General features: G+C 46.8%; 51 protein-coding genes and 1 pseudogene. 38 read left to right on the top strand and 14 right to left on the bottom strand.

Going from position 1 to position 55,032, the window contains the following annotated elements:
* Positions 1-141 precede the first annotated feature (141 nt).
* From DN062_RS16960 to DN062_RS16940, 5 genes and pseudogenes are all read left to right on the top strand, one after another.
* A complete protein-coding gene (locus tag DN062_RS16960; RefSeq protein ID WP_112160484.1) occupies positions 142-705 on the top strand; it encodes a flavodoxin family protein in 564 nt (187 codons plus the stop codon).
* 146 nt (positions 706-851) lie between these two features.
* Positions 852-1,124 (top strand): CopG family ribbon-helix-helix protein, encoded by a 273-nt coding sequence (locus DN062_RS16955; protein WP_054640921.1) that lies wholly within the window; start codon positions 852-854, stop codon positions 1,122-1,124.
* The gene (locus DN062_RS16950; protein ID WP_112160483.1) at positions 1,121-1,402 is read left to right on the top strand and encodes a type II toxin-antitoxin system RelE/ParE family toxin; all 282 of its coding nucleotides are present in this window, start codon (positions 1,121-1,123) and stop codon (positions 1,400-1,402) included. Before DN062_RS16955 ends, DN062_RS16950 begins: the two co-directional genes overlap by 4 nt.
* A gap of 140 nt (positions 1,403-1,542) precedes the next feature.
* Positions 1,543-2,628, top strand: a pseudogene (locus DN062_RS19245) (transposase).
* Positions 2,629-2,860: 232 nt separating this feature from the next.
* The gene (locus DN062_RS16940; RefSeq protein WP_205126766.1) at positions 2,861-3,538 is read left to right on the top strand and encodes a hypothetical protein; all 678 of its coding nucleotides are present in this window, start codon (positions 2,861-2,863) and stop codon (positions 3,536-3,538) included.
* Between the two features lie 208 nt (positions 3,539-3,746).
* Here DN062_RS16940 and DN062_RS16935 read toward each other — a convergent pair whose 3' ends face one another.
* Positions 3,747-4,046 carry a type II toxin-antitoxin system RelE/ParE family toxin gene (locus DN062_RS16935; protein WP_112160482.1) on the bottom strand — a complete coding sequence of 100 codons (300 nt, stop codon included), beginning with the start codon at positions 4,044-4,046 and terminating at the stop codon, positions 3,747-3,749.
* Positions 4,043-4,285 carry a type II toxin-antitoxin system ParD family antitoxin gene (locus DN062_RS16930; protein ID WP_001107720.1) on the bottom strand — a complete coding sequence of 81 codons (243 nt, stop codon included), beginning with the start codon at positions 4,283-4,285 and terminating at the stop codon, positions 4,043-4,045. The genes DN062_RS16935 and DN062_RS16930 overlap by 4 nt, the downstream gene beginning before the upstream one ends.
* A 799-nt stretch (positions 4,286-5,084) precedes the next feature.
* Between DN062_RS16930 and trmJ the strand changes: the two genes are divergently transcribed.
* From trmJ to DN062_RS16870, 11 genes are all read left to right on the top strand, one after another.
* A complete protein-coding gene (gene trmJ, locus DN062_RS16920) occupies positions 5,085-5,837 on the top strand; it encodes a tRNA (cytosine(32)/uridine(32)-2'-O)-methyltransferase TrmJ (protein ID WP_112160481.1) in 753 nt (250 codons plus the stop codon).
* Positions 5,838-5,855: 18 nt separating this feature from the next.
* Positions 5,856-6,653 carry a serine O-acetyltransferase gene (cysE, locus tag DN062_RS16915; RefSeq protein ID WP_112160480.1) on the top strand — a complete coding sequence of 266 codons (798 nt, stop codon included), beginning with the start codon at positions 5,856-5,858 and terminating at the stop codon, positions 6,651-6,653.
* Between the two features lie 85 nt (positions 6,654-6,738).
* Positions 6,739-7,239: a Fe-S cluster assembly transcriptional regulator IscR gene (gene iscR, locus DN062_RS16910; RefSeq protein ID WP_112160487.1), complete on the top strand. Its 501-nt coding sequence runs from the start codon at positions 6,739-6,741 to the stop codon at positions 7,237-7,239.
* Between the two features lie 42 nt (positions 7,240-7,281).
* Positions 7,282-8,439, top strand: coding sequence for an IscS subfamily cysteine desulfurase (locus tag DN062_RS16905; protein ID WP_112160479.1), 1,158 nt, complete (start codon positions 7,282-7,284; stop codon positions 8,437-8,439).
* Between the two features lie 35 nt (positions 8,440-8,474).
* Positions 8,475-9,911 (top strand): Fe-S cluster assembly protein SufB, encoded by a 1,437-nt coding sequence (gene sufB, locus DN062_RS16900; protein ID WP_112160478.1) that lies wholly within the window; start codon positions 8,475-8,477, stop codon positions 9,909-9,911.
* Between the two features lie 41 nt (positions 9,912-9,952).
* Complete coding sequence (sufC, locus tag DN062_RS16895; RefSeq protein ID WP_193483906.1) at positions 9,953-10,702, top strand: Fe-S cluster assembly ATPase SufC; 750 nt, start codon at positions 9,953-9,955, stop codon at positions 10,700-10,702.
* A 2-nt stretch (positions 10,703-10,704) separates the two neighbouring features.
* Positions 10,705-12,003 carry a Fe-S cluster assembly protein SufD gene (gene sufD, locus DN062_RS16890; RefSeq protein WP_112160477.1) on the top strand — a complete coding sequence of 433 codons (1,299 nt, stop codon included), beginning with the start codon at positions 10,705-10,707 and terminating at the stop codon, positions 12,001-12,003.
* Positions 12,004-12,032: 29 nt separating this feature from the next.
* Complete coding sequence (locus DN062_RS16885) at positions 12,033-13,253, top strand: aminotransferase class V-fold PLP-dependent enzyme (protein WP_112160476.1); 1,221 nt, start codon at positions 12,033-12,035, stop codon at positions 13,251-13,253.
* A gap of 19 nt (positions 13,254-13,272) precedes the next feature.
* Positions 13,273-13,635, top strand: coding sequence for a HesB/IscA family protein (locus DN062_RS16880; protein WP_112160475.1), 363 nt, complete (start codon positions 13,273-13,275; stop codon positions 13,633-13,635).
* 14 nt (positions 13,636-13,649) lie between these two features.
* Positions 13,650-14,171 carry a putative Fe-S cluster assembly protein SufT gene (gene sufT / locus DN062_RS16875; RefSeq protein WP_112160474.1) on the top strand — a complete coding sequence of 174 codons (522 nt, stop codon included), beginning with the start codon at positions 13,650-13,652 and terminating at the stop codon, positions 14,169-14,171.
* A 23-nt stretch (positions 14,172-14,194) separates the two neighbouring features.
* Positions 14,195-14,620, top strand: a complete 426-nt coding sequence (locus DN062_RS16870) for a SufE family protein (protein ID WP_112160473.1) — start codon at positions 14,195-14,197, stop codon at positions 14,618-14,620.
* On the opposite strand, the gene DN062_RS16865 is transcribed toward DN062_RS16870, so the two are convergent.
* Positions 14,617-14,886, bottom strand: a complete 270-nt coding sequence (locus DN062_RS16865) for an EscU/YscU/HrcU family type III secretion system export apparatus switch protein (protein WP_112160472.1) — start codon at positions 14,884-14,886, stop codon at positions 14,617-14,619. The genes DN062_RS16870 and DN062_RS16865 overlap by 4 nt on opposite strands.
* Positions 14,883-16,445 carry a flagellar hook-length control protein FliK gene (gene fliK, locus DN062_RS16860; protein ID WP_162301322.1) on the bottom strand — a complete coding sequence of 521 codons (1,563 nt, stop codon included), beginning with the start codon at positions 16,443-16,445 and terminating at the stop codon, positions 14,883-14,885. The genes DN062_RS16865 and fliK overlap by 4 nt, the downstream gene beginning before the upstream one ends.
* Before the next feature lie 241 nt (positions 16,446-16,686).
* On the opposite strand from fliK, the gene ccmA reads away from it, so the two are divergent.
* Genes ccmA through ligA form a run of 11 tightly spaced genes read left to right on the top strand, consistent with a single transcriptional unit; the run spans position 16,687 to position 27,514 of the window.
* Complete coding sequence (ccmA, locus tag DN062_RS16855) at positions 16,687-17,325, top strand: cytochrome c biogenesis heme-transporting ATPase CcmA (RefSeq protein ID WP_112160470.1); 639 nt, start codon at positions 16,687-16,689, stop codon at positions 17,323-17,325.
* On the top strand, positions 17,322-18,059 hold the full coding sequence (gene ccmB, locus DN062_RS16850; protein WP_112160469.1) for a heme exporter protein CcmB: 738 nt from the start codon (positions 17,322-17,324) through the stop codon (positions 18,057-18,059). The genes ccmA and ccmB overlap by 4 nt, the downstream gene beginning before the upstream one ends.
* Before the next feature lie 8 nt (positions 18,060-18,067).
* A complete protein-coding gene (locus tag DN062_RS16845) occupies positions 18,068-18,829 on the top strand; it encodes a heme ABC transporter permease (RefSeq protein ID WP_112160468.1) in 762 nt (253 codons plus the stop codon).
* Between the two features lies 1 nt (position 18,830).
* On the top strand, positions 18,831-19,013 hold the full coding sequence (gene ccmD / locus DN062_RS16840; RefSeq protein WP_081763734.1) for a heme exporter protein CcmD: 183 nt from the start codon (positions 18,831-18,833) through the stop codon (positions 19,011-19,013).
* Positions 19,010-19,471, top strand: a complete 462-nt coding sequence (ccmE, locus tag DN062_RS16835; RefSeq protein WP_112160467.1) for a cytochrome c maturation protein CcmE — start codon at positions 19,010-19,012, stop codon at positions 19,469-19,471. Before ccmD ends, ccmE begins: the two co-directional genes overlap by 4 nt.
* Before the next feature lie 3 nt (positions 19,472-19,474).
* On the top strand, positions 19,475-21,430 hold the full coding sequence (locus tag DN062_RS16830) for a heme lyase CcmF/NrfE family subunit (protein WP_112160466.1): 1,956 nt from the start codon (positions 19,475-19,477) through the stop codon (positions 21,428-21,430).
* A 9-nt stretch (positions 21,431-21,439) separates the two neighbouring features.
* Positions 21,440-21,976, top strand: a complete 537-nt coding sequence (locus DN062_RS16825; RefSeq protein WP_112160465.1) for a DsbE family thiol:disulfide interchange protein — start codon at positions 21,440-21,442, stop codon at positions 21,974-21,976.
* The gene (locus DN062_RS16820; RefSeq protein WP_112160464.1) at positions 21,973-22,482 is read left to right on the top strand and encodes a cytochrome c-type biogenesis protein; all 510 of its coding nucleotides are present in this window, start codon (positions 21,973-21,975) and stop codon (positions 22,480-22,482) included. Before DN062_RS16825 ends, DN062_RS16820 begins: the two co-directional genes overlap by 4 nt.
* Positions 22,479-23,729, top strand: a complete 1,251-nt coding sequence (gene ccmI, locus DN062_RS16815) for a c-type cytochrome biogenesis protein CcmI (RefSeq protein WP_112160463.1) — start codon at positions 22,479-22,481, stop codon at positions 23,727-23,729. Before DN062_RS16820 ends, ccmI begins: the two co-directional genes overlap by 4 nt.
* Before the next feature lie 42 nt (positions 23,730-23,771).
* Positions 23,772-25,112: a cell division protein ZipA gene (gene zipA, locus DN062_RS16810; protein WP_112160462.1), complete on the top strand. Its 1,341-nt coding sequence runs from the start codon at positions 23,772-23,774 to the stop codon at positions 25,110-25,112.
* Between the two features lie 32 nt (positions 25,113-25,144).
* Complete coding sequence (gene ligA, locus DN062_RS16805; RefSeq protein WP_112160461.1) at positions 25,145-27,514, top strand: NAD-dependent DNA ligase LigA; 2,370 nt, start codon at positions 25,145-25,147, stop codon at positions 27,512-27,514.
* 3 nt (positions 27,515-27,517) lie between these two features.
* On the opposite strand, the gene DN062_RS16800 is transcribed toward ligA, so the two are convergent.
* Genes DN062_RS16800 through ampD form a run of 3 tightly spaced genes read right to left on the bottom strand, consistent with a single transcriptional unit; the run spans position 27,518 to position 30,716 of the window.
* Complete coding sequence (locus tag DN062_RS16800) at positions 27,518-28,171, bottom strand: CBS domain-containing protein (RefSeq protein ID WP_112160460.1); 654 nt, start codon at positions 28,169-28,171, stop codon at positions 27,518-27,520.
* 50 nt (positions 28,172-28,221) lie between these two features.
* On the bottom strand, positions 28,222-30,147 hold the full coding sequence (mnmC, locus tag DN062_RS16795) for a bifunctional tRNA (5-methylaminomethyl-2-thiouridine)(34)-methyltransferase MnmC2/FAD-dependent 5-carboxymethylaminomethyl-2-thiouridine(34) oxidoreductase MnmC1 (protein WP_112160459.1): 1,926 nt from the start codon (positions 30,145-30,147) through the stop codon (positions 28,222-28,224).
* Between the two features lie 8 nt (positions 30,148-30,155).
* The gene (ampD, locus tag DN062_RS16790) at positions 30,156-30,716 is read right to left on the bottom strand and encodes a 1,6-anhydro-N-acetylmuramyl-L-alanine amidase AmpD (RefSeq protein ID WP_112160458.1); all 561 of its coding nucleotides are present in this window, start codon (positions 30,714-30,716) and stop codon (positions 30,156-30,158) included.
* Between the two features lie 61 nt (positions 30,717-30,777).
* Between ampD and nadC the strand changes: the two genes are divergently transcribed.
* The 3 genes from nadC to DN062_RS16775 all read left to right on the top strand — a co-directional run bounded on the left by nadC (position 30,778) and on the right by DN062_RS16775 (position 35,793).
* A complete protein-coding gene (nadC, locus tag DN062_RS16785) occupies positions 30,778-31,620 on the top strand; it encodes a carboxylating nicotinate-nucleotide diphosphorylase (RefSeq protein ID WP_112160457.1) in 843 nt (280 codons plus the stop codon).
* Positions 31,621-31,738: 118 nt separating this feature from the next.
* The gene (locus DN062_RS16780; RefSeq protein ID WP_162301321.1) at positions 31,739-32,734 is read left to right on the top strand and encodes an efflux RND transporter periplasmic adaptor subunit; all 996 of its coding nucleotides are present in this window, start codon (positions 31,739-31,741) and stop codon (positions 32,732-32,734) included.
* Complete coding sequence (locus tag DN062_RS16775; protein WP_112160455.1) at positions 32,731-35,793, top strand: efflux RND transporter permease subunit; 3,063 nt, start codon at positions 32,731-32,733, stop codon at positions 35,791-35,793. Before DN062_RS16780 ends, DN062_RS16775 begins: the two co-directional genes overlap by 4 nt.
* A gap of 31 nt (positions 35,794-35,824) precedes the next feature.
* Here the strand turns inward: DN062_RS16775 and DN062_RS16770 are convergent, their stop codons facing one another.
* Genes DN062_RS16770 through DN062_RS16760 form a run of 3 tightly spaced genes read right to left on the bottom strand, consistent with a single transcriptional unit; the run spans position 35,825 to position 37,733 of the window.
* Positions 35,825-36,373: a biotin transporter BioY gene (locus tag DN062_RS16770; protein ID WP_112160454.1), complete on the bottom strand. Its 549-nt coding sequence runs from the start codon at positions 36,371-36,373 to the stop codon at positions 35,825-35,827.
* A gap of 35 nt (positions 36,374-36,408) precedes the next feature.
* Complete coding sequence (locus DN062_RS16765) at positions 36,409-37,020, bottom strand: energy-coupling factor transporter transmembrane component T family protein (RefSeq protein WP_112160453.1); 612 nt, start codon at positions 37,018-37,020, stop codon at positions 36,409-36,411.
* Complete coding sequence (locus DN062_RS16760) at positions 37,017-37,733, bottom strand: energy-coupling factor ABC transporter ATP-binding protein (protein WP_239995826.1); 717 nt, start codon at positions 37,731-37,733, stop codon at positions 37,017-37,019. The genes DN062_RS16765 and DN062_RS16760 overlap by 4 nt, the downstream gene beginning before the upstream one ends.
* Before the next feature lie 250 nt (positions 37,734-37,983).
* Here DN062_RS16760 and DN062_RS19115 point away from each other — a divergent pair, with 250 nt between their 5' ends.
* The 3 genes from DN062_RS19115 (at position 37,984) to DN062_RS16745 (ending at position 42,577) form a co-directional block, all read left to right on the top strand.
* Positions 37,984-40,236 (top strand): methyl-accepting chemotaxis protein, encoded by a 2,253-nt coding sequence (locus DN062_RS19115; protein WP_112160452.1) that lies wholly within the window; start codon positions 37,984-37,986, stop codon positions 40,234-40,236.
* Positions 40,237-40,258: 22 nt separating this feature from the next.
* Entirely contained in the window at positions 40,259-41,185 is a 927-nt protein-coding gene (gene epsC, locus DN062_RS16750; protein WP_112160451.1) for a serine O-acetyltransferase EpsC, read from the top strand.
* 120 nt (positions 41,186-41,305) lie between these two features.
* A complete protein-coding gene (locus tag DN062_RS16745; RefSeq protein WP_112160450.1) occupies positions 41,306-42,577 on the top strand; it encodes an O-acetylhomoserine aminocarboxypropyltransferase/cysteine synthase family protein in 1,272 nt (423 codons plus the stop codon).
* A 109-nt stretch (positions 42,578-42,686) separates the two neighbouring features.
* Here the strand turns inward: DN062_RS16745 and DN062_RS16740 are convergent, their stop codons facing one another.
* From DN062_RS16740 to DN062_RS16730, 3 genes are all read right to left on the bottom strand, one after another.
* The gene (locus DN062_RS16740) at positions 42,687-43,739 is read right to left on the bottom strand and encodes a linear amide C-N hydrolase (RefSeq protein ID WP_112160449.1); all 1,053 of its coding nucleotides are present in this window, start codon (positions 43,737-43,739) and stop codon (positions 42,687-42,689) included.
* Positions 43,740-43,758: 19 nt separating this feature from the next.
* Positions 43,759-44,490: a porin family protein gene (locus DN062_RS16735; protein WP_112160448.1), complete on the bottom strand. Its 732-nt coding sequence runs from the start codon at positions 44,488-44,490 to the stop codon at positions 43,759-43,761.
* 236 nt (positions 44,491-44,726) lie between these two features.
* Positions 44,727-45,797, bottom strand: a complete 1,071-nt coding sequence (locus tag DN062_RS16730; protein WP_133256778.1) for a phytanoyl-CoA dioxygenase family protein — start codon at positions 45,795-45,797, stop codon at positions 44,727-44,729.
* Between the two features lie 337 nt (positions 45,798-46,134).
* Here DN062_RS16730 and fdxA point away from each other — a divergent pair, with 337 nt between their 5' ends.
* A complete protein-coding gene (fdxA, locus tag DN062_RS16725; RefSeq protein ID WP_112160446.1) occupies positions 46,135-46,458 on the top strand; it encodes a ferredoxin FdxA in 324 nt (107 codons plus the stop codon).
* Positions 46,459-46,484: 26 nt separating this feature from the next.
* On the opposite strand, the gene DN062_RS16720 is transcribed toward fdxA, so the two are convergent.
* The gene (locus DN062_RS16720) at positions 46,485-47,390 is read right to left on the bottom strand and encodes a LysR family transcriptional regulator (RefSeq protein WP_112160445.1); all 906 of its coding nucleotides are present in this window, start codon (positions 47,388-47,390) and stop codon (positions 46,485-46,487) included.
* Positions 47,391-47,524: 134 nt separating this feature from the next.
* On the opposite strand from DN062_RS16720, the gene DN062_RS16715 reads away from it, so the two are divergent.
* The 4 genes from DN062_RS16715 to DN062_RS16700 form a co-directional block, all read left to right on the top strand.
* Positions 47,525-49,702 (top strand): malate synthase G, encoded by a 2,178-nt coding sequence (locus DN062_RS16715; protein ID WP_112160444.1) that lies wholly within the window; start codon positions 47,525-47,527, stop codon positions 49,700-49,702.
* A gap of 117 nt (positions 49,703-49,819) precedes the next feature.
* Entirely contained in the window at positions 49,820-51,463 is a 1,644-nt protein-coding gene (locus tag DN062_RS16710; RefSeq protein ID WP_162301320.1) for an ATP-binding protein, read from the top strand.
* A gap of 21 nt (positions 51,464-51,484) precedes the next feature.
* Positions 51,485-52,216 carry a response regulator transcription factor gene (locus tag DN062_RS16705; protein ID WP_112160442.1) on the top strand — a complete coding sequence of 244 codons (732 nt, stop codon included), beginning with the start codon at positions 51,485-51,487 and terminating at the stop codon, positions 52,214-52,216.
* A 335-nt stretch (positions 52,217-52,551) separates the two neighbouring features.
* Positions 52,552-55,032 (top strand): coiled-coil domain-containing protein (locus tag DN062_RS16700; RefSeq protein WP_133256777.1); only part of this gene is annotated, 2,481 nt, incomplete at its 3' end.

Genomic DNA, 55,032 nt, shown 5'->3' with positions numbered 1-55,032 from the left:
TGATTGGTATTAAGTGCGTGATTTACACGCGTGAATATATAACTGAAGAGCCGGATGCGGTAGTTCCGCACGTCCGGATCTGTGTGGGGGCGGCTCAGTAATGGGTCGTTCTACCATGATTATTTTTTTAAGGATAGTTAAGTGGTAAAGGTCGCCATTATTTTTCACTCAGCATCAGGCACAACAAAAAAGCTTGCTGAAGCAGTAGCTTCGGGCATTTGTTCTGTCTCTGAGGTTGATGTTGTTTTTGCTGAAATTGTGGGTACGGATATTGTTGATGGCCGTTTTAAAAACTTAGCCCTGATAGAGCAACTTAAAAATGTCGATGCAATGGTTTTCGGTTCACCTACATTTATGGGTTGTGTATCGGCACAATTCAAAGCTTTTGCTGATGCAACGGGTGATCTTTGGGCTGAAAAAGCTTGGTCTAATAAAATTGCTAGTGGTTTTACCATTGGCTCAAATCTGAGTGGTGATCAGTTAAACACCATTCAATACATGCAAATTTTCGCAAACCAACATGGCATGTTATGGGCAAGTTTAGATATACCAGGTAACTGTGATGCTGAAGGGCGTAACAGGCTTGGTGCTCAATCTGGCTTAATTGCACACTCCACAGATGGCGAACTAAATGCAATCGATTTAGTAACAGCAAAGTATCTAGGGCAGCGTGTTGCTAACGTAGCCAAGAGATTTGCAGCATAAAAAATATAACAATCCGCGTCATTCAGTGCCTGAGGCCCTTGCGACGCTCACAAGTTCGCGCGCATGCGCGGGGCGTTAAATTTTTTGCCTACCCTTGTAGACTATGCTGTAATACATTGTAGTCAGCAAATTCGAGGGTCATAGTCATGAGCGTCACCACAGTTCGCCTTCAAGCAGAAGTTGAACAGCATCTGGAAGCAATCGCCAGCAGGCTGCACCGTAGCAAAGGCTGGGTAATCAACCAGGCATTGTCGGAATACATAGAAAAGCAGCAGCTTGAGCAAGAGCGGTGGAAACAAACGTTAGAGGCAATGGAGTCTGCTGCCCAAGGCAAGGTTGTTGATGCCAGCGAGGTCCACAGTTGGCTTAATAGCTGGGGAACCGAAAACGAGCAAGATGCGCCGAGGTCAGGTAAGTGAAGCTGGTTTACACGGACGAAGCCATTGATGATTTGAAACGCCTCAGGGAGTTCATTGCGGTGCACAGCCCGTCGGCGGCAGCCAGGATTGCCACCGAACTGGTTGGCAAAATCGAATTACTTCCAGAGTTCTCCAAAATGGGCACACCAGTTGAAATGGCACCGGTGCCTGACTCTGTTCGAGATATGGTTTTCGGAAAATACGTCGTTCGATATTCAGTTCATGCCAGTGCCATCATTATTCTCCGAGTGTGGCATGGCCTTGAGGGTGAACGATAGCAATTTAGCCAAACGCGGCACTCGGACGCCCTTGTCTCCGCTTCGCTGCATCAAGGTTGCCGGTGCGCTCTGCGTTCAGGCTGTAGAAAAACCTCCTTATCTATGCTTTGATAAGACTTTCAGGAAACGGAGGCTCTGGGATGGCAAAGTTCAAACATTATGATTACAACCAGATGTCTATGGTGGTGATTAACTACCTAGAACAGATCCAACCTGGCACGTTTGAATTCGCACTGCATTACCTGATCTCTGAAAAACTCGACTTATCGGCTATTCACAAGCCCTATAAAAATGATACCGAAGGTCGCCCAGCATACGACCCTGCGATACTACTCAAAATTATATTATTTGCTTATTCCAAGGGCATTACCTCCAGCCGTGAGATCCAGTGGTGCTGTGAAACCAATATCATTTTCAAAGCATTATCTTGCGACACCGTGCCGCACTTCACTACGATTGCTCACTTTATCAGTAGCCGAGCTCAGGCAATACCATTCAAACACTGGATGCGGCTGCCAATAAGATCGATGCTTTTTTAAAGCAGAACCAGCCGAGGATGGGTAAAGGCAAGCGCAGTAATGAAGTGAAGAGCAATATCACTGATCCAGACACAGCCAAGATGACGACCAGTAAAGGAACCATTCAAGGCTACAACGGTGTTGCAGCCGTCGACAAAAAGCATCAAGTTATCATTGATGCACAAGTCTTCGGTGAAGGGCAGGAACATCGTACACTCTAAAGCGAAACCTCTGATTCCCGCTAGCGAGTTCCAGTTTGATCCAGTTAGGATGATATGTATTTGTCCGGCGGGTGAGCAGATTAGTCATCGGGGAGTTAAAGAGAATGAACGTGGTCAACGCACAGCCTATTTTGAAGGTCGATTACTGCAATGTCGTCATTGCGCTATAAAAGATAAGTGCATGAAGAATCCAGCGTCAGCGAATCATCGCAAAGGTGCCGGAAGACAAGTCAGTTTTGCACTTAATGACCAGCGTGCGCCGACCTATACTGACTGGATGAAGCACCGAGTGGATAGTCCTAAAGGGAAGCAGATTTATAGCCATCGAATGTCTGTTGTGGAGCCTGTGTTCGGCAATATTGGCACCAACAAAGGACTCAGTCGTTTTAGCCTGCGAGGTAAAAACAAGGTTCAGGGTCAGTGGCAATTGTACTGCTTGGTGCATAATGTAGAGAAGTTAGCGAAATACGGTGGATTGAGCGGATGAGGCGGAAATCAGGATGAGATGGCTTCTGAATGAGGCTTTGAAGGGGCAATTGCTTAAGGCCTATAAAAGTAAAAGCTAAAAGACAGATTAAATACGTGATTGCTGACTGAAGTCAGCAATTGAAAATGAAAAATATATACTGGGCTCTGGCGGAAAAACTTGTCGAGATTAGGTTTTTCTACAGGCTCGTTAGCGCTCATACCAACAGACATCGATACGAGAGGAAGACGGAATGGGGTTAGACGACATAGCTGCAATGGGGCTGGACGGCATAGCTACTATTCTCAGCGGTTTCTCTACGGTTGCAATAGCTATTCTTACTGTATTTTTGTGGCGTGAGAATCGGTTGCTTCGGAAGGCAGGCTCGGAGCCTAGTTTAGTTGCTTACTTTGAGCCGCATCCAGATGGAACAGGTGGCTTAAACATTTCAATCGCCAATATAGGTACAGGCCCCGCAAGAAATGTCTACTTTCAATTTCTTGGAGAGTCAGAGCATTTCGCCCGCTATGACCTAATCCTAGATTGCACCACAAAAAGAGGCCCTATAACCCTAATTCCGCAAGGAGAGAAAATTTCGATATTGTTTGCTATCGGTTTTCAACTCTTCAAGCCTAAAGATACGGATTCCAAAGAGCCCATGCCCCCTTTTAATGTTCGCCTGAAGTGGACTAGCTTGAACGGAGCGAATGCAAAATCTGAAGACTTTCTATTGGATGTTAAGCCGTACGCTGATCTGCCGGGGCTTATTAACAAGCCTTATTTGCTCAAGATCGTAGACTCCATAAACGGTGTAGGAAAAAACGTAGGTAAACTCAATAATGATGTAAAGCATTTATCAAACCTGATAGAGGCTAATTCCTTAGAAAATCCAGTAGTAAAGAAAGTTAAGGGAAACAATGAGCCTATCTAAAACAGCTGGGTGCGTCGCTCTTAGTTTCGCAATCAATTTTCTAGCGATACGTCTGCCAAGAATGAACTGCGCTAACACCTATGAGCCTTCTCTCTGTCAATAAATTACATTGCGCCGCTGGAGCAAATTATGTTGCATATCAAATCTGAAAAATACGTGGCTGATTAAACAATTTGGGTAGCGTTTGATGATGGTACTTCTTTGAGCGTTATGCGCCGAATATTGCGTTCACATCTATGCTCTTATGAAGAATTCGGATTACCCTGATTTGTTGGCTGCCTGTTTGCTGATAAAAGATGACGTGACTAGCTTGGGGGAATTTTTTGTATCCCTCTCGGATTTCATCGCATGATTTACCGATGTCGGGATTTTCCGCTAAAAGCCAAAATGAGTCATCGAATTGCTTTAAATAAAGATTTCGCTGCTCTTTTCCCCAACGGCGTTGAGTGAATAAAGCAATATCTCGTAAATCGGCTTTAGCGGTGACAGTTAGATTAAATGGTTTCATCGAATGTTTTCACTATCGAGTTCATTGATGAAGCTATCAAGGTCATAATCAGCGTCACCACTTTGCTCTCCTTCAACAAGTAATTGACGGAGTGACTGTAGTTTGGTTTCTTGGTTTTCGAGTAGACGTAGCGCAGAGCGAATGACTTCACTTGCTGAGCCGTAACGTCCACTTTGTATTTGGCTTGTAATAAAGCCATCGAAGTGTTCACCAAGAGTGATACTTGTGTTTTTCGCCATGTGTCCTTCTCCATGAATACCAAAAAGTACCTAATTATGGTATTAAATGGCGTTTGGGGCAAGGCGCGCATAACAAACGACTCAAGAGGGATTGTCAACGCGTGGCGTTTCCAGTCCCATTGAGCCGCAGTGGTAGCAGTTGTTGTGTTTGAGTTTAGTGTAATGCGTTGCCAGCCCCTTAGGCGGACGTTCAGTCTGTAGAAAAACCTCTCCATCTATGCTTTGATAAGACTTTCAGGAAACTGTGACCAACAAGGACTGTTGTGGAACGAATACAGCAAGATTCGGGTCGACAGTCGTTGTCCGGCCTCCTAATATAGCATCTGTTCGGGCATATGCCCTTTTATAGTAAGCAGATCCACTGGTGCCTATGTTTGTTGCGGTAACCCGGCGTGGTGTTTGCAGGGCATAGTTTATGGACTTCAACAGCATGTAAGAGTTGCTATATAGCTTGCATAACGCTTGGCCGCTCAGTTCGATCAGGGAGAACCTCCATTCTACGCGTCATGTGATTGATGCATTTTTTAGCAGTGATACGGCTTTCAAGCATGGTCCGCTATCGCTCCATGTGGCAGGAACCAATCGGGTTATACCGCCGAGCGGCGCACTGAGGGGTACCGCTGGGGACCAACCAAGATGCTTATGGTGCAAACCTGGGGAAAAATGCGTGATGATAGGGTTGGGCTATCACACCATTACAGTGACTGTACTTAGCGGCATCTATTTATCCAGCACCTCTGCACTTCCCTAAGGGTTATCTGTTACCATATTGGCCTCATTTTTTTATGAAATTGCACAGATGCTTGATCAAATACGTATAATTCTCGTCAATACGACGCATCCCGGTAATATCGGGGCGGTAGCTAGAGCCATGAAGAATATGGGGCTTGCAGATCTTTGTCTCGTCGCACCTAAGCGCTTCCCAGATCCTGAGGCCGATGCCCGTGCGTCTGGGGCGACCGATATTCTAGCCTCAGCGACGCTTGTGGACTCCTTAGAGGACGCGATTGCCGACTGTCACCTTGTTGTGGGCACCAGCGCACGGGGGCGTCATATCCCTTGGCCGATCATGAACCCAAGAGAGCTTGCTGGCGTTGTCGGAAAGGTTGCCAGCGAAACACGTGTAGCCATTGTCTTTGGTCGAGAAGATCGTGGCCTGACAAATGAAGAATTGCATCGTTGCCATCATCATGTCCAAATTCCTACGAACCCCGACTTTAGTTCTTTGAATGTAGCTGCCGCTGTGCAAGTGATCGCATATGAGCTGCGCATGTTGCATGAATCATTGGATGAGCCGTCTGCTCCAAAGTGGGGGACTCAGTGGGACATCGAACTTGCCCAAGCGAAAGAGTTAGAGCTTTTATTTGAGCATCTAGAGAAAACCTTGGTTGATATAGAGTTCCTCGACCCAGGTAATCCGCGTCAATTAATGACACGCTTGCGTCGACTTTTCCTGAGGGCCGTACCCGATAAAGTCGAGGTAAATGTCTTGCGTGGCATTTTGAGCAGTGTTGATGTGGTTGTAGGTAAGGATCATCCGAAAAAGGGTTAACCTTTAAAGGCTATTTGAGTGTTTAAATCTATAAAAGAAGACATCGCGTCTGTATTTCACCGAGATCCCGCCGCGCGCAATACGTTTGAGGTTGTGACCACCTATCCAGGTTTGCATGCGATTTGGTGGCACCGTTTGGCACATGCGCTTTGGTGCCGAGGCTTCAAGTGGTTGGCCAGGATGGTTTCAAACTTCGCCCGTTGGACAACCGGAATAGAAATTCATCCGGGTGCTCAGATTGGCCGCCGTTTCTTTATTGACCACGGGATGGGTGTCGTGATCGGTGAGACCGCAATCGTTGGTGATGATGTCACGCTGTACCATGGCGTTACCCTTGGTGGAACGACTTGGAATAAGGGGCAGCGTCATCCTACGTTAGAGAATGGCGTGGTCTGTGGAGCGGGGGCGAAGATTTTAGGCCCTATCACAATAGCTCAAGGGTCACGTGTAGGATCAAATGCGGTTGTGACTAAAAATGTGCCAGCAGGCGCTACAGTGGTGGGTATACCGGCGCGCATTGTTAAGCGTGACCAAGGCGTTTCTAAGTGTGAAGAAGCACGTACAAAGATCGCCAATAAAATGGGCTTTGATGCCTACGCAGTCACCGAAGAAGTGTCAGATCCTGTTGCTCACGCAATACAGTGTCTTTTAGACCATATGCAAGCGATGGATAAGAAAGTTGAATCCATGGGGCAAGTGTTGTGTGAGCTGCGTCCGGAGTATTGCAATGAAGAGTTACCTGAGCTGAAAGACGAGGATTTTGAGGGTGCTGTTGAAGACGATGCAGCGCTATCGGCCCGAGAAATTAATTCTTGATCAAATTAGTAGGTTAAATAGTTGACTGCTTTTGTAGGTTTTAGCATAATCCTTCTTACTTAATAGGGTGAATGTGAGGTGAATGATGCGACTTACAACGAAAGGCCGGTATGCGGTGACTGCCATGTTAGACTTGGCACTGCACGAAGGAAAAGGACCGATTAGTCTTGCCGATATTTCCGAGCGTCAGGGAATTTCACTGTCTTATCTTGAGCAACTCTTCGCGCGTTTGCGTCGAAATGAGTTGGTTTCAAGCGTCAGAGGGCCAGGTGGTGGTTACCAACTCAAACGCCCACAAAATAAAATTAATGTTGCCGAGGTTGTAGATGCTGTCAACGAAACAGTGGATGCAACAGGCTGTCGGAATAAAGGCGATTGTCAGGCGGGTGAAGTCTGTTTGACCCATCACCTATGGTGTGATTTGAGTGATCAGATACACAACTTCTTGGCAGGTATTACCTTGGCCGATCTGGTTCAGCGTCAAGACGTTCAGCAAGTCGCTACGCGTCAAGATTTGCGTAAATTAGATCAAGTGATTGTGAGTTCGCGAGAGAGTGAGTTTGAAAGGGTGGCAAGCAGGCACTAACGCCTGTGTCGTCAGTTGTATTTTTTAACAAGTGTGAAAAGAATGATGCGTCCTGTTTATCTCGATTATGCAGCCTCAACCCCGGTAGATCCAAGGGTTGCCGAAAAAATGATTGCGTGCCTGACCATGGATGGGAATTTTGCCAATCCAGCGTCACGTTCTCATATTTACGGCTGGAGAGCGGAGGAAGCGGTTGAGCATGCGCGTCAACAGGTTGCCGAATTATTGAACACGGATCCGCGTTCAATTGTTTGGACATCAGGTGCAACGGAGTCGAATAACCTTGCCATTAAAGGTGCTGCTCATCAGTGGGCACGTAAAGGCAAGCACTTGATTACGTCGCGTATTGAGCATAAGGCAGTTGTCGACACCTTTCGCCATCTTGAGCATGAAGGATATGAGATTACTTGGTTACAGCCCGATGCGGATGGCCTAATCCATGTCCAGCAAGTAAGCAATGCGTTGCGAGACGACACCATTTTAGTGTCATTGATGCATGTGAATAACGAGATAGGCACCTTAACCGATATTGCGGCAATAGGTGATCTATGCCGAGAGCATCACGTGTTGTTTCATGTGGATGCTGCGCAAAGTATCGGTAAGCTGCCCATTGATTTGAGCGCATTGAATGTTGATTTAATGTCGATATCGGCTCACAAAATTTATGGACCGAAAGGAATTGGGGCTCTTTACGTTCGGCAGCAGCCAAAAGTCCGTATAGAAGCCCAAATGCACGGTGGCGGGCATGAACGAGGGATGCGTTCAGGAACCTTGCCAACTCACCAAATAGTGGGAATGGGTGAGGCATTAAGGCTCGCGCAGGAACTGATGCTTGATGAGTCGCCTAGAATAGCAGGCTATCGTCAAACCTTTTGGGAAGGGATTAAAGATTTACCTAGTGTACAATTGAACGGATCATCTACGCAGCGGATTTCAGGAAATTTAAATCTCGCCGTTGCTGGGGTTGAGGGAGAGTTGTTGTTGATGGCCTTAAAAGATCTCGCCATTTCAACAGGGTCTGCTTGTACCTCAGCCAGCGTTGAACCCAGTTATGTTTTAAAAGCCATCGGCGTCCCTGATGCACTGGCGCATTCGTCTGTGCGTATCAGTTTTGGGCGCTTCACCACAGAAGATGAAGTCGAGTTTGCCATTAAGCATTTCCGTCAGGTTGTCACTCGATTGACAAGCACTGACGCCTAACCCGGCGCGGATGTGCAAGCAGAGGTAGTAGAGTTATGTCTGAACAAGTCGAAAGTTTAATTAGGAAAGAGTACTCAGCGGGTTTTCATACCAATATTGAGTCTGAGACTTTACCTCCAGGGTTGAATGAGGACGTAATTCGTTTCATTTCAGCTAAAAAGAATGAGCCTCAGTGGATGCTCGACTGGCGTCTTAAAGCGTTCAAAATTTGGCAGGGAATGGAAGAACCTCAATGGGCGCATGTGAAATATCCGAAAATTGATTTTCAGTCAATTTCGTACTTTTCAGCCCCTAAGAGCCTTGCAGATCGCCCAAAAAGCCTTGATGAAGTCGATCCAGATCTTATTGAAACCTACAATAAGCTTGGCATTCCTTTGCATGAGCAAGAAATGCTGGCGGGTGTGGCGGTAGACGCTGTTTTTGACTCAGTCTCTGTGGTGACAACCTTTAGAGGCAAGCTGGAAGAGGCTGGCGTTATCTTTTGCCCGATCAGCGAAGCCGTTCACAAATACCCAGAGTTGATTAAAAAATACATGGGTTCGGTCGTTCCTCAGCGTGATAATTACTATGCCGCGCTGAATTCAGCCGTGTTTTCTGATGGCTCTTTTGTGTACATCCCTAAAGGCGTGCGCTGCCCTATGGAGCTTTCAACCTATTTCAGAATTAATGAAATGAACACTGGGCAGTTCGAGCGTACATTGATTATTGCCGAAGAAGGCTCTCACGTCAGTTATCTAGAGGGCTGTACCGCACCTCAGCGAGACGAGAATCAGCTACATGCAGCGGTTGTTGAATTGGTTGCAATGGACAATGCCGAAATTAAGTACTCTACGGTGCAGAACTGGTATCCCGGTGATGAACAAGGCAAGGGCGGTATTTATAACTTTGTAACCAAGCGTGGAATTTGCCATACCCGCGCCAAGATTTCATGGACTCAGGTTGAAACAGGTTCGGCTGTGACGTGGAAATACCCTAGCTGCATCCTAAAGGGTGATTACAGTATTGGGGAGTTTTACTCAGTTGCGCTGACGAATAATTACCAGCAGGCCGATACTGGAACCAAGATGATTCACTTGGGTAAGCACACCAAGTCGACCATTATTTCGAAGGGGATCTCGGCAGGTAAAAGTCAAAATGCCTATCGTGGTTTAGTGCGCATGGGGCCAACAGCTGAAGGTGCACGTAACTACACGCAATGTGACTCTTTGCTGATTGGTGATCGTTGTGGTGCGCATACGTTTCCCTATATTGAAAGTGCACACCCCTCTGCCGTTGTTGAACATGAAGCAACCACATCTAAAGTCAGCGATGACCAGTTGTTTTTATGTCAACAGCGCGGTTTAGATGCAGAAAAAGCTGTTTCGATGATCGTTAATGGCTTTTGCCGAGAAGTGTTTAAACAGTTGCCAATGGAATTCGCTGTAGAAGCGGGCAAGCTGTTAGAAGTCAGTCTCGAAGGGTCAGTAGGTTAAGCCTTACTGAGCAACCGGTTTAAATGTTTGTGAGTGATACGATGTTAAAAATTAATGACTTGTGTGCAAAAGTAGAAGACAAAGAAATTCTTCGCCAGCTAAATCTTGAAGTAAAGCCAGGTGAAATTCATGCCATCATGGGGCCAAATGGTGCGGGTAAAAGCACCTTAGGCAATGTATTGTCCGGTCGCCCAGGATATGAAGCCACTGCAGGTCATATTGAATTTAAAGGCCAAAATCTTTTAGAGATGGATCCTGAAATTAGAGCCAGAGAAGGGTTGTTTCTTGCCTTTCAGTATCCTGTCGAGATACCCGGCGTGAGTAATATGGAGCTGTTGAAAGCCTCTGTGGATGCTCGCCGTGCGCATGCCGGTCTTGAAGAGTACTCTGCAATTGATTTCATGAAAATGGCACGTGAAGCCTGTAAGGCTGTTAATCTAGATCAAAGCTTTTTAAAGCGTGGCGTGAATGAAGGTTTCTCCGGTGGAGAGAAAAAGCGCAATGAGATTATGCAGATGATGCTGCTTGAGCCTTCGCTTTGCATCTTGGATGAAACCGATTCCGGCTTAGATATCGATGCCTTGCAAGTTGTTGCAAACGGTGTAAACGCCATGCGCTCAGCTGATCGTAGCTTTATTGTTGTCACTCATTATCAGCGTTTGCTGGATTACATCGTACCCGATTATGTTCACGTACTGGCGAATGGTCGTATCGTGAAGTCCGGTGATAAGTCATTGGCGCTTGAGCTTGAAGCGAAAGGATATAGCTGGTTAGAAAATGAGGCTGTTTGACGATGAGTGAATTTCAATCACATGCGCTGATGTTAGCGCAACAGTCTAAAGGTCTTGCCTGGTTAAACGACGCAAAACAAGCCTGCGCTAATCTGTGGCAAGCTGAAAAATGGCCAACGCGCAAAACCGAAGCTTGGCGTTACACTTCATTACAGTCGCTAGAGTCGACACTTTGGTCTGTGCCATCTGAGGCTCAATTGGATGGTTTGCCAGATGAGCTAATGGCCCTTGATGCGACGCGTTTGGTGTTTGTGAATGGAAATTTTTCCAGCCAGTTTTCATCAGAATTGCCTGAGAGTTTAACCTTGTTTAGTCAGGCGTCACCTGCTGAACAGCAAGCGATTTTAACGAAGTTTAATCAAGTCGCTAAGGTCGAAAAACACCTGTTTTCTCAACTAAACACGGCGGCGTTGGGTGAGGGTGTCTTTTTAAACCTCAGCGCGAATCAGCGCTTAGAAAAGCCTGTTTATGTGGTTTATATTCATACCGATACTGGTGCGTCTGACTATGTGGGTTCACGTCTGTTGGTCTCGCTTGAAACCAGTGCTGAAGCCGTTGTTATCGAGCATTTTATTACGCTGAGCGATGCCAGCCCCATGTTTAATGCAGTAACTGAATTAGACATAGGTGAAAATGCGAAGCTTAAACACTATCGAATCAGCATGGAGAGTGAGCAATCACTGCATCTGGGCAGTGTTCATGCAGCATTGCATGCTAACTCCCAGTTAACCGGTTTCACTTTGGCAACTGGCAGTCGTTTGAAGCGCATCGATTATCATGTTCGACATGTCGGGTCGGGAGCAGATCTTGATTTGCAGGGTATTTATTTACCTAAGCACAATCAAAGAGTTGATTACCATACCAATGTTGAGCACTGCGTCCCTCATTGCACGACCAATGAAGTCTTTAGAGGGGTCATTTCGGATACGGCGAAAGCTGTCTTTAACGGGCGCATTCATATCCATCAGGATGCACAGAAAACCCTCGCAGAGATGAGCAATCGTAACCTTCTGACATCAAATCGGGCGGAAATAAACACCAAGCCCGAGTTGGAAATTTATGCAGACGACGTGAAATGTGCGCACGGCGCGACCATCAGTCAATTGAATGATGAGTCTTTATTTTATTTGGTAAGTCGTGGGATTTCGGAAGCAGAAGCGAGAGTCATGCTCAGTTTTGGCTTTGTTAACGAACTGGTTGAGAATATTGCCGTAGAAGATATCAAAGTGTGGTTACGCCCACGTATGGCGAAAGCGTTTGGCCAGAATGATGACGTAGTTCGTCATTTGATCCACGATTAATCGATCGATTAGCGAAAGGTGGTGATTGAGTGAGTTTGGATATCGATAAAGTAAGGTCAGATTTTCCAGCATTGCATCAGACGGTTAATGGACGCCCCCTTGTCTACTTAGACAATGGTGCGACAACGCATAAACCACAGGCCATGATTGATGCATTGGTGAATTTTTATTCCTTGGATAACAGTAATGTTCACCGAGGTGCGCACACTTTGAGTGATCGGGCGACCGAGAAGTTTGAAGCCGCGCGTCAAACTGTTGCTGAGTTCATTAATGCGCCTGAAAGTCGATCTGTTATTTGGACTCGCGGAAGCACTGAAAGTATTAACCTCGTTGCCTATAGTTGGGGGCGTCAGAACTTATCCAAAGGCGATAAGGTGCTGGTCTCTATGCTTGAGCATCACTCCAATATTGTGCCGTGGCAATTGGTTGCACAAGAGGTTGGAGCCGAGGTGGTGCCTATTCCTATTACGGACGAAGGCATTATTGATTTGCAAGCCTATGAAACCTTGCTGGATGAGCAAGTTAAAATGGTTGCATTCGCGCATGTTTCGAACGCTCTAGGTGTCATCCATCCGGTTAAAAAAATGGTGGATATGGCGCATAGAGCTGGAGCAAAGGTGTTAGTTGACGGTGCTCAGGGTGCCGGGCACTTTCTAGCCGATGTGCAGCTGCTTGATTGCGATTTCTATACTTTTTCAGGCCATAAGCTTTTCGGTCCAACGGGCATTGGTGCTTTGTATGGTAAAGCTGAACTGTTAGAGGCGATGCCACCTTGGTTGGGCGGTGGGGAAATGATTGAAAGTGTCAGCTTTGCGGGCACAACCTTTAACAAGCTGCCGTTTAAGTTCGAAGCCGGTACCCCTAACATCGCGGATGCGATTGCGTTGGCGGCCTCAATCAAGTACCTCAATGGCTTAGACAAGCAAGCGCTGATTGACCACGAAGCACAACTGTTACAATACGCGGAAGAAAAAGCGAAGGGCTTTGAGGGGATGCGTGTTTTGGGCGTTTCTCAAGAAAAGGTCTGCGTGCTGAGTTTTGTATTAGAGGGCGTCCATTCGGCGGATCTGGGGATGTTGCTGGACCAGCAAGGCATTGCGGTTAGAACGGGTAACCATTGTGCTCAGCCTGCGATGGAGGCCTTAGGGCTGGATGGTAGCGTTAGAGCCAGTTTTAGCTTTTACAATACGCTGTCTGAAGTCGATCGTTTATTTGAAGCCTTAGAAAAAGCACGTGAATTTTTGATTTAAACAGCAAAGGAGACGTTTCATGTCCGTGGAATCATTTGATCCGCAAACTCAGACGGTAACGGTTTTACCTGCTGCTTTGAGTCATTTTCGTAAGCAGCTTGCGAGTAAACCTGAGGCACAAGCCGTTCGTCTCAGTGTAAAGCCAAGCGGGTGTTCGGGTTATATGTATGTTTTAGATTTTGTGGCGGAATCCCTTGCGGATGATGTTGACCTGATGGTGGCCGATGACATTCGCTTATTGGTTGATAAAGCCAGTTTGCCGATTGTAGCGGGGACTCAAATTGACTTTGTTCGAGAGGGGATTAACCGTCAAATTAAGTTTATTAATCCAAATGCCACCAGTGAGTGTGGCTGTGGCGAAAGCTTTACAGTGAGTGACTGAATATGGAAAGACGCATGGTTGTCACGGTGGCAGATTGCCCCGCCCGAATCGTTCCTGCAGGGACTCCTGTGGTTATTCCGAAGGATACGTTTGTTACCATTACTCAATCCTTAGGGGGTAACTATACCCTTACTTGGAGTGGTCAAATGGTTCGGGTGGATGGTACGGATGCTCAGATGCTTGGCTTAAAGCCAGAAAAGCTTGAATTTCCTGCTCCCGAGAATGATCAAATTCAAGAAGAGCAGGTTTGGGACGCATTAAAAACCATTTATGACCCAGAGATTCCCGTTGATTTGGTTAATCTTGGCTTAATTTACAGTGTAGCACTTGATCAAAGCAGTAAACGAGTGGACATTCAAATGACACTCACTGCGCCGGGTTGTGGTATGGGACCTGTTTTAGTCGGCGATGTTGAGTATCGTGTGGCAAAGGTTCCGAACGTGGAGTCGGTTAAAGTGGAGCTGGTCTTTGATCCACCTTGGCAACGCGATATGATGAGTGAAGAAGCGCAGCTTGCGACGGGCATGTTCTACTAAGCATTTCATTGAAGGAAAAATGTATGAAGCAATTCGGCATCGATATTAGCGCCGATGAGGTGATAGATACTCTCTCGTTTTTTGACAGTTGGGAGGATCGATACCGCTATATTATTGATTTAGGCAAAGAGCTTCCTTCTATGCCAGAATCGCTTCAAACCGAAGCCAATCAGGTGAAAGGGTGTCAGAGTTTAGTTTGGCTGGCCGAGCATAAAGAACAAGGCAAGCTGATGTTTGAAGCGGATAGTAACTCGCATATTGTGCGTGGTTTATTGGCCGTGGTGTTAGCGGCCTATAATGGTAAAGCGCCAAATGAAATCTTAGCATTTGATATAGATGCGTATTTTGATGCCTTGAATTTGATCCGGCACTTGAGCCCGAGCCGTGGTAATGGGTTACGTTCAATGGTAAAGCGCATTCAAGATACAGCGGCTGCTCAAGCGGCTTAAGGCTTTTGTTTTAAATTGTACGCAAAGGCAATTACTTCGGCGATTGCCTTGTACAAGGCTTCCGGTATTTCTTCACCCAGCTCTAAACGTATGAGTACCTCGATTAACTCGGGGCTCTCGTGGATATGGATATTATTCTCTTTTGCCAACGCAAGTATTTGTTCGGCAATCAGACCTTTTCCTTTAGCAACGACCGTTGGTGCCGCTCCTTTTTCCTGATCATACTTCAGTGCAATGGCTTTTTTATTGAGGTCTATTTCCTTCATGTATGCAAGTCCACCAATCGCTTTTGTAAAAGAGGTGCAACCGGATTGTGTGCTTTTCCTAAGCGAACATGAATGGGTTCTACGTTAAATCCTTGGCTTCTTAAGTCTGCTTCAAAGCCAATTAAACGATTTTGAATCAGTTGCAACGTGTCCTTTTGCTCTGCCCAAAAGCGAGCACTTAAGGATAAATCCTCTCGCAGCATTAAATCAGCGTCAACAGCGCCCGCTTCCTCTAGATTAAAATGCAAATGAACACTCCATAGGGTGACAAATTCCCCTTGTTCATCTCGGCGGCGATGTTCAGTGATTCGTAGCTCTGCATTGTCCAGTTTGTCTTGTTGTTGAATGGGTAAGTCCAAGCGGTAATGGCGCTCTTGCCCTCCATCCGGTAACTCTCTCCATTGTTGTAAGCTGCTAATTTGTTGAGACGTGGAGCGTGCCAGTAAAGCGTTTACGAGTTGGCTCAGTTGCTCTCGAACCTGTGTTGGCAGTTGCTCGGATAATTTTAGCAGTTGCCCAAGTTGTTGCTTCAAATCGACAGGCTGATTTTGGCCTGATGTCTGGTTAAGTCGACCTTCTGTCAGTAAACCACCTTGTTGCAGATTTCGAGCGATGGTTTCGCCTGCTTCAGGGCTGCCAGGTTTAACACTGAATAAATTCAGCATGGATTGAATGAGCTGATTTAATGCTGAATTTTGTTTAACAGAGGTGCGATCAGTCAGTTGCATGAGTTGGTTTAAACCATCGGCCAACGGAAGTTGTGTAGGTAAAACCTCACGTAAGGCTTGATTCATGATGGCTTGAGTTTGTGCTTGCTGGGCAATAGGCAGTGCCGGCTGTGGTAGTTGAATCATAATACGGCCATTTTCCGTGACCGATGCCGTGATTTGTTGGCCCGATTGCAAGGGGCGTGGTGCGATCAGATCGAGCGCAATTCCGGCAATAGCAACACGAACGGCAAAGCCTTGCGGACGAGGCAGAGAGGTAGATGGTTGTAACGCGGCAGGCAAGGGGCGGTTATTTGTAGCCTCCGTAGTGCTTGAGGCTGACGGCGCGGTCGTTGTAGGGGGGAGCGGTGCAGTGTTCGTAGGCGTAGTGTTTGCTGGGGCCGTATTCGTTGTATTTGCCGACACCGGAAGCTGAGGTGCATTGGGGCGAATCGCTGTGTCTTGTGGCGACGACAAAATCACACCCGGTAGTGGTGTGTTTAAGGGTAGCGTCGCAACTTTAGGTAATGAACTTGTGCTGATGTTTAGAATAAACGTGGGTAAGTTTGTTTTTGCCTGAGCTGCAGCCTCGCGCCCACTGGCTTGGGCGGCGGCTTCGGGGGTTGGACGTGCCGTCGCACTGCTATTGGCAAGTTGTAATTGCAAATTCCCCTGAGCGTCTCGGCTCAGCGTGACTTGACTACCTTGTGGCAAGGGTCTTGATGTAATCAGTTCGATTAGACGTCCAGCAAGTTCGGCCTGAATTCGATAGCTTGAAATCTGGGTTGGATGCTGAGTCACACTCGTGACTGTGGCAGGTAAGCTTTTACCTGCTGGGAGCAATTGATTCAAGTCTCTTTCGCGAGGGGTTGAACCCTCAGTCAGGAGTCGCATTGACTGTATGTTTAGGTTTGCTAACACTTAAAACCTCGTAATGCAACGTAGGAAGGGTATTTTAAAGCCCTAAGTAGCGCTGACTCTTGAACGCCTAAAGTTTATAATATGCTGATATAGCTATGTCGGCCAAGATTGTAATTTATTAAGTATGTTGATCATCCATCCTGTTTGATCTGTTCAGTGTAAGGGTCAGTGAGTGTCTGAGCCACTATTGATTGTCAAAAAGTTATTTTGTGAGCGCGATGATCGCGTTTTATTTGATCAACTCTCTTTCGATGTCTCTGCGGGTGATGTCGTTCAAATAGAAGGCCAAAACGGCAGTGGTAAAACTACGTTGCTCAGAATACTGGGTGCATTAAGCCGGCACTACGAAGGTGAAATTTATTGGAAAGGCGAATCCATTCATGATGATTCGCTCGCGTATCGCAACGATTTATTGTATTTAGGGCACCAGCCAGGTGTTAAAGCCGTCTTGACCCCTGAAGAGAATCTTCGTTGGTTTATGGCTTTACACCCAAGTCTTGACGTTGGACAAATATGCCACGCCTTATCCGAGGTAGGATTGCGAGGGTTTGAAGACGTTCCTTGCCATATGTTGTCGGCTGGACAAAATCGTCGCGTAGGATTAGCACGTTTGTATTTGAGTCAAGCGTTGTTGTGGATCTTGGATGAGCCCTTTACGGCCATTGATAAGCAGGGAGTGGCCGCACAAGAGGCGCTGCTACTTGCACATGCTGAGCGGGGTGGGGCTGTTATTTTGACGACACATCATGAACTTAATTTGGGGCAGTTCGTGCGCAGAGTCAATTTAGATAAGCAAGTGGGAACTAAATGAGTGCTTTCCAGACTAAAAAGCTGCCTGAATTTAAGCCGGATTTAGAAAGTGAATCATTTAGCCCCGGTAAAATTTTGCTGGCGACCTTAAAACGCGATGTTAAGTTGGCTTTTAGGCGGCAAAGTGACTGGGTGAATCCACTGATCTTTTTTTTGATGGTGGCTTCGTTATTTCCACTAGGGGTGAGCCCTGAGCCTAAATTGCTATCTACAATAGCGCCCGGTGTGGTCTGGGTTGCTGCGTTGTTATCGACCTTATTGTCAATGGACAGTTTATTTCGGTCTGATTTTGAAGACGGATCGCTAGAGCAAATTTTGGTCAGTCCGCAACCTTTGTATTTTGTGGTATTAGGCAAGGTTATTTCGCATTGGATGATGACAGGCTTACCGCTAACCCTGATGGCGCCTTTGTTAGGCGTTATGTTGTTCTTACCTTTTGAGGGGATGGGCGGGTTAGTTTTGAGCCTTTTGATAGGGACACCGACGTTAAGTTTGGTCGGTGGTATAGGTGCAGCATTAACCGTTGGGTTGCGTAAAGGTGGGGTCTTGGTTTCATTACTGGTGATTCCTTTATACATACCTGTGTTAATTTTTGGCACTGCCGCAATTGAGGCTTCACTGACAGGTTTGCCTGTTGCAGGGCATTTGGCTTTGTTGGGCGCGATGCTGGTGATGGGCTTGACTTTAGCCCCCTTAGCGATCGCGGCGGCATTAAGAATTTCAGTAAGTGGGTAGATAGCGATATGGCAGGAAAAAACTGGATGCCGCGTTGGTTTTACCAACTGGCCTCACCGCGTTGGTGTTATCAAATTACGGGTCGTTTGTTGCCCGGGTTTGCAATTGCTGCATTGCTCTTGTTGATGATCGGAACGGTATGGGGCTTGGCATTCGCCCCACCTGACTATCAGCAAGGCAATAGCTTTCGCATTATTTATCTTCATGTACCAACCGCCTACATGGCTCAGTCCATTTACCTGACGATGGCGATTGCCGGAGCAATTGGTCTGATTTGGAAGATGAAGGTGGCCGACATGGTCGCGAAGTCCTGTGCGCCCATAGGGGCTGCACTAGCGGTCTTGGCCTTAGCGACCGGCGCGATATGGGGGAAACCTACTTGGGGCTCTTGGTGGGTTTGGGATGCACGTCTTACCTCTATGTTAATCCTGCTTTTTTTGTATTTAGGCGTGATTGCACTGAACTCTGCGATTGAAAGTGAGTCTACTGCAGCACAATCAACGGCGGTGTTAGCCTTAGTGGGCTTGGTCAATATTCCAATCATTAAGTATTCCGTTGATTGGTGGAATACTCTGCATCAACCTGCCACCTTTAAGGTGACGGAAAAACCAGCAATGCCACCAGAAATGTGGATTCCATTGTTAATCATGGTGATAGGGTTCTACTGCTTTTTTGCCGTTGTACTGATGTTGCGCTTACGCAATGAAATATTGCATCGTGAACGGCGGACAAGCTGGGTTCGAGAATTATTGCTGCAAATGCGAGGTTAAGGTGAGTTTCGACAGCTTTTCAGAGTTTTTAGCCATGGGTGGTCATGGTCTTTATGTGTGGAGCAGTTATGCGTTAGGTCTTGCAGTGATGCTTGGCTGCGTACTGAGTCCTATATTGACACGGAAGCGTCTGATCACCGAGCAACAGCGTCGTCTACGCAGAGAGGAGGAAACTTCATCATGAATGCACAACGCAAACAGCGATTGACACTCGTACTAGTGATTGTTCTTGGGGCCAGTGTTGCCGTGGGTTTGACTGCTTATGCGCTGAGTCAGAACATCAACCTGTTTTATTCACCCAGTGAAATTTACATGGGTGAAGCACCTAAAGACACACGGATTCGAGCGGGAGGTATGGTGGTAGAGGGCAGTATTCGCCGAGACCCAACAAGCCTGCGTGTTGAATTCGACATCACGGATTATGCTCATGCAACAACCGTTGAATACACCGGAATTTTGCCTGATTTATTCCGCGAGGGGCAAGGAATTGTTGCCCAGGGTATGCTGGCGGCCGATGGTCGTTTAATTGCCTCGGAAGTGCTTGCCAAGCATGATGAAAACTACATGCCTCCAGAAGTTGCTGAAGCCTTAGCCAAGGCCGGTAAAATGCCCCCAATGCCTGAAGCCGCAAAAGGTTATTAAAACATGATTCCAGAGTTAGGTACGTTTTCAACGATCCTTGCCTTGTGCTTGGCCTTGATTTTATCCGTGGTGCCGATGGTGGGCGCTTATACCGGTAATAAGCTGTGGGTTGATTATGCGCGCCCCTTGAGTAAGGGTGTGTTCTTTTTCCTAAGCATTGCGATGGTATGCTTAGGTTATGCCTTTTTAACCAATGACTTCTCCGTGGTGTATGTGGCCAATGGCTCCAATACCGCTTTACCTTGGTTTTTTAAAATCAGTGCTATTTGGGGCGGGCATGAAGGCTCTCTCTTGCTCTGGGTCTGGATTCAAGCGGTTTGGACGCTGGCCGTTGCAGTAAAAAGCCGTAATTTGCCATTGGATATTATCGGCCGAGTCTTATCCGTAATGGGGATGATCACCGCTGCATTTCTGTTGTTTATCTTATTTACGTCCAGTCCTTTTGATCGCTTCTTACCGGGCTACCCAATGGAAGGAGCCGACCTTAATCCACTGTTGCAGGATTTCGGTCTAATTGTGCATCCACCCACACTCTACATGGGGTATGTCGGTCTTTCTGTTGCCTTTTCATTTGCCATCGCCGCTCTCTTAAGTGGCCGTTTAGATGCGGCTTGGGCGCGCTGGTCACGTCCTTGGACAAACGTTGCATGGGCTTTTCTGACCTTGGGGATTGGCCTGGGAAGTTGGTGGGCTTATTACGAATTAGGCTGGGGCGGCTGGTGGTTCTGGGACCCTGTTGAAAATGCTTCACTAATGCCTTGGCTAGTGGCCACTGCTCTGATTCACAGCTTGGCTGTTACAGAAAAGCGTGGTGTGTTTAAAAGCTGGACAGTGCTCTTGGCAATATCCGCCTTCTGCTTGAGTCTGTTGGGAACCTTCTTGGTCAGATCGGGCGTATTGACTTCTGTTCATGCCTTTGCAACCGATCCCGAGCGGGGCTTGTTTATACTGGGCATGCTGATTTTTGTGATAGGTGGGTCGCTACTGCTGTATGCCATTCGTGCAGGCTCGGTAAAAAGTGAATCCACGTTCTCGCTGTCTTCCAGAGAGTCATTGCTGTTGGTTAATAACATATTGCTGACAGTGTCGTGCGCAATGGTGTTGATCGGCACCTTGTATCCGCTGGTGATGGACGCCTTGAATCTAGGTAAGATCTCGGTAGGTCCTCCGTACTTCAATGCCTTGTTTGTGCCGATTATGTCCTTAATGATTGTCTTTATGGGCATCGCGGCGGTTAGTCGTTGGAAGCACACAGAGCCAAGCTATTTGGTTAAGCAGCTTTGGTTGCCAGCCGTGATTGCAATTCTAGCAGGTGTCATCACCAGTTATGCTTATAGTGGTGTCCTAGAGTTTTGGGTAACCCTAGGCTTAACCTTAGCCTATTGGATTGTCTTTAGTTGGATTCGCGATTACTTCAATCGGGCACGTAACCGTGACAGTTTGTGGGGAGCGGTGACAAAGCAATCTCGCAGTTATTACGGTATGTTGCTTGCTCATCTTGGCGTGGCCGTTCTGGTCGTCGGGGTTGCGATGGTGTCTATCTTCGTTGAACATCGTGATGCTCGCATGCAGGCGGGTGATCAACTTGAATTTAGGGACTATACCTTTATTTTCGATGGTGTGCGTAAAGTTCAAGGGCCTAACTACACCTCAGATATGGGGCGTATTCGCGTCTTATACAAGGGTGAACCCTACCGTATTATGTATCCCGAAAAACGCATGTACACTGCACGCGGAATGTCGATGACGGAAGTGGCCTTGGATCCAGGTTTGTTTAGAGACTTATACATTGCCATGGGCGAAGAGCTAGACGGTGGTGCTTGGGCGATTCGTTTACAGTACAAGCCTTTTGTGCGTTGGTTATGGTTAGGCGCATTGTTGATGACCGCCGGTGGCATTTTGTCAGCCAGTGATAAGCGTTACCGTCGACAAAACAATCGTGCAGCGGCCGCGGCTTAGGAGAGTGTAATGCGTAAATTATTGGTCTCTATTCCTCTGGTGGCGTTTTTAGGATTGGGCGTGTTTTTGTTCAAGGGCTTGTTTATGGACCCTAGAACCTTGCCATCGGCATTGATCGACAAACCCTTTCCTGAATTTTCGTTGCCCTCTTTATACAACATGGACGAAGAGCTCACGCAATTGGACTTACAGGGTGAAGTGGCACTGCTGAATGTATGGGCCACTTGGTGCCCTACCTGCAAAGAAGAGCATGCCCAGCTCAATAAAATTGGTTTAGAAGAGGGCGTGACGATTTATGGCCTTAACTATAAAGACGATCCTGAATTAGCACGTCAATGGTTGGAGCGCTACTTAGATCCCTACCGTAAAGTGATTGTTGATGAGGAAGGGTATCTGGGTCTTGACTTAGGTGTTTATGGTGCACCGGAAACCTACATCCTTGATAAAAAGGGTATTATCCGTTATCGACATGTGGGTGAGGTGAATGAGAGCGTTTGGTTACACCTAAGAGAACTCATGCAGACGATTGAAAAGGAGGATGCATGATTCGTTCTATATTAATACTCTGTGTATTGAGTCTAGTCGTTTTTAAGTCCCATGCTGGGTTTGAAACCTATGAGTTCACTTCGGTTGAGGGTGAGAGACGCTATGCCCAGTTGTCGCGTGAGTTAAGATGCCCAACCTGTCAAAATCAAAACATCTCGGATTCAGATGCGCCCTTAGCGGCTGATTTGCGCAGAGAACTGCACCGAATGATTGAAAGCAATCAGTCTGATGATCAAATTCTCGATTTTATGATTACGCGTTACGGAGATTTCGTGCATTACCGTCCTAGAATGGCGCCCGAAACCTATTTCCTTTGGTATGGCCCGATTGCGTTAATGCTTATCGGTCTAGGGGTTCTTCTTGTTGTGGCTAAAAAGCGTAAGCGCAAGCAATCTGCTACATCAGGCCACTCATCAGTGAATGCTCAACCTTCGTTGAGTGAAGGTTTAACTGAGGATGAAAGAAAACGCCTGCAATCTCTACTGCAACAGGATGATCAAAAATGACTGCGCTTTGGTTAGGTATTGCCGTTTTAACCCTAATGGCTGTTTCAATCGTATTTTGGCCATTATTGAAAAATTATCGAGAGTCAAAACAGCAACCGGTAGATGTTGATCGGATTCAGCAAAATATTGAAATATTTAAAGAGCGGCTTTCTGAGCTGGAAAAAGAGTGTTCCCTAGGAACCCTCTCACAGGCAGACTTTGATGAGTTGAAACTAGAGCTTGAACGCAATTTGCTAATTGATGCTGAAACCAATCAGCGAAAAGATCCAGTCTTGAAAATGGGCTCCTCGCAACTGGTTACCATCATGTTGCTTGCATTACTGGTACCCGCGAGCTCTTTTGGTTTGTATGCGTATTTAGGTCGTGCTGTTGATTTAGAAACCTCCTTAAGCATGAATGCTTGGAATGACTCATTTAACAATGCGGATATAACGCTAGAGGATGCCATGGCTCAGTTGGAAGCTGAGTTGGCTCGTCGTCCGGAGAATCCAGAAGGCTGGTATCTGTTAGCGACGACGCGCATGAACCTCAATCAGTTTGATTTAGCGGCTGCGGCCTTTGCTCAATCGGCATTACACTTACCCGAGGCATCGCCTGAGTTGGCGGGAGTGCTAGGGCAGCAGGCACAAGCGCTGTTCTTTGCAAAGGGCGGTAAGATGGATGATGACGTTTTGGCATTGACAGATCAAAGTTTACAGCTCAATCCCACAGAAATTACATCCTTGGGGCTGTTGGGTATTGCTGCTTTTGAAAGTGAAAACTACGCATCGGCGATTGAGTATTGGCAAGCAGCTTTGAGTAATGCCGAAGGCAATGCAGCAGAATCTTTACGCAATGGTATTGAACGTGCGCGCGTGCAGTTACAAAGTTTAACCCCTGATGCAAAGGATCAAGCCACTGAGGGCGCTTTTGTTCGCGTCTATATAGATCTTGACGAGTCGATACTCACTGAAATTACCGGAGAACAAACGGTGTTTGTGTTTGCTCGGCCAGCAGGCCAGCGCATGCCAATTACTGCAATAAGAATGCAAGTAAATCAACTGCCTGCTGAAGTTAGACTTGATGAAAGTTCAACATTGATGCCTAATATGAGCCTAGCGGATTTTGAAGAAGTGGATTTGGTTGCGAGGATAAGTGTGACCGGAAATGCAGAAGAAGGTTCAGGTGACTTCAAAGGAAGTCTCAGCAGTGTTAAAGTCAGCAATGATGAAGTCATTCGCTTGATTATTAGCGAACGTATCGATTAAATATTTAACTACATTCAATTTGTTTTAGGAAACTGGGTAAACATGGAGATCAGTCTGCGAGAGTGGCTCATCATTGGCGGGGTTCTGTTAATTGCGCTGATCCTTTTTGATGGGTGGCGCAGGGTCAGGGTCAATCGTAATAAGTTACGGATTGATATCGATAAGACTCTGTCTGACCTGAGTGAAGATTATCACAACCCTGAATTGCCCAACGGAGGGGCACGCATTCGTCCTGAAAACGATGATTTTTTTGATGAACGCACCCCAGAAGAGCCCAAGTTGAGCGAAGAGTATCGTGAAGAGCCAAAACGTCAGCGTGGTGTTTCGCGTGCAGAGCCAGCTCCTGCAAAAGAGCCTAGGCCTAATATATCGAAACAGCCTAGCCCTCAAATGCCAACTTCGCGGCGGCAAGAGCCTGAGTATGAAAAAACGGCTACTCCAGAACCTATGCAAGATCCTTATGCTGAGGCGAAGTCTTATATTGCTCCTGAACGCGATAAAGAGACAAGTTCAGTATCAGCAAACGAGACGCGAGATCTTTCCGAATTAGATCCTTTATTTGATGATATCCCTGCCGTGCAATCCAGATATAAACAAAAAACAGACGTTACAGACATCAATTTACCCTTAGACTTGGACTTTGATAAGCCAATTCCGGTAAAGCGCAATGGGTCATCTGTACGTGCACCTGTGCATTTTGATGGAAATGCTGAGGATGAAAAAGCAATAAATCGATCGAAGCGCAGACCCGTCGAAAATCCCAGTTTCAGTTTGCCTTTAGATATCGAACCTCCCAAGCCTTCTCAGAAGGTCTCGCCAATTATTGAAGAGGAAACACAGGATTTATTTGGGGAGTCGGCTGGTCGGTCTCGGACTGAGCAAGCGGTTGAACCTGCTGTGGGTAAACCTGTTGAAGCAAGAAAAACACTCGAAGACTTGCCTGATCCGGCAGAAGTGCTTGTCATAACCGTGGTCGGCAAAGATAAGCAAAATCTGCACGGCGGTAAATTGCATGCAATTGTCGAAGCCTGTGGCATGGAATTCGGTGATATGTCTATTTTTCATCGATTTGAAGGCAAAGGTCGTTCAACGCCTGTCCAATTTAGCATGGCCAACGCTGTTAACCCCGGCATCTTTGATGTGCAAAATATGGACAGTCTGCAAACGCCAGCTGTTTCATTTTTCATGTCCATGCGTGAGCCGAAAGATCCAATGACCGCTTATGAGTGCATGCTAGCAACTGCTGAAACCGTTGCTAAGCACTTAGAAGGCGATTTGCTCGATGAAGATCGTTCAGTGATGCGTGAGCAAACGAAAGAGCACTATCGTCAACGTATCCGTGATTTTGAAATGGAAAATCGTCGTCCTTCACGAATCCGTTAGTTTATTTTCGCACGAGTGCAGGAAACCCCTTCATGAATTCGGACATTGTCGCCCGTCTCCAGGAGCTGCGTAAACGTATTGCGCAGCATAACTACGAATACTATGTTCTGGATCATCCGAGCATTCCAGATGCTGAATATGACCGTTTATTTAAAGCGCTTCAAGCGCTTGAAGCGGATCATCCAGAGCTAATCACACCGGACTCGCCAACCCAGCGCGTGGGTGCAAAACCCGATAAGGGCTTTGCAGAAGTCGCACATGAACTTCCGATGCTCTCCTTAGACAATGCGTTTAATGATGAAGACTTAGCTGCTTTTGTACGTAGAGTTCAAGAGCGCCTGCCTGTTTCCACCCCTTTAGTGTTTACCTGCGAACCAAAATTAGATGGCATTGCTGTGAGTCTTGTTTATGAAAATGGACTCTTGAAGCGGGGAGCTACGCGAGGTGATGGCTACACGGGCGAAGATATTACGCACAATGTTCGGACCATACGCAACATTCCCTTGAAGTTACAGGGCGATGATTGGCCTGAATGGTTAGAGGTGCGTGGTGAAATTTATATGCCGAAGCAGGGCTTTGAGGCATTAAATCAGCAAGCACTCATTGCCGGTGATAAGCTGTTTGTGAACCCTCGTAATGCGGCGGCCGGTAGTCTGCGTCAACTGGATCCAAAGATTACGGCTCAGCGTCCTTTAGAGTTTTGTGCTTACAGTACCGGAATTGTCAGAGGTGGAGAGTTACCCGATAGCCATGCTGCAGGCCTCAAAAAACTTCAGCAGTGGGGTTTACGCATCAACCCAGAGATGAAAACGGTTGAGGGTCTAGACGAGTGCCTTGGTTACTACACCGATTTGGCTGAAAAGCGTAACGGGTTGAGTTATGACATTGACGGTATCGTGTTTAAAGTTGACTTGCGATCACTCCAGCAGTCACTCGGTTTTGTGGCCCGAGCGCCACGCTGGGCGATTGCGCGTAAGTTCCCAGCTCAGGAAGAAGTGACACGCCTTAAAAATGTGGAGTTCCAGGTGGGGCGCACGGGTGCTATAACTCCTGTAGCACGTTTGGAGCCTGTCTTTGTTGGTGGCGTAACAGTCAGTAATGCGACCTTACACAATATGGAAGAGATTGCGCGCTTAGGTATTCAAGTGGGTGATCGAGTGATTATTCACCGAGCCGGTGATGTGATTCCAAAAATTGTTGGGGTGGTACCCGATGAACAAGATGATTATCCACGTCATCCTATTGAAATCCCAACACATTGCCCGGTGTGCGGTTCTGATATTGAACGCAGTCAAATTAACAAGCACAGTAAAAATAAGCCAACGACTCAAAGTTTTGGAGCGGTGTATCGCTGCGTGGGGCGTTTGGCTTGCCAAGCACAAGTGAAGCAAGCAATTTTACATTTTGTGTCACGCCGTGCTATGGATATCGAAGGTTTGGGTGAAAAAAATGTTGATCAGCTGGTAGTAAAGGAATTAGTGCGATCTCCTGCTGACTTGTATCGTTTATCGGTAGATGACTTTTTGAGTCTAGAAGGGTTTGCTCAGCTTTCGTCTGAAAATCTGTTTAATGCCATTGAAAAAAGTAAGCAGGTTAGCTTGGAGCGCTTTATTTATGCTTTGGGTATCCCTGAAGTTGGTGAGGAAACGGCTCGGCTGTTATCCATACACCTTGGTTCGTTGCAGCGGATTCAAAGTGCCCTGCCAACCTTGTTGGTCTGGTTGCCAGAGGTGGGCTTGGAAGTTGCAAATGAAATACATAATTTTATGCAGGATGAGCATAATCAAACAGTACTAAAGGAGTTGTTGGCGGGCGGTGTGACCCTTCAAGAAACAGGTCGTATTTCAGATCAGCTTAGGGGGCAAGTGACTCTGTCTGAATTTATTGCGCGCCTATCAATATCAGCAATAGGACCTAAATCAGCACAGTTATTAGCGGATGCCTGTGAAACACCAGAGGCGCTTTTTAATCTCGACTTTGCAAAACTGTCGCAAATTCCAGGTCTCAGTGCGCGAGCTCGTCAAGGTGTGCTTAAGTTTTTAGAACAGCCGATGGAGGTCGAAAAAGCGAAAGCATTGCTTGATCAATTAGAAGCATTTGGCTTTATCGCTGGAGGGGAGCAAGATTCAACAGAAGATCAGGATCAAGATACCACGGCTGCACAACCCTTAATGGGGCAAACCTGGGTGTTAACAGGCACCCTAGAAACCCTGACGCGTGACGAGGCTAAAGCTAAATTGCAGGCTTTAGGTGCCAAAGTGAGCGGTAGCGTCTCGGCTAAGACGCATTGCGTAGTTGCAGGGCCCGGAGCGGGTTCAAAGTTGGTGAAAGCAGAAAGTCTGGGAGTACAGATTTTGGATGAGCAAGCTTTTACTGACTTAATGGCAGGCTACATCGGATAAAACTCATGCCCAGCTCTCAACCTGGGCATCGTTAATCAAGAGTCTGACAAGATCTGTTCTGGAGATGATGCCCAATAATTCGTTCCGGTTACCCAGTACAGGTAGAGCACCCACAGGATAATTAACAAACACTGAGGCAATTTGAGAAAGCTCAGTATCAACAGCCGCTGCAATCATTTGGCGTTGGTACACCACCGCGATGGTCACGGTTGAGTCAGTTCCGTGTTCAAGAATGTCCTCTTTAGACAGGAGTCCTATCGGCTTTTCATCCTCGTCCACAACAATCAAATGTGCAATCGAATACTCTTGCATTTGCAACCAGGCTTGTCGAAGCGACACGCTAATGCTGACCGTTTGCACGGGAAAGGTCATGATCTGTTGTGCTTTTAACGTGGGTCTTTGCTTAGGTTTACCTGCTTTGCTTGCCTCTTCATAGGCCGCATGCGCACCGGTGCTGCTTGGGCTGCGACGTTGACTTGAATCACCCTCTAATATTCGAAGAAAAGAACGCTTCCCCGATGGTTGAGTTGGATCATCGGAGTTAGGCAGCCCATCAGAGCTACGAGCTTCTCCGGCTTGTTCAACCCCGCGAGGTTTAAACAGCGTTTTCAGCGGAGTTTGAATCCGATTACCTTGGTCAATGACTATCAGCGACATAACTCACTCCTCAATACATTTCAAGTATATCGGCATTTTACGAAAAAACATTAAATTCGATTACGAATTAAGTCTCGTAAAATAAAACGGTTAGGATCAAGGCGCTCCATTAATCGGTTAGGTAAGGGGGCTGGGGTACCGGTGATCATTGCAACCAATACGTCTGCGCTGATAGGACAGGTAATTAAACCCTTCGAGCCATGGCCTACATTGACATATAGACCTTGATGCATCAAGGGTGTTTCAAAATCTTTCCAATTAGAGTCTACACGTAAACGTGCATAGGTTTTTACGAAGCTGTCATAGACGCCTACTTCGCCGACTAAGGGTAAGTAATCTGGGGTACTGCAGCGATAGCCTACGCGTCCATTACACAGGCTTGGGTCTATTGTTGCAAAATCGGGTAAGACACTGCTTAAGGTTTGCAGGTTTTGTTGGTGGTCTTTGATTTTTATCTCGCTGCTTAAGTCATGCAAATCAAAGGTGGCGCCAAAACAATAGGATTGATTTAGGGCTGGAGAAATATAACCGTCACCACAGACGACGGTTTTTAAATCGGGTAGGCCGCTTGTGGGGACTTGAGAGGTTTGGCCTCGTATGGCTTTAAGAGGCAAATGCTTAAGGGGTGTCAGGCGCTGAGTGTCACTGGCAGAGCATAGAATCACGATCTCTGTTTCGTAATCACCTCTGTTGGTTTGAATGTGCCAAGCATCTGTGTTTGGCATGAAGGCTAAATCCGTCACCTGCTCAGAAAAATGGCTGTTGATTAGCGAGTGGTTTACCAAATGTTTACACCAATCAACAGGAGACACCCATCCGGCTTTAGGGAAAAACAGCCCCGGTTTGTCAATCAGGGTATTGGCGAACTCGGTAGCTTGATCGCTGGAGACGGCTTGCAGAATATCAGAGGAAAATAGATTGGCCTGCAAAAGGCGAGCTTGCCGCTCTTGCTCTTTGTCGGTGGTTGCCAACTGGAGAACCCCGCACAAGGCGCCTAAATTGGGTTGAGTCTCAAGCAGCGACGACACTAGATTCGCACTGTATAACAAGCCAAAGAGGTGCAACTCACTACTGGGCGTTTGCTCCATTGCTAACTTGGCATACAAGGCACCTTGAGGGTTGCCAGAGCCTCCTTGCGCAATGTCCGGGTTTTGGTCAATCAGTGTGACGTGAATACCACGCTCGGCCAGAGCCCTTGCGGTATGGCACCCAGCAAGCCCTGCTCCCACCACAATCGCTCGAGAAGGCGTGGATCTTGGTTGTGTTAAGCCTTCACCTCCATGCGCAATTAGCATGTCACGCTTACGCCCCGAGCCTTCGCTGATTTGAACATTAAAACCAGCATCACGAAGTCCACGGCGCACGTTTCCTGATGCCGTGTAGGTAGATAAATGTGTGTTCGCATGACTTAGCCGATACATTTGTGAAAATAATGAGGCCTGCCACATGTCGGGGTTTTTCGTTGGCGAGAATCCATCAAGATACCAAATATCAACAAGCCCCCTTAATTCTGGCAGGGTGTCGTTTACATCACCGAAAATTAACGTCAAGCGAATGCGGCCATTGGCGAAAAACAAAGAGTGATACCCTTCTTGTAGTGGCGGGTATTGCGCTAAAAACGCATCCTTGAGTAGATGGTCTGCATGACGTTGTTGCATCACTTGTGTCATGTCAATTCGGCTGAGGGGGAGTTTCTCGAATGAAATAAAATGCAAACATTGGCTTGGTAAGGATTCAGACAACCACAGGTGGGTTGTCAAAAAGAAATTCAACCCAGTTCCGAAGCCTGTCTCGGCAATGGTTAAATGCTGATAAGGGGATAAGCTTTTAATGCGTTCAAGCAATCGATTGCTATTAATAAAGACATGCTGCTTCTCGGCTTCACCACCATCGTCGCTGTAGTAAACATCATCAAAGTCTTTTGAAAAGGGGCTGGGTAAATGCCACTCAATATTCGCGGATTTTAAGCACTTCATTAAAATTATTACTCGTCTGTTAAACAGCCTAGATAGTGTTTCCAATCAAATGACGCCCCAGGATCTGTTTTTCGTCCAGGGGCAATTTGGTCATGTCCCACGATTCGAGCCGGTGTGATCAATGGGTAGTGCTGCATAAGGCTGCGGGTAACTTGAACTAGGGTTTTATACTGATCAGAGGTATAGGGAAGATCATCACAGCCTTCTAACTCGATACCGATTGAAAAATCATTGCAGTTGGCTTCTGATTCAAAACAAGAGACACCTGCATGCCATGCACGCTTATCAAACGAAACAAATTGAACCACGTCTCCGCTTCGTTTAATCAAAAGGTGTGCTGAAACCTGTAAGTCAGCGATTTCAGTGAAATATGGATGATCCTCAACAGGAAGCCGATTCTGGAAAAAAGACTCGATATACTCACCGCCAAACTGGCGTGGGGGAAGGCTAATATTGTGAATCACCAACAATGAAACGCTCGCTTTATCTGGGCGATTATTATAATTAGGCGATGGGCACCATTTGGCATAGGTTAAAAGATGATTTTCAATAGACGGTTGGACTGGCACAGACCTATCCTGCTGGTTAAAATAGCTAATCTACTTTAATCACAGGCTGAATCCAACCACTATGCTAACACTCGAAATGATCCAACCCACGATTGCTCAACAAGTCAGTGACGCTCTTCGGGAAGATATAGGTAGCGGGGATATTACAGCCGAATTAATTCCAGCAGGCGATCAAGCCTTAGCACGGATTATTACGCGTGAAGACATGGTGGTGTGCGGAGTCGCTTGGGTGAATGAGGTATTTCGGCAAGTAGACGAAGCATTGCAGGTGGAGTGGCAGGTGAATGATGGCGATCAAGTCGCGGCAGGAAGCACACTGTTTGAAGTCAAAGGCTCTGCTAGAGCACTGTTGACGGCTGAGCGTACCGCCTTGAACTTTTTGCAAACCCTGTCCGGTACCGCAACCCTGAGTCACAGCTATGCCAAGCGAGTTGAAGGCACGGATGTGACGTTACTGGATACACGTAAGACTCTGCCAGGTTTACGTTTGGCTCAGAAGTATGCCGTTGCCTGCGGAGGCTGTGCGAACCATCGTATTGGGCTTTATGATGCCTTCTTGATTAAAGAAAACCACATTCATGCCTGCGGTGGTGTGACGCAAGCCATTCAAACGGCTCGCCTAAACCATCCAGGTAAGCCCGTTGAGGTTGAAGTCGAAACCTTTGCACAATTAACTGAAGCCTTATCTGCACAGGCAGACATCATAATGTTGGATAATTTTTCAGTTGATGACATGAAAAAAGCCGTTCAACTGACATCTGGGCGTGCTAAGTTAGAAGCCTCTGGCAATATTACGGATGATACGCTGTTGCAGTTTGCGCAAACAGGCGTTGATTATATTTCCATCGGTGCGTTGACCAAGCATTGTCGAGCCATTGATTTATCCATGCGCTTTATTGCTTAACTCTTTATTTAAAAGCCTTGAATTGAAAAGCCATTTTACGAATTGTTGAGACCTATGTACCCATGTAGCACGTAAGACCTGTTAGATAATAACCCCTAGGATGGAACTTAGAAAACTCATGCGCCTACCGATCATAGCTTTCGCGTTTTTGTTTTTTTCAGGTGTATCAAACGCTTCAACACTCGATGGATTAGAGTTGAAGCCGTTTGATGAAATTAAGATCGTTAATCCTATTCAGGTTTCGGCCGAAGTGGTGAGTTTGAATCAAACTCAAATGATCAGTGAGCTCAATGCTCAGATAAAAACCCTACATGTGCGTCCTGGTGACCAAGTCGAAGCAGGGCAGTTGCTAGCCGAGTTGGACTGTCGAGACACAAAAGACACCGTGTTGTTACTGGATGCGCGTCAGCGTGAGCTGAATGCCAGTCTTGAGCAGGCAGAGCGTTTATTTCAGCGTTTTACTCAACTTGAAAGTCGACAGTTTTCCGATCGTTTATCGCGTGAGGACGCGCAAACGAATGTTGTGCGTGCCAGAGCGCAGCTCTCGGCCTTAGCGGTTGAGCGTGAAATGGCTCAGCGCCAAGTGTCACGCTGTCAGGTGGTGGCACCCTTTTCAGCCGCGGTGGTTGCCCAACGTGCAGGTGAAGGCCAGTGGGTCAGCGTTGGCAGCCCGATCTTTGAGCTTACCCAAACCTCTCCCGCTGAAATTTCGGTGCAGTTACCGCAAGCTCGCATTGGGACAAGCCTTGATACATTTTTAGCTATATTTAAGGTGAATGGCCGTGAGTACCCCGTGTCCTTTCTGCGACAATCGCCCGTAGCCGATCCCGCAACTCGCTCTGTTCATGCTTGGTTTCAAGCACCTGAACATGTGGCCATAGGTGAAACGGGGCAGCTTAATTTAGATGACCAAATAGCCTATTTGCCTGCACAAACGATGGTTATGAGAGAGGGGCAGATGGGGGTCTTTATTCTGGAAGGCGAGGATCCTATTTTCTACCCCCTGCCGGGTGCTCAAGAAGGGCGACCTTTTCCAGCCCCTTTATCAATACAGTCTAAAGTTCTTGTGACGTCAGGTCAGCATCGCTTAAGTGCTGTAGGACGTACGCAATGATTAGGGCATTGTTGAATAATACTGTTCTGAGCAATTTGGTCTTTGTGCTGGTGCTGATTATCGGTGCCATGTCATACAATTTGATGCCTCGGCAGAAAGACCCCACCATTAACTTTAATTGGATAATAATTGTTACGGCCTTACCGGGGGCAAGTGCTGAAGATATTGAGATGCGCGTGACGCAACCTCTCGAAGATGCCTTGCGTAAGCTAAACGATGTGAACTTCGTTTCCAGTACATCGCGCGTTGGATTATCAAATATACTTGTACGTTTTCGTGATCTGGATGAGCGCCAGTTTGATAAGCGCGTGACCGATTTACGCCGAGAGGTACAGAGCAAACGCAACGAGCTTCCTGCCGATATTGTTGAACCGATTATTCTGGAAATTACCAGCGCCAACGCATTTCCAGCTGCTACGTTAGTGTTGAAAGGGCAAGCCGATGATGAAATTCTTCGCAGTGAGGCCTATCAGCTCAAGCGAGAGCTTGAACGAATCAAAGGCATAGATCGTGTTGATACGGCGGGCTTACAGGACCCAGAAGTTCAGGTGTTGTTGGATATGGGGTTGCTGGCGTCTGCAGGTATACATCCTGCGACGGTCTCTGATGTTATTGCTAGCCAATGGCAAGATTTGGCTGCAGGAAAGCTAACAGTCTCAAATGAGCAGTGGCTTGTTCGACATTTGGGCCAGTCACCCTCTCCAGAGGAATTAGCTCAGCTATGGATTCCGCATGTAGGAGGAGAATTACGTCTTGAAACCTTGGCTCAGGTCGAACGAAGGCGACAAGATCCTACGCAATTGGTGATGTATGACGGTCAGCCTGCCGTCATGATGTCTGTCATGAAAGAGGGAAATGCCAATACTTTGGTGTTGATTGAAACCTTAGAAACCTTTATCGAGCAGTATAATCCCAATATCGCCGCTAAAGGGCTAACCTTGGTTTTAGCCGATGATCAAACGGAGTCGACACGTCGCGCCATCGATATTATGCAGACCAATGCGCTTCAGGGGCTTCTGTTCGTGGGTCTTGTGAGTTGGTTGTTTTTAGGTTGGCGAATCGGTGTGTTGGTTGCATTGGCCATTCCTTTCTCCTTGATGGGAGTGTTTATTCTACTCAACCTGCAAGGTGAAACCGTGAATCTAACGGTGCTGTTGGGGGTTATTATTGCACTGGGGATGCTGGTGGATGTTGCCGTTGTGATGGTTGAAGCCATGCATCAACGCATGGGGCAGGGAGAGACGGCCATCGAGTCGGCGATGGGGGCTATGAATGAAGTCGGCTGGCCTATTTTTGCGGCTGTGTTAACCACCATTGCAGCCTTTCTGCCCCTGATCCTATTGCCCGGCATACTGGGTGATTTCATGCGCATTGTGCCAACGGTGGTCACGTTTGCTTTGATATTTAGTTTAATTCAAGCCTTCTGGATGCTGCCTTCGCAAATGCACGCGTTACACGCTCTCCCAAGCCAACAAGGTGTTTCGAGACGCGAGCGAGTGCTTCGACGCTTACGAAATCTCTATGGTCGTGTCTTGATCAAAAGTTTCCGGCATCCCTGGGTGACCTTAGTTTGCTTGGTTGGCTCATTTACTTTGGCGATAGGGCTGTTTGCCACTGATCGTATCAGTCGTGACTTCTTTGCGGCGGACACGCTCTCCGTGTTTTACATCAATGTTGAAATGCCATCAGGATCGACTTTGCGTCAAACACTCAATGCGACATTAGAGGTCGAAGCCCATGCTCGTGAGGGAATGGAGCCCGAGGAAATTCGTTCATTGGTATCCTATGCTGGGCAAATGTTTACCGAAACAGAGCCCTTATTAGGTGATAACTATGGACAAATTTTTGTCAGCCTGACTTCTCGACATCTAGGTGGACGCAACGCCGATGAGATCATTGAAGGGTTGCGAGAATCTATTCAATTAAATACACCCGCTGCCGCTAAGGTCACGCTCTTGAAACTTTCTGATGGCCCGCCCAGCTCCATGCCGATCAGTATTAAAGTGCGTGGCGATGACTATGGCCTGATTCAGGCTGCCGTAGATGATTTGACTGAGATTTTGCAAGGGATCCCCGGTATTGTTGATATTACCAATGACGCATCGCCAGGCACTCAACAGTTGGTCACGCGCTTGAATCTTCCTGCAATTGCGCGCGCAGGTCTCGATGCACGGAGCGTGACACGGGCGCTTCGCTTGTTAACAGACGGTGAAGTGGTTGCGCAGTTAAATGACAGGGGGGAGAGTGTGGATTTGCGTGTTCGCAGCCAGAAGGCCTCCACCGAAGATATTGATGCATGGCTGTCGACACGGATTGCAACGCCATCAGGACAAAGTGTGCCCTTAAGCGAGCTTTTGGATATCGAGGTTAAAACAGGCTTTGCGAGCCTGCGTCATTATAACTTTAGCCGTGCGATTACCCTAGAAGCTGATCTTGATCGCGTTGTCTTGGACACTCTTCAAGCCAATCAGCTGATTCAAAGTGCTTGGCTTGATTATCAAGACCAGCATCCTGGTATTTCATTGGATTTTTCGGGTGAACTAGATGACATCCAAGAGTCGCTGAATGCCTTGGTGATTTTATTTGTACTGGGTGTGGGCCTGATGTATTTGATTCTAGGGGCGCAGTTTAAGAGCTATTTCCAGCCTTTTATTATACTTTTAACCATACCCATGGCGTTCACGGGTGTTGCCTATGGTTTGTGGTTTAGCCAGAATCCGCTGAGTTTGTATACGCTTTATGGCTTGGTGGCTTTGTCGGGGATAGCGGTGAATTCCGCCATTGTTTTGATTGCGGCCGCCAACAGCCGATACAATCAGGGTATGAGTGTGATTTACTCGATTGTCTATGCTGCGCGTCGGCGTATGGTGCCGATTTTGATCACTGCGGCGACGACGATGGCTGGTTTGATGGGGTTGGCATTGGGCTTAGGAGGAAAGTCATTGATTTTTGGCCCAGTTGCAACGGCAATTGTCTGGGGGATTAGTGTTTCAACTCTATTGACGTTATTTACCATTCCATTGATGTATAAACTCACCCGTCGCGATCGACCAAGGTGATCACGACGGGTAGACACATATAACTGAGGGGCTATCTGCGTGTATAAACAGCGTCAGGAAGCCCTTTGACAACGGCTTGTGCAACGGCAGCAGCGATCACTGCTTTGACGATATCGCCAGGTATGAACACCATCATGATTTTGGCGGCGTCCAGCCAATCACGTCCTGTGACGAGCTTAAAGCCAGTGATGCCGAATACATACAGAACTATAATGCCGCCCAGGATAGACGCCAGTAAAGTGGCAGGAAAGGTGGGGAGCTTGCGCAGCAGCAAAGCAGCATAGCCTGTCGCAAAGGCCGCAAAAGGAAAGCCGATTGCAAAACCCGCCGTGGGGCCAACAAATACACCTAGGCCTCCGCGCCCACCTGATAAGAGAGGCGCCCCTAATGCGACCACAAAAATAAACAGAGCCATCGACAGTGCTCCACGCCATGGACCCAGCATAATTCCTGCGAGCATCACCCCAAGGGTTTGCGCGGTAATTGGGATGCCCGTTACAAAAGGAACGGGTGGAATTAAACCTAAGGCCGCAATGAGTGCTGCGTATAAAGCGATTTGAACCAGTGATTTATCCTGCATAAAAAGTCCGACTTCAGATTGAGTTGATAAAAGGGTTAAGGTTTTTTGACCGAACGGATACCACCACGAGAGGCCAAGGCTTCGGCTACGTGATCTGACAAACGAATCGACTGAATAGTGAGCGGTATGGCAAGCTTCCAGAGTTGGCGTCCGCCCCCTCTGGATTTCCAAGCATCTAATAAATGTTGAGTAACGCCCATCAAAACTGGGATAAAGCGAATGAGCAATGTCACGGCAAAGGCAATGCGCTTGGGGTCAACACCGAATAGCCTCAGCGGGCTGAATAAGGGCATCATTGCTGTCATCATGTCGTCCATTTTTGTTGTGAGCGTGATCAAATTTGCAATGAGGATCAGTGTGCCCATTCTGAGCAAGAGTGCGCAGGCTTCATAAACACCGACTGACCAGGCTTGCATGATAAAAATCAGCGCAAAAATGGGTACTAGCGAACGAAACACTTTGAGTCCCTGTAAAGCAGGACGTCCAAGAGAGGCGTAAATCAGCAAGGTCAGCAGGGCAAGTCCGAACAAAATACTCACCTGCCCAATAGGGTATAGGGCTAAGCTAAGCGCCGCCATGCCGAGCAATTTAATTCCAGCGGGCATTCGGTGTAAGTAGCTTGTTTGTTCTAGGTACAGACTAATCATCGCGGGTTCACACCCTTTGCATCGGCATAGTAGGCCTTTAGTATTTCATCAGAGGGGCCATCTTGACGGACTTTGCCCTGCTCTAACCAAATAATGCGATCAAAGTCTGTGAAACTATCGAGTTCATGGCTAATCATGATGATCTGCTGAGGTAAGTCGTGCAGCAAGCTTAGGAGTTGATAACGCGTGGGTAAGTCTAAGGCAGAGAAGGGCTCATCCAATAGAATCACTTTAGGGTTCATTAATATAATGGATACGATGCAAACCCATTGCTTTTGACCATCGGATAAACTGTGAATGGGTCGTTTTGCCCAGTCGCAGCGTCCTTGCTCGCTTAAGAGGGTCATCACTTTTTCTAAGGCAGTGGATTTTGAGAGCCCTTGATTGATTAAGCCAAAACACAGTTCTTCTTCCACCGTCGGAAAAATAATTTGATGATCAGGGTTTTGAAAAATAAAACCGACATGAGACGACATTTTCTCAGGCCCTGAACTGGGGTTTTGACCAAATACTGAAATTTGTCCGGCATTAACGGGCAATAGTCCATTGATTAAGCGCAACAATGAGCTTTTCCCCGAACCATTATGGCCAATCAGGCCGATGCGAGGCTCAGATAGTTCCAGAGAAAGCTGGTCAATCACGGTACGCCCGTTACGAACGAGAGTAACGTTGTGGAAACAAATGCCCTTCGCTTGGCTCATGGATTGAGTCATCGTGCTCTCATACCAATATAAAGTGGCAAAGTATATAGAAGAGCTCGTCATTTGTACCAGACTTGCCAATCTGAACTTAGCCCTTACAGAATAAAAAATAAGAATTGTTTTCGATTTATTGATCGAAAACAGCTCTTTATCTGCAAAACTCGTCTATGATGATCCTAGCCAATTCCCCTTAATCTGTTGGACTAAGGCCTAGGGGGGTGGAGTTCATCAATAGGATGGCAGATTTTCAGCGGAGTGTTACATGTATATCAAAACAAAAATTTCTGTAGGCTTTAGCGCTGTTGCGTTAATTGCGTTGTTATTGGGTGGTTTAGGCTATTTCGGTGCGAGTCGTAGTCAGGCGTCGATCGAGCAGCTCGGACTTGTACGCCTAGCGGGTGTTCAGAGTGTGTTAGAAATGCAAGTCTCGTTGGCTGAAGTGGTCACGAGTATGCGTACCTTGATGAATACGCATGCTACTCTCACTGAAAAACAACGCGAATATGAGCGTATTGAATTGGGTCGTGCGGCCTATCGCGAAGCCTTATCCGCATACGAACAGCTTCCTAAATCTGAAGATGAAGCACGAGAATGGGGACTTTTTACTGAGACCTTACCGGCTTGGGTCGAGGCCAATAATGCGATTTTAGCCTTGCATCAACAGGTTGACCGCCAATTGAGTATGAATTCCCTTGCAGATGTCGGTGCTCTACAGCAGCAGATAGCCGCACAAACGATGGGGCAGACGTTGGTCTATCAAACACAGTCATTCAATTATCTGAACAATGTGGTGCGGATGAATATGGATGCAGCCGCACTCAACGTTGACGAGGATCTTGCGAAGGCCACTCAGTTAAAGTTGCTGAGCTTATTTGCCATGATTCTAGGCGTCCTGCTGTCTGCGGTCTTGGGCATTCGTATCACGCGTGATATTACCCGTCCATTGCAGTTATTGGTCACTTCGGTGAAGCACGTCAGTCAAAGCAGTGACTTTAGCCATCAAGTGGCCTATTCCAAAAAAGATGAAGTGGGTGAGGTCGTTGAATCCTTTAATCATTTATTGGACTCACAAAAGCAAGCCTTACAGGAGGCCAGTGAAACCGTTGCATCCCTTGCTTCAGGAGACTTTAGTTTGCGGGTTAAACGACACTATGAAGGTGATTTAGCTAAGCTGAAAGAGGGGATTAATGCTAGCGCCGACACGATTGTGTTGACCATGAATGAGCTTGGGAAAGTCATGCAAGCGCTTAAACAGGGTCAGTTTGATATTCAAATTAGCCCTGATCTGGTGAGTGGTGAGTTTAGGCGCATGTTGGAGGATGCTTCACAGGGAACACGTGCGCTCAGAAATAGTATTGACGATATTATTAAAGTCATGTCGGCGACTCAGTCAGGTCATTTTAATGAGCGCGTCAATGCAGACGCGAGCGGTGACCTGCTCAAGTTGAAAGAAATGATTAATGCCTCTGTCGTTGCATTGCATAACGCGATTGAAGATATCAGTCGAGTGATGGTGGCTCAGTCAAAAGGAGATTTAACACAAACCATCGCAACGCAATACCCAGGTGATTTAGGCGTGTTGACTTCGGCGGCTAATCATACTGCTGAAAAACTTCAAGAAGTTATTTTGCGGATTCGCTTGGCTGTTGAGGCGGTAAACACAGCGGCTGCCGAGATTGCGATGGGGAATACCGATCTTTCGCAAAGAACCGAAGAGCAAGCATCTAGCCTGGAAGAAACGGCATCAAGTCTCGAAGAGTTAACCTCTACGGTAAAAATGAATGCCGATAATGCCCGCCAAGCCAATGTTTTGGCGCAAACAGCCAGTCGTATTGCTGAAGAAGGTGGTATTAAGGCACGCACTGTCGAGAAAACGATGGATGCAATTACGGATAGCTCTAAAAAAATTGCAGACATTACATCATTAATTGATGGCATTGCTTTTCAAACCAATATTCTTGCTTTGAATGCTGCGGTTGAGGCGGCACGAGCTGGTGAGCAAGGGCGTGGCTTTGCGGTGGTTGCCAGTGAAGTGCGAGCCTTGGCTCAACGTTCTGCGGCGGCCGCTAAAGAAATTAAAGAACTGATTGCTCAGTCTTCAGACATTGTCAAAACGGGCAATACTCTGGTGAAAGAAACGGGTCTAACGATTCAAGAAATTGTTGAATCCGTTAAGCGAGTCACGGACTTAATGGCGGATATTTCTGCCGCCTCTGAGGAACAAAGTCAGGGAATTGCCCAAGTCAATCAAGCCGTGTTGCAGATGGATGAAGTTACACAGCAAAACGCAGCCCTAGTAGAAGAGGCGGCAGCCGCTGCAGAATCCTTGGAGGAGCAAGCTCAATCTTTGAAAGAAAGTGTTGCTCTGTTCAAGTTGGAAGGTGGGCAAACAAATGCGGGGTTATACCCTGCGGCCAAGATGCAAAAAAACTTGCCATCACCGACTCCATCTAGTGCTAAACTCAACGCTTTATCCAGACAAACTGCTCGCGATGACGAGTGGGAAGAGTTTTAAAAAGTCGATAAGGCGGTAATCTATGAGTAATGTGGACTGGGGGTTGGACGGGTTAGTAAGCGAACTCAGAGCACGTCGCGAGCATTGGCGACGTGCTCGCCAACGTGATCCAGAGATTAATGGCCGTGAATTTCCATCCCTAGATGTGATGCATCAAGTGAGCGAAGGTTTGGCTTCAGCGCTATTTCCAATGCGTTTAGGGCCTTCGGATCTTAAGCCTAAGGCTGAAGATCACTACATTGGCTATACACTCGATAAAGCCCTTAATACCCTGTTGGATCAAGCCGTTTTAGAACTTCGATTCGGGCAGAATCCACCAGAGCCTTTTGCTCAAACGCGTGAAAAAGCCATTGCTGCAATTCGTGAGTTTGCATTGCGCTTGCCGGATATTCGCAGTGTTCTTGATACTGACGTCGAAGCCGCCTACAAGGGCGATCCGGCTGCACGCAGCATGGATGAGGTGCTCTTGTGCTACCCGGGGGTGCGCGCAATCATTTTTCATCGGTTATCGCATGAGTTGTTTAAGCTCGGCTTGCCCCTTTTAGCGAGAATCATGGCTGAAATCTCGCATTCTGAAACCGGTATCGATATCCACCCTGGAGCCACGATAGGAGAGTCCTTTTTTATCGACCACGGTACTGGTGTCGTCATTGGCGAAACGACCATCATTGGTAGAGGTGTGCGCATATACCAAGCGGTCACTTTAGGGGCTAAGCGCTTTGAAGTGGATGAGCAAGGCAGTTTAATCAAAGGCGGTGCACGCCATCCTGTGATTGAAGATCAAGTGGTGATTTATGCAGGTGCTACTTTGCTAGGGCGTATCACCATTGGTCGTGGTTCTAGTATCGGAGGGAATGTTTGGTTGACGCATAGCGTTCCGCCTAACAGTCAAATTACGCAGGCAAATCACGAGCAGCGCTGCGAAGAACAGCGCGCAAAAGGCGAGTGAAACGAGTCTCCTATACTTGAAAACCCTTATTGATAGAGTATGATCTTTTCTGATGTAAACACGAATGAGACCTATTTTTTAATGGGTTCTTTAAGTCAATCGAATAAGGAACAATAACAAATGAAATTGGAAACCCTTGCCCTTCATGCAGGTTATGAGATAGATCCCACTACCAAAGCAGTTGCTGTGCCTATTTATCAAACCACTTCATACGCATTTGATAACGCCCAACATGGCGCAGATTTGTTCGACTTGAAAGTGCCAGGCAATATTTACACTCGGATCATGAACCCAACGACGGATGTATTAGAAAAGCGCGTTGCGGCACTAGAAGGTGGTATTGCTGCGCTCGCGGTCGCGTCGGGTATGGCGGCGATTACCTATGCCATCCAAACGCTGGCTGAAGTGGGTGACAATATTGTTTCGACCAGTGAGTTGTATGGTGGAACCTATAATCTGTTTGCGCATACGTTGCCTCGTCAAGGGATCGAAGTTCGCTTTATTAACAAAAATGACCTGGCCGCCCTGGAAAACGCCATCGATTCAAAAACCAAGGCCGTCTTTGCTGAAACCATTGGCAATCCATCCGGTGGCGTTGCCGATGTGCGTAAACTTGCAGAGATCGCGCATCGTCATGGCGTGCCTTTGATTGTGGATAATACCGTGCCATCTCCTTTTTTATGGCGTCCCATTGAAGACGGTGCTGATATCGTTATTCACTCTGCGACCAAGTACATTGGCGGACATGGCACCACTGTTGGCGGTATTATTGTGGACTCGGGGAAATTTCCTTGGGCAGATCATGCCGAGCGCTTCCCGTTATTGAATCAAGCGGACCCTTCCTATCATGGGGTGGTGTATACCGAAGCCTTTGGTCCAGCGGCCTTTATTGGTCGGGCAAGAGTCGTGCCGCTGCGTAACATGGGCGCGGCGATATCGCCTTTTAATGCCTTCATGCTGTTACAAGGGCTTGAGACACTTTCATTGCGTATTCAGCGCATATCGACGACCGCTTTGCAGATTGCCCACTGGTTAGAAGCGCACCCTAAGGTCAGCTGGGTTGATTATGCCGGACTTGAATCTCATAAGGACCATGCACTGGTTCAAGAATATTTGGGCGGAAAAGCATCTGGTATTCTTAGCTTTGGTATCGACGGTGACCGAGAAGCAACTCGACGTTTCTACGATGCCTTGGCAATATTCTTACGCTTGGTGAATATCGGGGATAGTAAATCCTTGGCTGCAATCCCCGCTGAAACCACTCATCGTCAGTTAAACGATGAAGAGCTGGCGGCGGCTGGGGTTAAGCCAGGCACTGTGCGTTTGTCGATAGGGTTGGAAGATCCAGAGGACTTGATTGCCGATCTTGAGCAGGCGTTTCAGCAGGTATAAACGGCCAGGCTTAGTGACGGTTCGTACTGGTTAAATCATATAAAGAGAGGCCAATCAATTTTACGATTGGTTGGCCTATCAAAAGAATTTTCTCTCGACTAGAACTTAATTACAGTCCCATAAATTTAAACGGTTCAGACTCAACAAAGAATTGGCTGGCTTCTCCGGCATAGATTTCCCCCTCTGATAAGGCTAGTTTTTTAACAGGCGCATTCTCGTTAAAGTCCATGTTATTGAAGTCGACCCAAATGGCATTTGGTGTCAAAACATTCTCGTAATAGTAGATGCGATTTTTTTGATCTGAAACGACTCTCCAGCGTGTGTTGGAAAGGTGTGGCTGATCATCGGCAGAAATGCCATATGGCACGGATACATTGCGAACGACACTCATGACACTTGCCACTGCAACTTGGGGATCACTGGTTTGCGGTATATGGTTAATATAGTAGGACGCGCGAACAAAGCGATCTTGTGCTCGATTACTACCGGGTAAGAATAGTGTCGCAGGAATATTCTCCCAATAGCCCTTAATCGCCAGTTGTTGCTCAAAAGGTGGATCATTGGTCATTACTTGGTAATCACGGTTGTGATGGATGACCAACCTGCCTTCGATGTATTCTAAAATAGCACTGTCGCCACTGCTGTCGGACAAGGATAAGTGGACGGTTGTAAACTTGTTGGTCCCTGGAATATAGTCTGAAACGACAGCAAAGGGTTCATCTTTAAAGAAATTGACGGCTTCTTCCACGCTTGCAAAATTGTCTAATGCATACTGCGCCCACAAAGAAACAGCGAGGCCAGGAAGGTCGCCATCTTTTTCAAAGGCGGGATACTCTGACTCAACGAGCCATAGCAGGTTAGCAACTAATCCTTTTTCATTCATACCATCTGTTGTTGCTATATCCCAAGAGCTCGTTATTACACTGCCGTATTGAGACGTCCAACGAACAGAGTTCTCGCCCACGACGCCATCACGTTCTATACCCTTAGGGAAAGCCCAGATGTTTGCAGGGATGTCTAAAGAAAAGTCCATGCTACGACCCGTAATTACCATGTCATCAGGCCCAAGGTAGACCATTCGAGTACAAGCATGAGTCACACTGGATAAAGCAAGTGAACCTGCGAATAATCCAGACAAAACAGCGGTTGTTAGCTTCTTCATTGAAACCTCATCATTCAGGTTAAAATCGGTAATCGATACCCAGTAACACGCCTCCTAGCTTAGTATCTATATCGAAGTTTCCTTGGCTATAGTCTACATCCATATAACGATAACCAAACTGTATCGCCGAGTGTTCATTCAAACGATAGCCCATGCCGACATGTATATCACTGACCCAATTAGAGGAAAGGTCAAAACCGCCGACCATGGCAGACCAAGATGTAAACCAGTGTTGATCTAAATTGTATATGCCCTTGGCACCGATCATTAAATCGGCCCATTGTTTCGAGCGATTATCTTGTATGTTGATAGGGTCTATCGAAATATCTGTTTTCACTGACCAGCCACGTACACCAATCATTAAATCTGAATAGCTGCGGTGAGTTTGTTGTATTCGGTATTGTCCTGCTAGCATTAATGTCGTTAAGTCGAGTTCTAAGGCTGCACTTAAGGGTCCTGCTGAGGCACCATCTTTCATGTTGACATACATGCCATCCAGTAGAATACCGTAGTCTCCTTTTCGGGTTTCTAAAAGTCCCATTGCGGCAAAATCAACTGATTTGAATATGTCACTAAAGCTCCGCTCGACTGTCACGGGCCTCAAATCTGGGTGAGCGGCTGTTGTATCGACACTCGTGGCCCAGCCATATAAAGCAACTCTCGATGTCCATGTGTCTTCTACAGCCTGAGCGGACAAAGACGAAAGCAGCAGACTTGCTGAGATGAGAGAGTAATTTAGGTGCTTTGACATAAAAAACCTATTTTTTAATTAGTTAATACAACGACCCACTGGGTGGTTTATTCGGGAATGCAACCTACAACTGACTTCGCTGCCTGTTTATCCTTGTGGTAACGGATATTTTACAAAGCCTACATAGTTAGCTACTTTAATCGTCAGTTGCAGATTGATAAGATTCTTATTTTAATTTTTACGTTTTTATAAGTACTTTTAGATCTGTTGCTAACAGTAAATTTGGTCTACTCATGTTAATGGCTGCGATCAAATTTCCCTTCGTAATTGCGTTGAATCCCTTCTTTAATTTTTGCTTGATCTTGACGCGCCAGTTCGCCCTTCCACACCCACTCGAAAATACGGCTGGTGGCTTTTGGAAAGGGAGTGAAAATAGGATTGAAGGGGTTGTCCCTTGCTTGCATCCAGACGGTCATGCGGTGGCTGCGTTTCTGGGCGGCTCCTCGGCAGTGGAAACCGTAAACATTTGCCACGAGCAGTGTGTTTGCCGGAACATGCAAAGCTGTGGCTTCCAGCCCCATCTCTTCTAGCGCTTGCGGTGTCACCCTAAATGATCCATCCCAGTAGCGACCCGCTGGGCGATCCTTGCCTTTTAAAGAAGCGATTAAGCTTTCCTTGTATTCCCACTTTAACCTTGCCCAGGTTAAACGGTGAGAGCGAGGGACATACACATGAGGGCCGTTATCATCATTGGCCGGATCTAAAAACAACCAGCCTTTTACACAAGGGTGAAAGGTATCTGCATGCAAGTCACGCTGTGGATCGGCTTGAGGCACCACGTTGGCGTGATTGCATAGGTTCTCAATGAAGAAAAAAGGCGGCCTGTTTTTTGAAGAACACCAACGCATTAAGCGATCAAGGGGTTTGGCTTGTGTAAACGCATTCAGCTCGGGCAGTTGATTACGAATATCTTCCGTCATAAAGCTGCGTTGTGTGAGGGTTGTTCCTTCAACAAATTCGCGGATAAGGCCTGAGTAGTTAACCGTCTCTGATTGCAAGCGTTCAAATTGTTCGGGCGGCAGATAGTTCTCAATCAGAACATAGCCCTCACGGATAAACTGACGACGCTGCTCGGCGGGAACAAGAGGCGAGAGGAGCCATAGTCTTAGATGAAACAACGCTTGAGCGATGACCACGCGTGTGACATGCAAACCGCAACGATTGAGCCAATAGTTTCCGAGGATTGGGTTTTGTCTGAAACTTTTTGCCCAGGTAAAGGGTTCAATTATCCAGACGAACCAACGGAGCAAGGGTGATAAAAGACGTAAAAGCGCTTCCATAATGTTACGCGTAAGTAGGGTTGACACGTTCGAGATTGCAAAAGAAAATCTCGCACAGCCGACAACTCAGATGGCCGCGTACCTCCTGTAATGAACGATCCAAAGTGAATAGAGTAACTATAGAAGATTGTAAATATTCCAGTTAGCCCTTCAAAGAGAATCTTAACAGTGCAGTTACACTAGGCCAACTTTTTTCTTCAATTCGCGGTCTTCATATTTAGCGTTGAAGGAGCTTTAAGTCCTCGGTAGGCGACGTTTGTATTCTTCAGTAAAATGACAGGTGCCAGAGGCTCAAGTAGGTAAAGTGTGCTAAAGTTCAACAGTCTATGCAATATGATTTCAGCGATTCATTGGAGTGTTATAAATGGCGTTTGTCGTAACTGAAAACTGTATCTTATGTAAGTACACAGATTGTGTTGCGGTCTGCCCAGTTGACTGTTTCTACGAGGGGCCTAATTTTCTGGTGATTCATCCAGATGAGTGTATCGACTGCGGACTTTGTGAACCTGAATGTCCAGCGAAAGCCATTTTCTCAGAAGATGATTTGCCGGATGATCAATTGGAGTTTGTCCAATTGAATGCTGAGCTTGCAGAAATTTGGCCCAACATCACCGACTACAAAGCAGCGGCGCCTGATGCGGCCGACTGGGATGGCAAAGCTGGTAAATTGCAGTACCTAAAGCGTTGAAGACTCAAGTGTTTACATGACGGTGGCTAACTTTCCCAATAACCGGGCTCATTGTAGGTGCGCTTTAAGAAATCAATAAAGTAGGCAATCTTAGCGGGTAAAAAACGCTGCTCAGGATACACCGCCTGAATATTGTATTCAGGCATTGCATACTCATCTAAAAAGGTAACGAGTTCGCCGGAGTTCAGTTCTTTTTGGATTTCCCAAGTAGAACGCCAACTGATGCCCAGTCCGAGTTTAACCCAATCATAGAGCAGTTCACTGTCATTGCAGTCTAGGTTGCCAGAGACTTTGATGGTGACACGTTTATTGTCGCGAATAAAACTCCAACCCCGATGTTGCCCACCCATTAGATTGAATGCCAAACAGTTATGCTCGGCTAAGTCCTCCAGAGTCTGAGGGACGCCGTGGCGTTCAAGATAAAGAGGAGATGCACAGAGAACGCGCTTATTGGGGTAGAGTTGCACGGGCACATAGTTTGGGTCTTCAACCGCGCCAATACGAATAGCAAGGTCATAGCCTTCGCGTACCAAGTCTATCACGCTGTCCGTCAGGTTAAATGAAATGCGCACGTCCGGATATAAGGCTTGAAAGGCAGGGCCATGCGGTGCTACGTGTTTACGACCGAATCCGGCCGGTGCCGACACCACTAGATGCCCTCTGACATTATGACGATTGGCCGTAATGCCTGATTCAAGCGTGTCGAACTGCTTAAGCAGTTGCTGAGCGCCCTCTAAAAACTGCTCGCCTAGGTCGGTGAGTTTAAGGCCACGGGTCGAACGATGCATGAGTTTGACACCTAGGCGTTTCTCCAAGGCATCTAAGCGCCGCCCCATGATAATCGGCGTGACACCTTCAACAACGGAGGCTGCAGCAAAGCTGCCATGCTCAGCCACTAATGCAAAGGTGCGAAGTTCGGTATATCGGTCCACTCAATACCTCAGGTATCGACAGAAAATAAAAAATTGCTATTCAATAGTATACTGCCTTTTTATAGTATCGAATGAAAGAAAATCCTAATACAGTGTTATCCTTACCTACTGTATGAAAATAAGAGGCGTTATCCATGAGTCAGCAACGAATTCAGGTTGAAAATCTGCAGGTAGCAGAAACACTTTATGATTTTATCAATAATGAAGCGTTACCCGGTACAGGCGTCGATCAAGCTGCTTTCTGGAAAGCCTTCGATGAGATTATCCACGATTTAGCGCCTAAAAACCGCGAGCTTCTGGCAAAGCGTGATGCCATCCAAGCGCAGCTTGATGAGTGGTACTCCGCTCGCAAAGGTCATCTTTTGAGTATGACCGAATACAAAGCCTTTCTATCTGAAATTGGCTATTTATTGCCAGAAGGTGAAGATTTTACGGCGACCACCACCAATGTTGATCCAGAAATGGCAACCTTGGCTGGTCCTCAGCTAGTTGTTCCAGTTATGAATGCGCGCTATGCCCTGAATGCCGCCAATGCGCGTTGGGGAAGTCTATACGATGCGCTGTATGGAACAGATGCAATCAGCGAAGAGGGCGGGGCCGAAAAAGGCCAAGCGTACAACCCTGTTCGTGGTGAAAAAGTGGTAGCGTTTGCGCGTCAGTTTTTGGACGACTCTGCCCCGCTGGCTGAAAGTTCGCACGTCGGAGCAAAAGGCTATGCCATAGTAGAAGGAGCTCTGCAGGTGACCTTACTAACGGGTGAAACCGTTGCTCTTAAAAATCCAGATCAGCTCGTTGGCTACTTGGGAGATGCATCACAGCCTTCAGCCATCGTATTGCGCCATAATGGTCTGCATTTCGAAATTCAATTTGATGCGAACAGTGTCATAGGTAAAGCCGACAGCGCTAGTATTAAAGACATTCTGATGGAGTCCGCTCTCTCGACAATCATGGATTGCGAAGATTCAATTGCAGCGGTTGATGCTGACGACAAGGTTCAGGTCTATCGTAACTGGTTAGGCTTGATGAAGGGTACCTTGACCGAGAGCATTGAGAAAAACGGTCGCACCTTTGTCCGGGAAATGAATCCGGATCGTGAATATAAAGGGGTTGATGGTCAAACCGTGACGCTAAAAGGCCGCAGTTTGATGTTTGTGCGTAATGTCGGCCACCTGATGACGATCAATGCGATTTTGGATAAAGATGGTAACGAAATTCCAGAAGGTATCATGGATGGTCTCGTAACATCGCTCATTTCCATTCACGATGTCAAAGGATTGGGTAAGTTTAAAAACAGCGTAACGGGCTCTATGTACATCGTTAAGCCAAAAATGCATGGCCCAGAAGAAGTGGCCTTTGCGAATGAGCTTTTCGCACGTATTGAGGATGCCTTGGGTCTTGAGCGTTTCACCCTGAAAATGGGCATCATGGATGAAGAGCGTCGCACCACCGTTAACTTGAAAGAGTGTATTCGTGCGGCGAAAGAACGTGTTGTCTTTATTAACACGGGCTTCTTGGATCGTACCGGTGATGAAATGCACACTTCGATGGAAGCAGGTCCGATGTTGCGTAAAAATGACATTAAGGCTACGCCATGGATTAAAGCCTATGAAGACTGGAACGTTGATAATGGCTTGCTTTGTGGTTTGCAAGGTCGTGCTCAAATCGGTAAAGGCATGTGGGCCATGCCAGATCTGATGGCCAATATGTTAGAGCAAAAAATCGCCCATCCTTTATCCGGTGCGAATACAGCATGGGTGCCCTCGCCGACGGCGGCTACCTTGCACGCGATGCATTATCATAAAGTGGATGTGTTTGCGCGTCAGGAAGAGTTGAAGTTACGTGCACGTGCGAGCTTGGACGATATTTTAACGATTCCTGTGGCAGAGACTCCGAACTGGTCAGCTGAAGAAATTCAGCAAGAGTTAGACAATAACGCACAGGGTATTTTGGGTTACGTTGTTCGTTGGGTAGATCAAGGCGTTGGCTGTTCAAAAGTACCAGACATCAACAATGTGGGCTTAATGGAAGACCGCGCAACACTGCGGATTTCCAGCCAACATATTGCGAACTGGTTACATCATGATATTTGTTCTACCGAGCAGGTCATGGAAACCATGAAGCGCATGGCGAAGGTAGTAGATGGTCAAAATGCCAATGATCCTCTTTACCAGCCAATGGCTGCGGACTTTGACAAGAGCGTTGCCTTTAAAGCCGCCTGTGAGTTGGTGTTTGAAGGACGCAAGCAGCCAAATGGTTACACTGAGCCTGTATTGCACCGTCGTCGTATTGAGGCAAAAGCACTGGCTAAATAATTTAATTCAGATTAAAGCTGTATAATAAAAGGCACCTACTAAATTAGGTGCCTTTTTTATTGATGCTGAGATGCCATAACAATGCAGAATATCTGCTCTTTTATTAAGTTTTTCTGTTTGATTTTTTTTAGTTTAAGTCTGTCTTTTTCAGCCATGGCTGATGTGGTTTTAAATGAGCAGCAGCGGGCGTATTTAGCCGAACTGGGGCCCGTCAAAATGTGCGTTGACCCGGATTGGGAGCCTTATGAGCGCCTTTTGCCCAATGGTGATTTTGTCGGTATTGCGGCTGATCTTATCCGATTAGTCGCGCAGCGTGTTGATGTTGAACTCAGCGTTTACCCAACAGATGATTGGAATCACAGCCTACAAGCAGCACAAGCAGGTGATTGCCATATTTTGGCGTTTTTAAATAAAACGGAAGCGCGCAGCCAGTGGTTGTTATTCACAGAACCTTACTTCAATGACCCGAATGTTTTTATTACACATCAAAACCATGAGTACATCCCTAATCCAGCAGGTTTAGTGGATAAAGTCGTTGTGTTGCCAAAAGGGACCAGTATTGAAGAGTTTGTTCGACGTACCTATCCTAACTTAGCTCTCAAAGTGGTCGATACTGAACGTGACGCGGTGGCGATGGTTGAGCAGAAAAAAGCAGATATGACCATTCGTTCGTTAACTATGGCCGCCTTTACGATCCGCCAGCAAGGCTTGTTTAATTTAAAGGTGTCGGGCTTGCTGCCTAATTTTGATAATAATTTCAGAATCGGTGTTCTTCAGTCAGAACCAGAACTTAGAGAAATATTGGATTTAGGAGTGGCAAGTCTTACTCCTCAAGAGATTCAAGAGGCATTGAATCGTCATGTGTCGATTAGTGTCTACCAAGGTATAGACTATAGTTTGGCCTTTAAAACGAGCTTTTTCTTCATTCTTTGCCTAGTGTTATTTTTATACTGGAATAAACACCTGAAAAAACTGAATAATGAGCTTTCAAAACAAGACTTGTTACTGAAGGAAAAGGTAAACGAAAAGACGGAGTTGGTAGCGGCGCTCAATCTTACGCGCCTTAAACTAGAAAATGCACTCAAGGAGGAACATGAAGCACGACTAGAACAGCAGCAGTTTATGCGCATGGTAACACACGAGTTTAGAACACCACTCACCGTAATTCAAACAGGTTTTGAGCTTCTTGCTCTTCAAACAGATCCTGAGCAAAAAGCAAAGACCTTGAAGAAACAAAGTCAGGCGACCTCACAACTGATTGAGTTGGTGAACAATGCACTGGTGCAGGATCGATTTGAAAACTCTGCGTGGCGTCAACATTCTGAATGGATTGAAACTGAAGAGGTGATGCGCTCACTTAAAGCCTATGCAGACACTATTTGTTCAAAGAGTTTTATGATTGACATTCAAGTTGAATCAAAAAAATTTTTAGGTGATAAACAGTTACTGTTGATTGCACTTAATAATCTCGTAGATAACGCTGTTAAATACTCCCCACAAGGGGGTACGCTGCAACTGGGTGCTAGCTCGTTTGAACAAGGCGTGTTGTTTAGGGTGAAAGATCAAGGTATCGGAATACCGCTCGAACAGCAGCCAACGATTTTTGGTAAATATCAAAGAGGTGTCGTTGAAGGTGTGTCTGGTTTTGGATTGGGCTTGTATATTGTTCAGCGAATCGTACACTTACATAACGGACGCATTGAATTGATTAGTGCCGAAGGAAAGGGCAGTGAGTTCAAGCTATGGCTCCCCCTAGAATGAAAAAATAATAAGGTTGTATGAATGCTGGGTAAACGTATTCTTTTATTAGAAGATGATCTTAATCTGACTGAGATCGTCAGTGAGTTTTTACAGAATTATGGATACGAGGTTACGGTTACACACACTGGGCACGCGTTTTCTGAGCAGCTAGTCAACTCTCAATTTGACTTAATCATCATGGATTTGAATTTACCCGATGCAGATGGGATTGAGTTGCTCTGCTCCATGCGTCAGCAACATAATATACTTGTCTTTATTGTGTCTGGTCGACAAGGGAATACAGTCAGGCTCGACTGTTTTGAAAAGGGAGCAGATGTTTTTATCACTAAACCTTTTGGTTTGTTGGAGCTAGAGATGCAAGTGCGCAATGCGCTTGTTCGTCAGGATCGGCATACACAACCGAGTTTATCTGGATCTCAGGATACAAAAGCCATTAATCAGTATCCTTTATTTGACGGCTGGTATTTGTGTACAAAGACGCAAAGAGTTCAGCATAATCAAGCGGGTGAAATGTCGTTGACCCAGGGAGAGTACCAATTGTTGCTCTATTTGTTACGCGCCAATGGTTCGGTGGTCACACGAGATGAAATTATCGAAGGCTTGCCTGAGTCCGCTCGTTTAACTTGTGTCGAGTCAGTGAACGCTTTGGTCTACCGTATCCGTAAAAAATTTATCAAACACTGTGGTATCAGTCCATTGGTGACGGTCTCCGGAGCAGGGTATCGGATGGGCCAAAAAGAGCGTTCGAGCTGATCCTTACTGCTTGGCGTATCCAGTAAAATCCAGTCAAACACAGATTGATCTGTTTCAAACAAATATTGATCCAGATCAGTTTTCTATTCAAATGAACCTCGTTCATTTTTCATTCATTACCTTTGTTGGCCGCCTTTGTTAGAGTCAAACAGCATGGCATACCTCGATTTTAGATTGATAAAGCCATGTAAAAACTCAAACTAACGCTTGTTTTGGTTAAGCTGAAGATCGATGCATAAAGCTATTAGTCGGCTGCTGTTAATAGCTTTGTGCATCTAAAGTGCCGAAACATATTCACTACTATGACAAAGAATTACTCTTTGGAGAGCGCTCGAATGGAAAATGAAAACAAAGGCTTAAATGTTTCAATCGATAATAATAACCAAGATACGCATGCATTTGCAGATGTTAGCCTGCCTTTGAGCCCAGAAACACCAGAATTGGATGGGCTGACACCACAGCCTCAGAATGAGGCACTCACGAGCACGCTCCAGAAAAATACGGCTCTGTTGAAGAGAATCAAAAAATCATTAGAGGAAGAAGAGGACGTCTTAAATCTGGATGAAATGATTGATCCAGCCACTTTAGGTGACTTGACGGCGCAGGTTGCTATCGCCTCAGAAGAAATATCTACAGATGAACCCATTTCCGATGAGGCTGGTGCGGCGCTGCCTGATACTGCTTCGGCAGGAAGCGCAACAAGCTCAATATCACCTTTGTTTGTAGGCGCAGGGTTGCTCGCGGGTGTTGCTTTAACTTCTTCAAGCAGTGGCTCTTCCAGTTCACCTTTGATGCCAGAGCCGATGGATCCAACACCAGTAGATCCAACACCAACAGATCCCACCGACATCATGGAGCAAGACCCTAACCCGGGTAATCCACGTCAAGTGGAAGCAGAGTCTTTTGTCATACGCTTAGTCGGCACCGAAAACGAAGATGTGTTTGAAATTAATGCACCGAATGCAACTCGCATTGAAGTTGTCGGAGATATTAAGGGATCCAACGATGATGTCGTCTTCAAGATCAACGATGTAACCGCAGGCAGTCGTGATACACGCACCATCACTTTAATCACAAATATAGATGGCTCAAACAACAAGCTGGTCTTTGATTTTGCTGATGCCAACGATGTTGTTAAACTTGCCGCTGACAGTGATATCAGAGGCTTCAGCAAGATAGAAGTAAAAAACGGAACACTGGACCTGTCTGGCGTTAACATTTCCGGCATTATTGATATCGAAGTGAACTCAGGGGTTGTACTAACGCTGTCACAATTCAAAGCGCTTGCATCTTTGGTGAGTGTCTCCGGTCACGGTGCGTTAACACTTGAATTAAGTTCTGAAGCAGAATTAGCAGAGTTAGAGGCCTATTTAGCCACGCCAAACCTTACGTTAATAGGCTTTGGTGCCGATGAAACAGGCGGTGTATCGATTCAAATCAATGGCGAGCCCGTTGAAAATGCGCAAGTCGATGCCATTATTGAACGCATTGATGTGTTGTCTTTTCCATCAATTCCACAAATTTCCGGTTTGATTGATGCTTTACAGCAAAAAATTGCAGCATTAGAAGCAACATCTGGGGCAACAGCTACCGAGTTGGCCTCGTTAAACACGGCTATCTCCGCACTCGAAGCGGATATTGACGCATTAAAGACCGTTGCTGAAGCCGTCGGTGAAACCTTACAAGCTCAAATAGCCACGCTGTCTCAAAAACTGACAGATGACTTGGCGGCAGCGCAAACAAGTCTACAAGCCAATATTGACCAAGTGTCCAACGATCTATCGTCTGCCTTGAATGCGGCGATTGCCGATCTGCAAGCGCAAATTGATGGCTTGAACACTGAAAGTGCAACCGTTGCTGATTTATCTGAATTAGCTGCTCAATTAGCAGCTACTCAAGCTGATCTTGCCACTTTGGCAAGCTTATCGGTTGCGGGCGATGCTGCCAATGCAGACGCGCTAGCGTCTGAGGTTGTGAGCTTAAACAGCGCGTTGGTTGCTGCACAGACGCAAATGCAAAACAAGCTTGACCAAGCGGTCGCTAGCATCAATGTTGAGTTGGCAAATCTGCAGGATCAAATCAATGCCTTAGATGGCGATGAAGCGCTGGAGTTGGTGTTAGCACTGCAAGCCGCCTTTGTTGATGCTGAAGCCAAAATCGCGGTTCTCGAAGCCTTTATCGCATCGGCAGAAGCCGCTGATTTAGCCTCTGCACTGGAAAGCGAAGTGGCAGCACTCTATGCCGCCTTGAGTGACAATGTAGCGACATTGAACAGCTCACTTAATGCCCTCCAAGCCAGCCTGCAAGCCAATATTGATCAAGTATCCAATGAGCTGTCTGCAGCCTTGAATGCCGCTATAGCCGATCTGCAAGCACAAATTAATGGTCTGAACACCGAAAGTGCAACAGCGGCTGACTTATCTGCCTTGGCTGCTCAATTAGCGGCTACTCAAGCTGATCTTGCCAAGTTGGCAAGCTTATCGGCGGCGGGCGATGCTGCCAATGCAGACGCACTAGCGGCTGAGGTTTCGAGCTTAAACAGCGCGTTGGTTGCTGCACAGACGCAAATGCAAAACAAGCTTGACCAAGCGGTCGCTAGCATCAATGTTGAGTTGGCAAATCTGCAGGATCAAATCAATGCCTTAGACGGCGATGAAGCGCTGGAGTTGGTGTTAGCACTGCAAGCCGCTTTTGCTGATGCTGAAGCCAAAATCGCGGTTCTCGAAGCCTTTATCGCATCGGCAGAAGCCGCTGATTTAGCCTCTGCACTGGAAAGCGAAGTGGCAGCACTCTATGCCGCCTTGAGTGACAATGTA

Source organism: Nitrincola tibetensis (assembly GCF_003284585.1).
Classification (GTDB): Bacteria; Pseudomonadota; Gammaproteobacteria; order Pseudomonadales; family Balneatricaceae; genus Nitrincola; species Nitrincola tibetensis.
Note: the sequence above shows the minus strand (reverse complement) of the source record. Positions and strands in the feature narration are given on the sequence as shown.

What these genes read in the sequence shown, in the direction of transcription:
- ligA (WP_112160461.1), top strand. Translation starts at nt 25,145, where the DNA reads ATGAATTCGGACATTGTCGCCCGTCTCCAGGAGCTGCGTAAACGTATT.
- DN062_RS16935 (WP_112160482.1), bottom strand. Translation starts at nt 4,046, where the DNA reads ATGAAACCATTTAATCTAACTGTCACCGCTAAAGCCGATTTACGAGAT.
- ccmI (WP_112160463.1), top strand. Translation starts at nt 22,479, where the DNA reads ATGACTGCGCTTTGGTTAGGTATTGCCGTTTTAACCCTAATGGCTGTT.
- DN062_RS16865 (WP_112160472.1), bottom strand. Translation starts at nt 14,886, where the DNA reads ATGAAGGAAATAGACCTCAATAAAAAAGCCATTGCACTGAAGTATGAT.
- DN062_RS16775 (WP_112160455.1), top strand. Translation starts at nt 32,731, where the DNA reads ATGATTAGGGCATTGTTGAATAATACTGTTCTGAGCAATTTGGTCTTT.
- DN062_RS16735 (WP_112160448.1), bottom strand. Translation starts at nt 44,490, where the DNA reads ATGTCAAAGCACCTAAATTACTCTCTCATCTCAGCAAGTCTGCTGCTT.
- DN062_RS16825 (WP_112160465.1), top strand. Translation starts at nt 21,440, where the DNA reads ATGCGTAAATTATTGGTCTCTATTCCTCTGGTGGCGTTTTTAGGATTG.
- iscR (WP_112160487.1), top strand. Translation starts at nt 6,739, where the DNA reads ATGCGACTTACAACGAAAGGCCGGTATGCGGTGACTGCCATGTTAGAC.
- DN062_RS16820 (WP_112160464.1), top strand. Translation starts at nt 21,973, where the DNA reads ATGATTCGTTCTATATTAATACTCTGTGTATTGAGTCTAGTCGTTTTT.
- trmJ (WP_112160481.1), top strand. Translation starts at nt 5,085, where the DNA reads ATGCTTGATCAAATACGTATAATTCTCGTCAATACGACGCATCCCGGT.
- DN062_RS16780 (WP_162301321.1), top strand. Translation starts at nt 31,739, where the DNA reads ATGCGCCTACCGATCATAGCTTTCGCGTTTTTGTTTTTTTCAGGTGTA.
- fdxA (WP_112160446.1), top strand. Translation starts at nt 46,135, where the DNA reads ATGGCGTTTGTCGTAACTGAAAACTGTATCTTATGTAAGTACACAGAT.
- DN062_RS16765 (WP_112160453.1), bottom strand. Translation starts at nt 37,020, where the DNA reads ATGATTAGTCTGTACCTAGAACAAACAAGCTACTTACACCGAATGCCC.
- DN062_RS16830 (WP_112160466.1), top strand. Translation starts at nt 19,475, where the DNA reads ATGATTCCAGAGTTAGGTACGTTTTCAACGATCCTTGCCTTGTGCTTG.
- sufT (WP_112160474.1), top strand. Translation starts at nt 13,650, where the DNA reads ATGGTTGTCACGGTGGCAGATTGCCCCGCCCGAATCGTTCCTGCAGGG.
- DN062_RS16940 (WP_205126766.1), top strand. Translation starts at nt 2,861, where the DNA reads ATGGGGTTAGACGACATAGCTGCAATGGGGCTGGACGGCATAGCTACT.
- DN062_RS16715 (WP_112160444.1), top strand. Translation starts at nt 47,525, where the DNA reads ATGAGTCAGCAACGAATTCAGGTTGAAAATCTGCAGGTAGCAGAAACA.
- DN062_RS16705 (WP_112160442.1), top strand. Translation starts at nt 51,485, where the DNA reads ATGCTGGGTAAACGTATTCTTTTATTAGAAGATGATCTTAATCTGACT.
- mnmC (WP_112160459.1), bottom strand. Translation starts at nt 30,147, where the DNA reads ATGAAGTGCTTAAAATCCGCGAATATTGAGTGGCATTTACCCAGCCCC.
- DN062_RS16740 (WP_112160449.1), bottom strand. Translation starts at nt 43,739, where the DNA reads ATGAAGAAGCTAACAACCGCTGTTTTGTCTGGATTATTCGCAGGTTCA.
- DN062_RS16745 (WP_112160450.1), top strand. Translation starts at nt 41,306, where the DNA reads ATGAAATTGGAAACCCTTGCCCTTCATGCAGGTTATGAGATAGATCCC.
- DN062_RS16870 (WP_112160473.1), top strand. Translation starts at nt 14,195, where the DNA reads ATGAAGCAATTCGGCATCGATATTAGCGCCGATGAGGTGATAGATACT.
- sufD (WP_112160477.1), top strand. Translation starts at nt 10,705, where the DNA reads ATGAGTGAATTTCAATCACATGCGCTGATGTTAGCGCAACAGTCTAAA.
- zipA (WP_112160462.1), top strand. Translation starts at nt 23,772, where the DNA reads ATGGAGATCAGTCTGCGAGAGTGGCTCATCATTGGCGGGGTTCTGTTA.
- DN062_RS16880 (WP_112160475.1), top strand. Translation starts at nt 13,273, where the DNA reads ATGTCCGTGGAATCATTTGATCCGCAAACTCAGACGGTAACGGTTTTA.
- sufB (WP_112160478.1), top strand. Translation starts at nt 8,475, where the DNA reads ATGTCTGAACAAGTCGAAAGTTTAATTAGGAAAGAGTACTCAGCGGGT.
- epsC (WP_112160451.1), top strand. Translation starts at nt 40,259, where the DNA reads ATGAGTAATGTGGACTGGGGGTTGGACGGGTTAGTAAGCGAACTCAGA.
- DN062_RS16955 (WP_054640921.1), top strand. Translation starts at nt 852, where the DNA reads ATGAGCGTCACCACAGTTCGCCTTCAAGCAGAAGTTGAACAGCATCTG.
- DN062_RS16770 (WP_112160454.1), bottom strand. Translation starts at nt 36,373, where the DNA reads ATGCAGGATAAATCACTGGTTCAAATCGCTTTATACGCAGCACTCATT.
- DN062_RS16845 (WP_112160468.1), top strand. Translation starts at nt 18,068, where the DNA reads ATGGCAGGAAAAAACTGGATGCCGCGTTGGTTTTACCAACTGGCCTCA.
- DN062_RS16930 (WP_001107720.1), bottom strand. Translation starts at nt 4,285, where the DNA reads ATGGCGAAAAACACAAGTATCACTCTTGGTGAACACTTCGATGGCTTT.
- ccmE (WP_112160467.1), top strand. Translation starts at nt 19,010, where the DNA reads ATGAATGCACAACGCAAACAGCGATTGACACTCGTACTAGTGATTGTT.
- DN062_RS16905 (WP_112160479.1), top strand. Translation starts at nt 7,282, where the DNA reads ATGATGCGTCCTGTTTATCTCGATTATGCAGCCTCAACCCCGGTAGAT.
- nadC (WP_112160457.1), top strand. Translation starts at nt 30,778, where the DNA reads ATGCTAACACTCGAAATGATCCAACCCACGATTGCTCAACAAGTCAGT.
- DN062_RS16800 (WP_112160460.1), bottom strand. Translation starts at nt 28,171, where the DNA reads ATGTCGCTGATAGTCATTGACCAAGGTAATCGGATTCAAACTCCGCTG.
- DN062_RS16760 (WP_239995826.1), bottom strand. Translation starts at nt 37,733, where the DNA reads ATGACTCAATCCATGAGCCAAGCGAAGGGCATTTGTTTCCACAACGTT.
- sufC (WP_193483906.1), top strand. Translation starts at nt 9,953, where the DNA reads ATGTTAAAAATTAATGACTTGTGTGCAAAAGTAGAAGACAAAGAAATT.
- DN062_RS19115 (WP_112160452.1), top strand. Translation starts at nt 37,984, where the DNA reads ATGTATATCAAAACAAAAATTTCTGTAGGCTTTAGCGCTGTTGCGTTA.
- ccmB (WP_112160469.1), top strand. Translation starts at nt 17,322, where the DNA reads ATGAGTGCTTTCCAGACTAAAAAGCTGCCTGAATTTAAGCCGGATTTA.